We start from the raw sequence: 57,671 nt of genomic DNA on the forward strand, positions 1-57,671 counted from the left end.
GACCTGACGGCCGGCGAACCAGGTTTGCAGGACCTGGGTGTCATGCAGGGCCTTGTCGTCGACGCTGAACACGTCGCGATCGAGCACGATGAAATCGGCCTGTTTGCCGGGGCTCAGCGAGCCGATCTGCTTTTCCAGGCCGATGGTTCGCGCGGCATTGGCGGTGTAGGCGTAGAACATGGTTTCGCGGTCCAGGCGTTCGTCGGCGTTGAGCACGCCCAGCGGCCCGGTGCGGGTGATGGCCTGGGCCATGGCGTTCCACGGGTTCGGCGAGGACACCGGCCAGTCGCTCGCGCCGGCAATCGTCGCGCCCTGCTTGAGCAGCGAATGCGCCGGGTATTGATAGCGAAAGGCGAGGGCGCTGACGTAAGGCTTGATCATGTCGGTGGTGTAGTCGTCGGCGCTGGCCCACAGCAGTTGCATCGAGGCAATCACGTTCAGCGGTTTGAAGCGGGCGAACTCCTTCGGGTTGACCATTTGCAGGTGGGTGATCGAGTGCGTTACGCCGCTCTGCCGGTCCTTGCGCGCCTGGGCGATACCGTTGAGAGATTCGCGCACCGCACGGTCGCCGATGGCGTGGATGTGCACCAGCCAGCCGCGCTGGTCGATGGCGCTGACCAGTTCGCCGAAATGCTGTGGATCGATCAGCAACTCGCCCTGTTTGTGCGAGTTGCTGTAGGGATCGATCATCGCGGCGCTCTGGGCCGGGTATTCGATCACGCCGTCAGCGAAGATCTTGATCCCCGGCAGCGTCAGGTTGGGGATGCCCTGAAATTGCCGGCGCACTTTGTCGAGGGTGTCGAGATCGACCGGGACGCTTTTCGGGTTGGCCACCAGCAGCGCGGCGACGTGGGCAGTCATGCCGCCGCTGTCCGACAGGGCTTTATAAGCTGGCAATACGCCGACAGTTTTCTCGGTGGGCTTGAGGGCGAATACCGGCTCGCCCGGCGCGGCGTTGGCGGCGGGGTCCATCCACGCGGTGATGCCGAGGCTGTTGTTGAAACGCACCGCCGATTGCGCGGCCTTGAGCATGTCGGCCGGGCTCGGCACCGGCATTTTAGAGGCGACCCGATCCCAACCGGCGTCGACCACAAAGCCGTTCGGTTCACCGCTGGGCAGTTTGCCGATGGTGTCTTTTTCCGCGTCCGGCAGGGTTTTCAGCAGCGCGGCGTCGATGCCCGCACGCTTGAGCATCACATTGTTGGCCCACGCCGTGTGGTGGTCGCTGCCGGTGAACACCACCGGTACGTCGGCCCATTCGCCGTTATTGAAGATTTTGCCCAGCGCTTCAGCCTTGGCCCAATACGCCGAGCTCATGCCGGCCACGCTCAGCACATCACCATGCCGGGCCTTGCCATCGTCGCGCCAGCCGCGCAGGCGTTTTTCCAGTTCATCCAGACTGACCACGTCGTCTTCCATGTTGGCCGAGACCATTTCCAGCCCGCCGAAAATCGCGTGGGAATGGCTGTCGATCAGGCCGGGCATCAGCGCCTGGCCTTTCAGGTCGATGACCTGGGTGCCGGGCTCGATCAAGGCCTTGATCTGCGCATCCGTGCCGACTTTCAGTACCTTGCCGTTCTCCACGGCCAGCGCCTGAACCTTCGGTTGCGTGCGGTCTGCGGTGAAAATCTTGCCATTGAGCAGCACCAGATCGGTGGCGGCCATGGCTTCCATCGAGGCAAAACTCATAGCGGCGATCAGCAGATTTTTTGTGAAATGCGGGATGAATCTTTTCATTGAACATTTCCTTGTTATTGCGTCTGATGGCCAGATTAGTGGCTGCCAACGCCCGACAGAACGCCTCCCTCACGAAAAACGTTTTTGCCTGAATGGAAAAAGCATGGACAAGCTCGGTGCACTGAAAATGTTCGTGGTCACCGCGCAGCTCGGCAGTTTCAGCCGCGCTGCCGAACAACTGGGCAAGACCCCGTCGGCCCTGACCAAAGCGGTCAATCACCTGGAATCCGAACTCGGTGCGCGGCTGTTCGAGCGCAGCACGCGGCGGATTCTGCTGACCGAGATCGGCCGGCTGTATCTGGAAACCGCACGCCAGGTGCTGCAACGACTGGACGAGGCCAGCGAGGAAATCGAGCAGTTGCAGCATGGTTTGCGTGGCAGTCTGAAAATCACTGCGCCGCTGGCCTATGGACGGGCGTTTCTCGATCAGGTGTGTGACGGCTTTTTGCAGCAATACCCGCAGATCAGCCTGCAGGTGGATTTGTGCGACGAATTCGTCAATCTGCTGGAAAGCGGTTACGACCTGGCGTTGCGCGAGGGGCATGACGACTTGCCGGGGTTGATCGCCCGGGTGGTCGGCAGCAATCGCCTGGCGTTGTGCGGCAGCCCCGAATACCTGGCGCGCAAGGGCTTGCCGGTGACGCCGCAAACCCTCGATCAACATGAATGGCTGCTGTACCGGCATCCGTTGCTCAGCCGCGAATTCTGGTGGGCCGAACGCGACGGCCAGCGCCTGAGCCTGGCGCAACCGGCGGCGCCGTTGTTGCGCAGTGACAATTACGATTTGCTGCTGGCCAGCGCTCTGGCCGGGCGTGGCTTGCTGCACACGCCATTGTGGAGCGCTGCGCCGTATATCGCCGCCGGGCGACTGGTGCGGGTCATGGCTGATTACGAGATCGACCCGGACAGCTTCGGCCCGCACATTCTGGCGGTGTACCCGAGCCATCGGCGGGCGACGGCCAAGGTTGTGGCGTTTATCGACTACATCGCGGAGTTTCTGGCGGAGCGCGGTTTGAGCTGACTCCGTGCTTCTGATCGTTCCCACGTCGAGGCGTCGAACCGTCCGCGTGGGAATGCAGCCCGTGACGCTCCGCGTCACTGGACGCGGAGCGTCCCTAGAGGCATTCCCACGCAGAGCGTGGGAACGATCAGTCACAGGGTTTGAGCTGACTGGCGGTGCTTGTCAGGAAAATCCCACAGGAGTACAAATGTACTCCATGACGACTCTGACTCCCCGCCGTACCGCCATTCTGACCTTTATCCGCGAACGCATCGCCGAACACGGTCAGCCCCCAAGCCTCGCTGAAATCAGCGAGGCTTTTGGTTTTGCCTCCCGCAGCGTGGCGCGCAAGCATGTGCTGGCGCTTACCGAAGCCGGGTTCATCGAGGTCAATCCGCATCAGGCCCGGGGCATTCGCCTGCTCGGGCAGCCGGCGCGGCCGGAACTGCTCGAAGTCCCGGTGCTCGGGCGGGTGGCTGCCGGTGCGCCCATCGGCGCCGATGCCGACCTGCACAATCGGCTGATGCTCGATCCGGCGCTGTTCTCCCGCACACCCGACTACATGTTGCGAGTGCAGGGCGATTCGATGATCGAGGACGGCATTCTCGACGGCGATCTGGTCGGCGTGCGGCGCAACCCCGAAGCGCTCAACGGCCAGATCGTGGTGGCGCGACTCGATGGCGAGGTCACTATCAAACGTTTCGAGCGGATCGGCGATGAGGTTCGCCTGTTGCCTCGCAACCCGGCGTATCAACCGATTGTGGTGCGGGCCGATCAGGATCTGGCCATCGAAGGGGTGTTCTGCGGTCTGGTGAGGCAAGGCTGATGGGTGCCGTCGTTGCGCTGGATACGCTGTTCAATGGTGGCCAGGTCTGGAAGGGCCGGCCTGCGCCACCGGCCGCCAGCCCGCAACCCACCGGGCACGCGGCGCTGGACGCAGCGTTGCCCAGTGGCGGCTGGCCGGAGGCGGCGCTGAGCGAAATCCTGCTGGCCGGGCCCGGTGTTGGTGAGTTGCAACTGGTGTGGCCGACGTTGGCGCGGCTGTCGGCGGCGGGCGAGCGCATCGTGCTGGTGGCGCCGCCGTTCGTGCCATACCCGCAGGCCTGGGCCAATGCCGGGGTCGATCTGCGCCAGTTGTCGGTGATCCAGGCCAGCGAGCGCGATGCCTTGTGGGCGGCAGAACAATGCCTGCGCTCGGGCAGTTGCGGCGCGGTGCTGTGCTGGCCGCACAAGGCCGATGACCGAGCTCTGCGCCGTTTGCAGGTGGCGGCGGAAACCGGCCAGACCCTGGCGTTCGCGTGGCGGTCATTGAGCGAAGCGGTCAACCCGTCGCCGGCCGCGCTGCGCATTGCCATCGATGCGCGCCCGGCGCAATTGCGTGTGCTCAAGTGCCGGGGCGGTCTGGCGCGCAGCGCACCGATTGCCTTCGCCGTGGGGCATTGAGGTCGCCATGCGCTGGGTTTGCATTCTGTTCCCGCAATTGGCCCTCGACGCCGTGTTGCGTCAGCGCCCCGATCCCGAGCAACCCTTGGCGCTGCTCAGCGGCCCGGCCCAGCGCCGGGTGCTGCAAGCAGTCAATCCGGCGGCGCGGGCACTGGGCTTGCGTCCGGGGCAGTCGATGACGGCCGCGCAGGCCATGAGCAAAGGGTTTGCCACCGTCGATTACGACGCGGCCGAGGTCGAGCACTGGCAGCAGTTTCTCGCCGCCTGGGCCTATCGTTTCAGCGCACAGGTCAGCGTGCATTACCCGCGCACCGTGGTGTTCGAGATCGAATCGAGCCTCGGGCTGTTCGGTTCCTGGGCGCAGTTCGAGGCGCGGTTGCGTACCGAGTTGACCGAGCTGGGCTTTCGTCACCGCATCGTCGCCGCGCCCAATCCGGTGGCGGCGCGGGTGTTGGCCAACGCCTATGACGGATTGGTGGTGCCCGACGGTGAAGCCCTGCGCCATCACCTCGGGCAATTGCCGGTCGACCGCATCGGGCTTGAGCCGAGCGTGGCCACGGCGCTGTCGCGCATGGGCCTGCGCAACCTTCATCAGGTGCAGAACCTGCCGCGTCAGGCCCTGGCCCGGCGTTTCGAGGCACCGATGCTCAAGCATCTGGACACGCTGTTCGGCGCACGGCCGCTGGCGCTGGCGTTCTACCTGCCGCCGGACCGTTTCGACGTGCGCATCGAACTCAATTTCGACGTGCAGTCCCATCAGGCGCTGCTGTTCCCCTTGCGCCGCCTGACGTCCGATCTGGCGGCGTTTTTGTGCGGGCGCGACAGCGGCGTGCAGCGCTTCGATCTGCACCTGGAACACGCCGGGCTGCCGGACACGCTGATCAAGGTCGGCCTGCTCAGCGCCGAGCGCGATCCGGCCATGCTCTTTGAACTGGCCCGTGGCCGACTGGAGCAGGTACAGGTCGAAGCCCCGGTGCGCGGTTTTCGTCTGCGCGCCGAGGATCTGCCGAGTTTCGTGCCGCAGTTTCAGGAACTGTTCGACGACCGCCCGCAGCAGACCTTGCCGTGGGAGCAACTGCGCGAACGCCTGCGCGCGCGACTGGGGGATGAGGCGGTGCAAGGCCTGCGTTTTCAGGCCGATCATCGACCGGAGTGCGCATGGCAGAACGCCGACGACAAACAGCGCTGCCCTGCATTGCCGGGCGTGCAGCGTCCGGGCTGGTTGTTGGGCGAGCCGCAGTCCGTGCCGGAAGGTTCGGCGCGGATCCTCATGGGCCCGGAGCGCATCGAGTCCGGTTGGTGGGACGGTGACGACGTGCGCCGCGACTATTACCTGATCCAGAACCGCGCCGGCCAGCAAGGCTGGGCGTACCGGGCAGTGGGTGAGGGCGGTCCGTTGTGGCTGCAGGGCTGGTTTGCGTGAACCAGGGTTATGCCGAGCTGCACTGCCTGTCGAATTTCAGTTTCCAGCGCGGTGCATCCAGTGCGCTGGAGCTGTTCCAACGGGCGAAAAAACACGGCTATCAGGCGCTGGCGATCACCGATGAATGCACCCTGGCCGGGATCGTCCGTGCCTGGCAGGCGGCCAAATCCGTGGAGCTGCCGCTGATTATCGGCAGCGAAATCCGCATCGAGAACGGCCCGAAACTGGTGTTGCTGGTAGAAAACATCGAGGGTTATCAGGCGCTGTGCGGCTTGATCACCCAGGCTCGACGGCGCACGCAGAAAGGCCAGTATCAAATACTGCGCGAGGATTTCAGCGAGCCGCTACCGGGATTGCTGGTGCTGTGGGTGCCGGATTCGGTCGATGAGGTGGAAGAGGGCCGCTGGCTGAAGCAGACCTTCGGCGAACGGCTGTGGCTGGCGGTGCAGTTGCATCGCGGGCAGAACGATCAGCAACGGCTGGCCGCACTGCTGAGTCTGGCGGATGAACTGCAGATTCCAGCCGTGGCCAGCGGTGATGTGCACATGCACGCCCGTGGCCGCCGAGCCTTGCAGGACACCATGACTGCGATCCGCCATCACGTGCCGGTGGCCGAGGCCGGGTTGCGCCTGCACCCCAATGGCGAGCGGCATTTGCGCAGCCTCGATGTGTTGCGCGAGTTGTATCCGCAGGCCTTGCTGGACGAGTCCGTGACGTTGGCCCGCCGCTGCACCTTCGATCTGGGCGAGTTGCGCTATCAATACCCCAAAGAGCTGGTGCCCGAGGAACACAGCGCCAGTTCCTGGCTGCGGCATCTGACCGAAGAGGGCATCGCCTGGCGCTGGCCGAAAGGCGCACAGCCCAAGGTGCTCAAGCAGATCGACGATGAGCTGGAGCTGATCGCCGAACTCGGCTACGAAAGCTACTTCCTCACCGTACACGATGTGGTGCGTTACGCCCGGGAGCAGAAGATCCTCTGTCAGGGTCGCGGTTCGGCGGCCAACTCGGCGGTGTGTTTTGCCTTGGGCATCACCGAGATCGACCCGGATCGCACCACGCTGCTGTTCGAGCGTTTCATGTCGAGGGAGCGCAACGAGCCGCCGGACATCGACGTGGATTTCGAGCACGAACGCCGAGAAGAAGTCCTGCAATACGTGTTTCGTCGTTATGGCCGCCGTCGTGCGGCGCTGACGGCGGTGGTCAGCACTTACCACGCTTCCGGCGCGATCCGCGATGTGGCCAAGGCGCTGGGTTTGCCGGCGGACCAGATCAATGCGCTGGCCGACTGCTGCGGCCACTGGAGCGATGAAACGCCACCCGTGGAGCGCCTGCGCGAAGGCGGTTTCGACCCCGAAAGTCCGCTGCTGCACCGGGTGCTGAGCCTGACCGGGCAACTGATCGGCTTCCCCCGGCACCTGTCGCAGCACCCCGGTGGTTTCGTGATTTCCGAGCAACCGCTGGACACGCTGGTGCCGGTGGAGAACGCCGCCATGGCCGACCGTACGATCATCCAGTGGGACAAGGATGACCTCGACGCGGTCGGGCTGCTCAAGGTGGATATCCTCGCCCTCGGCATGCTCAGCGCGATCCGCCGCTGTTTCGACCTGCTGCGCCGTCATCGCCATCAGGACCTGAGCCTTGCGACGATCCCGCCTGAGGATCGCCCGACCTACGACATGATCAGCCGCGCCGACACCATCGGCGTGTTCCAGATCGAATCCCGGGCGCAGATGTCGATGCTGCCGCGCCTGCGCCCGCAAACCTTCTACGACCTGGTGATCGAGGTGGCCATCGTCCGGCCGGGGCCGATCCAGGGCGGGATGGTTCATCCGTACCTGCGCCGCCGGAACAAGGAAGAAGAGGAAACCTATCCGTCACCGGAGCTGGAAGTGGTGCTCAAGCGCACCCTCGGCGTGCCGCTGTTTCAGGAACAGGTGATGCAGATCGCGATTGTCGCCGCCGACTACAGCCCCGGCGAGGCCGACCAGTTGCGCCGCTCCATGGCCGCGTGGAAACGCCACGGCGGACTGGAACCGCACAAGGAACGGCTGGCCGCTGGCATGAAGAAAAACGGCTACAGCCCGGAATTCGCCGCGCAGATTTTCGAGCAGATCAAGGGCTTCGGCAGCTACGGTTTTCCTGAATCCCACGCCGCCAGTTTTGCCTTGCTGACCTATGCCAGTTGCTGGCTCAAGTGCCACGAACCGGCGGCGTTCGCCTGTGCGCTGATCAACAGCTGGCCGATGGGTTTCTACAGCCCGGATCAGATTCTTCAGGATGCGCGCCGGCATCATTTGCAGATCCGTCCGGTGGACGTGCGCGCCAGTGACTGGGATTGCAGCCTGGAGCCGATTGCCGGCGAGCAGCCGGCCATCCGCATGGGCCTGCGGATGATCAAGGGCTTTCGCGAGGAGGATGCGCGGAGCATTGAAAGCGCTCGGGCGAGGGGCGCGTTTGCCGATGTCGCCGACCTGGGCGAACGTGCCGGGCTCGACAGTCGCGCCCAGGCGCTGCTGGCGGATGCCGGCGCGCTTCGCGGCCTGGCCGGGCACCGCCATCGGGCACGCTGGGAAGTGGCCGGGGTGCAGAAACAGCTCGGGTTGTTTGCCGGGTTGCCGAGTCAGGAAGAGCCGGATGTGCTGCTGCCGACGCCGAGTGTCAGCGAAGACCTGTTCACCGATTACGCCACCCTCGGCACCACGCTGGGGCCGCACCCGCTGACGCTGTTGCGTGACGAGTTGCGGGCGCGGCGCTGTCGCAGTTCCCGGGAGTTGCTGGAGGTCGAGCATGGCCGGCCGGTCAGCGTGGCGGGGCTGGTGACCGGGCGTCAGCGGCCGGGCACTGCCAGTGGCGTGACCTTCGTGACCCTGGAAGACGAGTTCGGCAACGTCAACGTGGTGGTCTGGCGCGATCTGGCCGAGCGTCAGCGTCAGGTGCTGGTCGGCTCGCAACTGCTCAAGGTCGATGGCCGCTGGGAGCGGGAAGGCGAGGTGCGGCATCTGATCGCCGGACGCTTGAGTGACCTCAGCCCGCTGCTCAACGGCATCCGCGTGCAAAGCCGCGATTTCCACTGACACCCACAAGAATGTGGGAGCGAGCCTGCTCGCGATTGCGGTGGTTCAGCCCAACATCAATATTGAATGCCAATCCGCCATCGCGAGCAGGCTCGCTCCCACGGATTTTGTATCTGTTCAAATGCCAATTTGCTGGCGTCAAAAAAATCTGTTCTCACTGATGGCACTTTGGCATAATGCCGCCCCTTTCCCGATCCCCCACAACATCACCGTGCGGGGACACATCGAATTTCAGAAGGAATGCACAGTGAGAATGATCTCCCGGATGTTGGTCTCGGGCGTTGCGATTGCCGTCCTCGGCACCCTGGCCGGCTCGCTTTCCGGTTGCGCCACCGAAAGCTCCCGCGCATTGCCGGTGGCCAAGGTGGAAAGCGCCTCTCAGGCCTGGTCCGGTGTGCGTATCCCGATGGCCGTGGGCAAGTTCGACAACCGTTCGAGCTACATGCGCGGGATCTTCTCCGACGGCGTCGACCGTCTCGGCGGCCAGGCCAAGACCATCCTGATCACTCACTTGCAGCAGACCAACCGTTTCTCGGTGCTCGACCGCGACAACATGGGCGAAATCCAGCAGGAAGCGGCGATCAAGGGCCAGGCCCAGCGTCTGAAAGGCGCCGATTACGTGGTCACCGGTGACGTCACCGAATTCGGCCGCAAAGAGACCGGCGATCACCAGCTGTTCGGCATTCTCGGCCGTGGCAAGACCCAGGTCGCCTACGCCAAGGTCAACCTGAACATCGTCAACATCAGCACCTCCGAAGTGGTGTATTCGACCCAGGGCGCCGGCGAGTACGCTTTGTCCAACCGCGAAATCATCGGCTTCGGCGGCACCGCTGCCTACGACTCCACCCTCAACGGCAAAGTCCTCGATCTGGCCATGCGCGAGGCGATCAATCGTCTGGTCGATGGCATGAACGCCGGTGCCTGGAAACCGGGCAACTGATAGACGCCCATCGCAAGGAGCAACACACCATGAATCTGTCCCTGTCCCGGTCGCTGATGGCCCTGACTGCTGGCGCCTTGCTGGCCGGTTGCAGCAGCCCGCAAACCCTGTATCAGTGGGAAGGCTACCAGCCACAAGTCTACGAATACTTCAAAAGCGAAACGCCGAAAGAGGCCCAGGCCGAAGCGCTGGAAGCCGATCTGCAAAAGATTCGTGCCAGCGGCAAGCCGGTACCGCCGGGTTACCACGCTCATCTCGGTCTGCTGTACCTGAGCATGGGCAAGGACGATCAGATGGTGCAGCAGCTGCGCACCGAGAAGACCCTGTTCCCCGAGTCCGGCACGTACATGGATTTTCTGCTTAAAAACGCCAAGACCGGAGACGCCCAATGATCTCGCGTGCCTTGAAGCTGCTGGCCGCAGGCCTGGCGCTGACCGTTCTCGGCGGCTGTGTCGCACCGAAGACCGTGGACTACTCGGCGTACAAGCAAGCGCGGCCGAAATCCATTCTGGTGCTGCCACCGCTGAACACCTCGCCGGACGTCAAGGCGTCCTACAGCCTGCTGTCGCAAGTGACGTTCCCGTTGGCCGAAGCCGGTTACTACGTGCTGCCGATCACCCTGGTCGACGAGACATTCCGCCAGAACGGCCTGACCACGCCGGATGACATCCATGCGGCGCCGGCCAACAAGCTGCAGGAAATCTTCGGTGCCGACGCGGCGCTGTACATCACCGTCAGCGAGTACGGCACGCGCTACATGGTGATCAGCAGCGAAACTGCCGTCACCGCGAGCGCCAAACTGGTCGACCTGAAAACCGGCGTCACCCTGTGGACCGGAGCGGCACGGGCGTCGAGCGAGGAGGGCAACAACAGCAACGCCGGCGGCCTGATCGGCATGCTGATCACTGCGGCGGTGAAGCAGATCATTAACAGCTCCACCGATGCCGGCTACCCGATTGCCGGCGTGGCCAGCAATCGACTGCTGTCGGCCGGGCACCCGGCGGGCCTGCTGTACGGGCCACGGTCGCCGAAGTACGGCTCTGATTAAGCAAACGATGTAAATCCCTGTGGGAGCGGGCTTGCTCGCGAAAGCGGTGGTTCAGTCAGCATCCATGTTGAATGACAGACCGCCTTCGCGAGCAAGCCCGCTCCCACAGGGGCAATGTGTTCATCCGATGATTTATTTGGCTGCCGGCCAGAACCGCTCGCCACCCCCCGGCGCTTCCGTCCACGCTTGCAACGAGCGGGTCGGCAGATCGAAGTAATCCCGGGTCCGCGCGTAACCATGACCGCCCATGCGCCCGATCGCATCCAGCCCCAATTGATCGATGTACAGGGTTTTCGGGTCGATCAACTCGTCGCGCACATGCGCCATCAACACCTCGCCAAAAATGATCTCCCGCGATTGGCCGATGTTCAGCGCCATCATCCGCCGACACTCCAGTGCCACCGGTGCTTCGCCGATTCGCGGGCATTTGACCGAGGTTCCGGGAATCGCTGTCAGGCCCGCTGCGGTCAACTCATCGAAGCCCGGCGCGAATGGCACGGCGCAGACGTTCATGGCTTCCACCAATGCATCGCTGACGATGTTGACGGTGAATTCCTGGTTCATCTGGATATTGCGCGTGGTGTCCTTGGGGCTCTGGTCGCCGTAGTTCTCGACGCCGAGCGCGAGAATGGGCGGGTCCGCCGACAGCGCATTGAAGAAGCTGAACGGCGCGGCGTTGACCCGGCCCTCGGCATCGATGGTGGTGACCAGAGCAATCGGACGTGGCACCACGCTGCCGATCAGAATCTTGTACTTTTCCCGTGGGCTCAGTTGGCTGAAGTCGAAGCTGTGCATGGCAGTGTTCTCTAAAGAAGTGGATCGATGGCGCTCAACGGCGCTTCGGCGCTGTAGTCGTCGGCGAACGGAATGGCCGGCTGGAACAGGGTTTTCCAGTCCGGTCGGCCAAAGGCCCGGTCGCTGTGGCTGCGCATCAGTTTTTCGTATTGGCGTTGGGCCTGGCGTTGCAGAGTGGGGTAGTCGACGCCGTTGACCTGACCGTCGTGCATCACGCAGCGACCGTCGATGAAACTGGCGATGCAGTCGTCGCCGCGCCCGGCCAGCAGCAGGTTTTTCAGTGGATCGAACAGCGGCCCCAGGTGCAGGCCGCGCAGGCTGAACACGGTGATATCAGCCTTGGCGCCGGGGGCCAGGCGACCGAGGTCGTCACGGCCCAACGCCTTGGCGCCGCCGAGGGTCGCGGCGTTATACAGATCGAGGCTGCTGGTCAGCGCCGAGCCGCCCTCCATCAACCGGGCGATGTTCAAACCGTGGCGCATGTTGGCCAGCAAGTCCGCCGGCCAGGTGTCGGTGCCGAGAGCGAAGTTGATGCCTTTGGCGCGATAGCGGCCGAACGAGTTCAGCGCTTCGCCGTCACGGGCGAACACCAGCGGGCAGTGCACCAGACTCGCGCCGCCGTCGATGACCCGCTGCAGATCGTCATCGCCCGAGGTGTAGATTCCGTGGGGCAACAGGCTGCGCGGGTTGAGCAAATCAAGCTGCTGCAACCAGCCCAGCGGCGAGGTACCGCGCAACTGTTCGACCATCGCCACTTCACCCAGCGCCTGACAGCAATGCAGGCGCATTGGCGCGTTCAGCTCGCGGCTCAAGGCGGACGTGCGCTGAAGCAGCGCCGGGGTGCAGCTCTGGATGCGATCCGGCAGCAGCGCACCACGAATCAACCCCGCATGAGCACCATCGAAATCCTTGAAAAACCGTTCGGCTGCGTCCAGTCCCGCCAGGCCCCGTACCTCATCCCAGTGATGGGCGAGGGTGCCGTCGGCGCGCCAGTAACTCATGCCGCTCATGTAGCAGGGGCCGAGATAGGTGCGCAGGCCCAGTTCGCCCGCCACATCGGCGACCGCCGCGAACTCGTCGTAGGTCTCCGCCCATTCGCGGTAGTACATCGAGGTGATCGGCATCGCCGTGGTGATGCCGTTGCGGATCAACTGGGTGAAGGCGTAGCGGTATTTGAAGACCTCTTCTTCGGGGCTGAACGACTCACTCGGGCCGGCCGCCAGATACTCCGCCGACCACATCCGGCCCATGGCGCGTTCGTCGCCGTTGTCCAGAGTCAGTACAGTGGAATCGAGATCGCCGAGGGCATCTAGGTCGATGAAACCTGGGCCGATCAACGCATTGCCGTAGTCGATCCACTGATCCACAGGCCCTTGATAATCGCGGCCGACAAACTCGATACGCGATCCGCTGAAAACCACTTCACCGTCGCGCCACAGCACATGCTGCGTGCCGTCGAAACCGACCACGCAACCGGCCTTCAGGCCGATCCGTTTCACAGACGGCTGCCCAGCAAACGACCGCCGCTGGCGATCAGTTCGCCGCCGCGATAGACCTGACGCACCGGCCGCGCGACCACGGCTTCACCGAGGGTTTCGACCGGCATCAGCAGAAAGTCTGCCGGCCGACCGATTCCAAAACCATACTCTTTAACACCCAATGCGCGCGCACCGTTGACTGTCGCCGCGTCGAATGCCGCCGCCAGCTCTTCGTCCTTGCCCAGGTCGAAACGGAACGCCAGCAACATCGCCCGTTCCAGCATGTCGCCATTGCCCATCGGCGACCATGCATCACGAATGCCGTCGGAGCCGAGGCACACGTTGACGCCGGTCTCACGCAGCGCCAGAAACGGTGGAACCGCGCAATCGGCCGGCGCCGAACTCATCAACGAAATGCCCAGCGCGGCGAGGCGTTCGGCGACCGGTTTGACCTGGCTCCACGGCAACATGCCGAGGCAATAGGCATGGCTGATCATCACCCGGTTCTGCAGGTTGAACCGCTCGGTGTAATCGGCGATCCGGGCGATCTGCCACAGGCCCAGTTCACCTTTGTCGTGCAGGTGAATATCGACGCCGCGCTGGAATTCGCTTGCCAGTTTGAACACGAAATCCAGTTGCGCGATCGGGTCGTTATCGATGCCGCATGGGTCGAGCCCGCCGACGTTTTCCACGCCCAGGGCCATGGCTTCGCGCATCAGTTCGGCAGTGCCGGGACGGCTGATCAGGCCGGTTTGCGGGAACACCACCAGTTGCAGGTCGATCAGGTCGTTGTAGGTTTCGCGCAGTTGCTGCATGGCTTCTACGTGGCGCAGACCGAATTCCGGGTCGATGTCGACGTGGCAGCGCATCGTCAGAGAGCCATGGGCGATGCAGTTTTCCAGCAGGGCGCCGGCGCGTTCGGCAATCGGCGCTTTCACTTCGCGCAATACGCGGCGCTCGTTGCTGATGTAGTCCTTGAGCGTCGGGCCGGCGCTGTTCGGGCGCCAGGGTTGGCCGTACAGGGTTTTGTCGAGGTGGACGTGGCTTTCCACCAGCGGGGCGGTCAGGAGCTGGTTCTGGCCGTCGATGTCGGTGGCGGCCAGCGGGGTGTTCGAGGCCGGGCGGCGTTGGGTGAACTTGCCGTTTTCGATCAGCAGGTCTTCGGCGGGGGCGCCGTAGGGGCGGATGTTTCTGAGCCAGCGGGGGTGGGACATTTCATACCTCTGTTTCTATGTTGTCTGGGCGGCCTCTTCGCGAGCAGGCTCGCTCCCACATTGAAATGCGCTCATCTTGTGGGAGCGAGCCTGCTCGCGATGGCCGCGACGCGGTCTCAAGTCAGGCGATCAGCCTTTGAGCTTCGACCAAATCCGATCCTGCAGCTCCCGCGCCTTGTTGCTGCATTCCTTCTCCGGCCGCAGTCGCGAGGCGTATTCCTCGGGCATGTTGATCGCGTCCATGACCTTCCATTTCGCATCCAGCAACTGATCGCTCTGAATCCCGTTGGCATAGGCAATCGCGTTGGACACGGCCGCCGCGTTTTCCGGTTTCATCATCCAGTCGATAAAAATCTTCGCGTTGTCCGGATGCGGCGCGCTTTTCGGTACGGCGAAGTTGTCCTGGAACATCGCCAGGCCTTCTTTCGGATACACGTACTTGATGGTGCTCTTCTGCAACGTGGCGCGGGCCGTCGAGCCGTTCCAGTTCTGCATCATGATCACTTCGCCCGAGGCCATGCGGTCGACGGTGTTGTCGGAGCTGTACATCTTCAAAAACGGTTTCTGCTTCTGCAGCAGTTCGAGGATGCGCTTGGCGTCCTGCGGGTTTTCCGTGCATTCGTCGACGTTCAGGTAATGGCTGGCGGCGTTAATCACGCTGCTGGAAGTGTCGAGGGCGGCGAGCTGGCCTTGCAGCTCCTTGCGAGGTTCGAAGAACTCTTTCCACGAATCGTCGAGCTTGCCCCCCGGTACCCGGGCGCTGTCATAGGAAAACCCGGTGGTGCCCCACAGATATGGCGCCGAGAACTTGCGGCCGGGGTCGAAGCTTGGGTCGCGGAACGGGCCTTTGACGTACTGGAAGTTGTTCAGGGTCGGGGCGTCGATTTCCAGCAGCAGGTCCTGCTTGATCAGCGTCTGCATGATCGACTGCGACGGCACGATCACGTCATACGCCGCGCCGCCGGCCTGCAACTTGGCGAGCAGGGTTTCGTTGCTGTCGTAGCCGTCCATGGTGACCTTGATCCCGGTTTCCTTTTCGAACTTGGCCAGCAGGTCCACCGGGTAGTAATCGGTCCAGTTGTAGAAGAACAATTGCTTGGGATCGGCGGCATGGGCGCTGAACGCGGTGAAACAACTCAGGGCCAGACCGGAAATTGCCAAACGCATGCTTTTGGTTTTCATGAACAGAGCGCTCCAGGTTTATTGTTGTTTGCCGCGTTGGCCAAGCCAGAAGGCCAGCACCACCAGCACGATGGAAATCACCAGCATCAGGGTCGAAATCGCGTTGATCTCGGGCGTCACACCGGCCTTGATCGCCGAGAAGATGTACACCGGCAACGTGGTCGAACCGGGCCCGGCGACGAAGAAGGTCATGATGAAATCGTCGAGGCTGACCACGAACGCCAGCACCGAGCCGGACAACACCGCCGGCCACAGCAACGGCAAGGTCACGCGGCGGAACACCTGCCACGGGTTGGCGTACAGATCGTTGGCGGCTTCCAGCAGGCTCTTGTCCAGATCGTTGAGCCGTGCGCGGATCGGCAGGTAGGCGAACGGAATGCAGAAGCCGATGTGCGCGACGATCACTGTCATCAGCCCGAGCTTGATTCCCAGCGCCATGAACAGCAGCAGGGTAGCCACGGCGGTGACGATCTCCGGCAGGATCAGCGGCAGGTTGATCCCGCCCTCGACCATTTTCTGCCCGTAGAACGGCCGGTAAGTCGCCAGCGCCGCCAGCAGTGCAATCGTCGTGGCGCACACGGTGGCGATGGTCGCGACGATGATCGAGTTCAGCGCCGCCGTCTGGATCGAAGGGTTGGCCAGGATCCGCCCGTACCAGGCGAACGAAAACTCGGTCCACACGGTCGCCGAGCGGTTGGCGTTGAAGCTGTAGGCGATCAACACCAGGATCGGCACGTACAGGTAGGCGAGGATCAGCAGGCTGATTTCCCGGGTCGCCGGGAGTTTTTTCAGGTGCAGAGAGATCATGCTTTCGCTCCCCGGTTCAGGGTTTTCGCCGCGCTGCGGCTGTAGAGGGCGTAGAGCACCAGTGACAGCAGCAGAATCCCCAGCAGCAGGAACGACAGCGAACTGCCCAGCGGCCAGTTGCGCGCGGTGCCGAATTGCTGCTGGATCAGGTTGCCGATCATCAGGGTTTTGCCGCCGCCGAGGATCGCCGGGGTGATGAAGGCGCCAAGGCTCGGCACGAACACCAGCAACGCGCCGGCAATCACGCCGGGCATCGACAGCGGCAGGATGATCCGGCGCAGCGCATGCCAGCGGTTGGCGCCCAGGTCATAAGCGGCTTCCACCAGACGCCAGTCGAGTTTTTCCAGGGTCGAGTAGATCGGCAGGATCATGAACGGCAGGAAGCTGTAGACCAGACCGACGCTGACCGCGAAGTCGTTGTAGAGCAGGGTGATGCCGCCGGCGCTCGGGAACAGCGCATTGAGACTCTGAGCGACCCAGCCCTGTTCGCGCAGGATGATCAGCCACGCGTAATTGCGGATCAGCAGGTTGGTCCAGAACGGAATGGTGATGAGCAACACCATCAGGTTGCGCCGGCGAGGAGTCAGGCTCGACATCCAAAGCGCCACCGGAAACCCGACCAGGAAGCACAGCACCGTGGTGCCACCGGCCTGGAACACCGAACGCAACAGCGCCTGGGCGTAGACCCAGTTCAGTTCCAGTTCGCCGTCGAAACCTTCCTGGAAAAACAGCTGCACGTAACTCTGCAGTTGCCATTGGGCCTGCCAGTCGACGCCGCCGTAGGTGTTGCGCGGCAACAGGCTGATGTAGCCCATGATCCCCAGCGGAATGGCGATCAGGGCGAGCAGGGTCAACACCACCGGGCTGAGCAACAGCGCGCGGTTGAGGGAGGGGGAAGTGCTGCTGACGCTCATCTCAGGCCTCCATCAACAGGCAGGCCTGGGGCGGCAGATGCACCGCCACGCGCTCGCCGACTGCCCGACCACGGTTCAGGCCTTCGTTGTTTTCCCGCAGCATGACTTTGATGTCGTTGTTCAAGCGGCACTGGTACAGCGTCGCGGTGCCGACATACAGCACGGCCTCGATCACCCCGCGCAGATGATGCGGCTGATCCGCCGCGACCAGTTGCGAGCGCTCGGGCCGAAACGCCAGTTGCACGCTGCTGCCGCTGACGCCCTGTGGCGGGCAGGGGATTTCCACCGGCATGCCGTTCGGCACGAAAATGTTTTCGTTGTGCTCGCCGCGCTTGAGCTGGCCGGGGAGGAAATTGATGTCGCCGATGAACTGGGCGACGAAGCGGTGTTGCGGGCGTTCATAGATGTCGGTCGGGGTGCCGATCTGCAGGATCTTGCCGGCGGACATCACCGCGATTCGGTCGGACAGGGTCAGGGCTTCTTCCTGATCGTGGGTGACGAAGATGAAGGTGATGCCGGCTTCTTGCTGCACGCGTTTGAGTTCGACCTGCATTTCCTTGCGCAGCTTCAGGTCCAGTGCCGACAGCGGCTCGTCGAGCAACAGCACTTTCGGCTTCGGCGCCAGGGCCCGGGCCAGAGCCACGCGTTGTTGCTGGCCGCCGGATAATTCCGCCGGTTTGCGCCCGGCCAGGTGCTCCATCTGCACCAGCGCGAGCATTTCATCGACCCGTCCCGGAATTGTCTTGCGATCAAGACCCTGCATCTCGAGGCCGAAGGCGATATTCTGCGCGACACTCATGTGCGGAAACAGCGCGTAACTCTGGAACACCGTGTTGACCCGACGCTTGAACGGCGGCAGGTGATTGACCGTTTCGCCCGCCAGACGGATCTCGCCGTCGCTGACGTGTTCGAAACCGGCGATGGTGCGCAGCAGGGTGGTCTTGCCGCAGCCCGAGGGGCCGAGGAGGGTGAAAAACTCGTTGTCGGCGATGTTCACCGATACGTTGTCGAGGGCAGGCGCCAGGCCAGGATCATCAGAATACCGCTTGGATACGTTACGCACTTCAATGGCTATTGGCTGACCCATAATGGTGCAATCCTCTAATTATTGTATGCAATATCTGAATGCAATTTAGAAATACCCGGATTAATCTGCTTGCGCAACCCCCCATTTCCCTGACTGAGTCGTTCGTCGGGCAGCGTTGCCAGCATTGAAGGAGTTTTTGAATGACCGAGAAGAAAACGGAAACCACGGTCGACCGCGTCTACCAAGGGGTTTACGAGGCGATCAGCAAGCGTTCGCTGCGTCCGGGTATGAAGCTGGGCGAGGCGTCGCTGGCGGAATTGTTCAATGTCAGCCGCACGTCGGTTCGGGCGGCGCTCAAGCAATTGGAGGCCGACGGACTGGTCACCACCGAGCCCAATAAAGGTGCGTCGGTGTCGCTGCCCAGCGATGAAGAGATCCGTTCGCTGTTCGAAACCCGCCGCCTGATCGAGATCGGCATCGTCACCGAACTGTGCCGGCGCAAGGACTCTGCGGTGATGCAGGACCTGCGCGATCACTTGCTGCTGGAAGACGAAGCCCACGAAGCGGGCGATCACGAGCGGCTGATTCACCTTCTCGGTGAGTTTCACATCAAACTGGCCCGCAGTCTGAACAACCCGGTGTTGCTCGACTGGTTCCAGAAGCTGATTTCCCGCGCCTCGCTGTACGCCGCCGCACTGGATGACGACAGCCACGAGGCCTGTCGCGACGACGAACACCTGCGGCTGATCGAGTACATCGAGGCCGGCAATCAGAGCGCCGCGATCGAGCTGACCTGCATGCACCTGGACGGCATCCAGAAGGCCATCCTCGACGTCGCTGCGAAAATGAAGACCGGCTACCATCCGCTCAAACACCTGATCGGAGTGTGAGCGTCGAGTGCAGGTGAAATCGGCTATACCTCTAATGAAACCATCGCTGCCCGACACGCTCGAAACAGACGGGCGTGGCGTTTGAACGCGCGGCGATAGAACCGGACCCACCACAAGGCGTTGAAGCAGCTGATGCAGTTTTTATCCGATAGCCATGGGTGTGACGGCTGGCAAGGCGAGATGGCCGGGCGCATTCGTGCGTTTGACTGGAGCAGGACTGATCTGGGCCCCCTCGAAACCTGGCCGGCCAGCCTGTGCAGCACGGTCCAGCTGATGCTGGCCTCGCCGCTGCCGATGGTCATGCTCTGGGGCCATGCCGGTTACATGATCTACAACGACGCCTATTCGCGATTCGCCGGCGGCCGGCATCCGTACCTGCTCGGATCACCGGTGGAACTGGGCTGGCCGGAGGTCGCCGATTTCAACCGGCATGTGGTCGACACCTGTCTGGCCGGCGGCACCCTGGAATATCGCAACAAGGTCTTGGTGTTGCTGCGCGACGGCGTGCCGGAGGATGTCTGGCTCGATTTGTATTACAGCCCGGTGGCCAACGATGCCGGCGTGCCTTCCGGCGTGATGGCGATGGTGGTGGAAACCACTGAACTGGTGCTGTCCGAGCGTCTGCGCCAGGCCGCTGAAGATGCCTATCGCGCCGACAACGAGCGGGTGCGCCTGGCACTCAATGCGGGGGCACTGCTCGGCTCGTTTGTCTGGGACGTCAGAAACAACGTGCTGTCGGCCGACGAGCGTTTTGCCCGGACATTTTCCTACCCGCCTGATCAAGACCTGAGCAACCTGCCTCAGCATATCGCCGAGACGCACATTCATCCGGACGACCGTAATTGGGTACAGGAGTGCGTGGAGAATTCGGTGCGTACCGGCGAGCCCTACAACGCCGAGTACCGGGTGGTGCGTGCCGATGGCAGTTGTCTGTGGGTGCTCGCCAGCGGCGCTTGCGAATTCGACGAGCAGGGCCGGCCGTTCCGTTTCCCCGGTGTGCTGATCGATATTCACGAGCGCAAGATCGCCGAAGAATCGCTGCTCAAGTTCACCCGCAACCTCGAACAGCGGGTAGCGGATGAAGTCGAGGCGCGCCTCGCCGCGGAAGAGCAATTGCGTCAGTCGCAGAAGCTCGAGGCCATCGGCGGCCTTACGGGCGGCGTGGCCCATGACTTCAACAACCTGCTGCAAGTGATCGCCGGCAACCTGCATCTGCTGGCGCGGCATGAACCGGACAATGCCAACGTCCAGCGTCGGGTCAGCGCCTCGCTGGCGGCGGTGGAGCGGGGCGCCAAGCTGTCCTCGCAACTGCTGGCGTTTGCCCGTCGCCAGCCGCTGTCGCCGGCGGTGTGCAATCCCCGGCAGATCTTCGAAGGCGTCGGTGAGTTGCTGCAACGGGCGCTGGGCGAAACCATTCAGATCGACGTGCAACTGCCGGACGAACCGTGGCACATCAACGTTGATCGCAATCAACTGGAAAACGCCATTCTCAATCTGGCGATCAATGCCCGGGACGCCATGAAAGGCGAGGGCACGATTGTGCTCGGCGCCTCCAACCTTTCACTGGATCGGGCGTTCTGTTCGGGCAAGGGGATCGTGCCGGGGGATTTCGTCCGGGTTTCGGTCAGTGACAGCGGCGTCGGCATCGCCCCGCACATGCTCGAGCAGGTGTTCGAACCGTTCTTCACCACCAAGGCCGACGGCCAGGGCACGGGCCTCGGCTTGAGCATGGTGTTCGGCTTCGTCAAACAGAGCGGCGGGCATGTCGAGATCGACAGCCAGGTGGGCCAGGGCACGCGCGTGCAGTTGTACTTTCCGCGCAGCCTGCGAGCGGTGGGTCAAGCGGCGCCAAGCGTGGAGACCCCCCTCACGGGCGGCCACGAGACAATCCTGGTGGTCGAGGACAACGAAGCGGTGCGCACCTCGGCCGTCGAGCTGCTGCGCGAAGAGGGCTACCGCGTGTTGATCGCCGGCAACGGCGACGCGGCCATGCAGATGTTGATGGAAGGCGCGCGGGTCGACCTGATCTTCACCGACGTGGTCATGCCCGGTCTTATCAAAAGCTCCGATCTGGCGGCGTGGGCCAAGGTGCAAATGCCGCCGGTGGCCGTGCTGTTCACCTCGGGCCACACCCGCGACATCATCTCGCGCAACCACCAGCTCAGCCCCGACACCCATTTGCTCGGCAAGCCCTATGGCCCCGAAGCACTGCTGCAGATGATCCGTTCCGTGCTCAGCACCTGAGCTCCAATCCCCTGACCAAGGCTGGCCGATGACTTCCAGACGCAATTCCAGTTCTGCCGCCGGCATGGTTCGCGTGCGCGGCGCCCGTGAACACAATCTGAAGAACGTTGACGTCGATATCCCCCGTGATGCGCTGGTGGTGTTCACCGGGGTGTCGGGGTCGGGCAAGTCGTCGCTGGCGTTTTCAACGTTGTATGCCGAAGCCCAGCGGCGCTATTTCGAATCGGTGGCGCCCTATGCGCGGCGGCTGATCGATCAGGTCGGCGTGCCGGACGTTGATTCGATCGAAGGCCTGCCGCCAGCCGTGGCCCTGCAGCAACAGCGCGGCACGCCGAGCACGCGCTCGTCGGTGGGCAGCGTCACCACGTTGTCGAGCCTGATCCGCATGCTGTACTCGCGCGCCGGCAGCTACCCGCCGGGCCAGCCGATGCTGTATGCCGAGGATTTTTCACCGAACACGCCGCAAGGCGCGTGCCCGCAATGCCATGGACTGGGCCGGGTTTACGAGGTCACCGAGGCGTTGATGGTGCCGGATCCGAATCTGACCATCCGCCAACGCGCCGTGGCCTCCTGGCCGCTGGCCTGGCAGGGGCAGAACCTGCGCGACATCCTGGTGACCATGGGCATCGACGTCGATATTCCATGGCGCAAGTTGCCGAAAAAGCAGCGCGACTGGATCCTCTTCACCGAGGAAACACCGACGGTTCCGGTGTACGCCGGGCTGACGCCGGAAGAGACCCGCGTCGCCCTCAAGCGAAACATGGAACCGAGTTATCAAGGCACCTTCACCGGCGCCCGGCGCTATATCCTGCACACGTTCACCCATTCGCAAAGCGCGCTGATGAAGAAGCGCGTGTCGCAATTCATGCTCGGCAGCCTGTGCCCGTTGTGCGATGGCAAACGCCTCAAGCGCGAGGCGCTGTCGGTGACGTTTGCCGGGCATGACATCGGCGAGCTGTCGCGGATGCCGCTGCTGCAAGTCGCCGAAGTCTTGAAACCGGTGGCGGACGCGAGCTGGCTGCAACACGCCGATGAAACCGGCGAAACCCTGACCCACAGCCAGACCCGCGAAGCCCGCCAGCAGCGCGTGGCCCATGGCGCCAGCGGCCACGCCAATGCGCCGGACGTGCGCCATACGCCGAACCTGTCGCTGGAAAAACGCCTGGCCGCGCAGCGCATTGCCGAGGACTTGCTGGACCGGGTCAGCACCCTGACCGATCTCGGCCTCGGTTATCTGGCCCTGGAGCGCAGCACGCCGACCCTGTCGTCCGGCGAGTTGCAGCGACTGCGGCTGGCCACCCAACTGGGCTCGCAATTGTTCGGTGTGATCTACGTGCTCGACGAACCTTCCGCCGGCCTGCACCCGGCCGACGGCGAGGCCCTGTTCGAAGCGTTGCAGCGTCTGAAGGCCGACGGCAACAGCGTGTTTGTGGTCGAGCACGATCTGGACACCATGCGCCGCGCCGACTGGCTGATCGACGTCGGCCCGGCGGCCGGTGAAAAGGGCGGGCAGATCCTCTACAGCGGCCCGCCGCCGGGGCTGGCCGCGATCGAGGACTCGCAGACCCGCGCTTATCTGTTCGCCGAACAGCAACGCTCGACCCGTACGGCGCGCAAACCGTCCGGCTGGTTGAAGCTCGACGGCGTCACCCGCAACAACCTGAATAACCTCAGCGCCGAATTTCCGCTTGGCTGTTTCACCTCGGTCACCGGTGTTTCCGGTTCGGGCAAATCCAGTCTGGTCAGCCAGGCGCTGCTGGAACTGGTCGGCGCGCAGCTCGGGCGCAGCGTCAGTGACGCCGAGCCGGAAGAACTCAATCTGGAAGACGATACCCCGACCGCCAGCACCGGCCAGGTCAGCGCCGGGCTGGAGTCGATAAAACGTCTGGTGCAGGTCGATCAGAAACCCATCGGTCGCACCCCGCGTTCGAATCTGGCGACCTACACCGGGCTGTTCGACAACGTGCGCAAGTTGTTCGCCGCAACCAGCGAGGCGAAAGCGGCGGGTTACGACGCCGGGCAGTTTTCCTTCAACGTCGCCAAGGGCCGTTGCCCGACCTGCGAAGGCGAGGGGTTTGTCAGTGTCGAATTGCTGTTCATGCCCAGCGTGTATGCGCCGTGCCCGACCTGCCACGGCGCGCGTTACAACCCCGAGACGTTGGCCATCCTCTGGCAGGGCTTGAGCATCGCGCAGGTGCTGCAACTGACGGTGGACGAGGCGGTGACGGTGTTTGCCGAGCAACCGGCGATCCGCCGTTCGCTGGAGGTGCTGCGCGACATCGGCCTCGGTTATCTGCGCCTCGGGCAGCCGGCGACCGAGTTGTCCGGCGGCGAAGCCCAGCGCATCAAACTGGCCACCGAACTGCAACGCAACCAGCGCGGCGCGACGTTGTATGTGCTGGATGAACCGACCACCGGGTTGCACCCACGGGATGTCGACCGTTTGCTGGAGCAACTGGATACGCTGGTGACGGCAGGGCACACGGTGATCGTGGTCGAGCATGAAATGCGCGTGGTGGCGCAGAGCGACTGGGTGATCGACATTGGTCCGGGCGCTGGAGATCAGGGAGGCAAGATCGTCGTGGCCGGTACGCCGCAGAAAGTTGCGGCGAGCAGGAAGAGCCGGACTGCGCCGTTTCTTGCTCGCGCCCTCAGCCGCTAGCCGTAGCGCCTCGAATATCGTCATCGCCAGCAGGCTGGCTCCCACAGGTTTATGGTGTTCCATGTGGGAGCCAGCCTGCTGGCGATGGCGGCGTGTCAGGCGCCGTCGAGCGTTCGGCGTACCTTGTCCAGCAACTCACGGATCTGGAACGGCTTGACCAGCATGTCCATGCCCGCACCGAGGAACACCTGGCGGTTGATCGCGGTTTCCGCGTAACCGGTCATGAACAGGATCGGCAACCCCTCACGCCAGCCCCGGGCAACGTCCGCCAGTTCGCGACCGCTCATGCGCGGCAGGCCGACGTCGGTCAGCAGCAGGTTGATCGACGGGTCGTTCTGCAAGCGCTCCAGCGCGGTTTCGATGTCGCCGACCTGGGTGCAGCGGTAACCGGCGTCTTCCAGCACCTCGGTGACGAACAGGCGCACGGCCGGCATGTCTTCGACGATCAACACATGTTCGCCCGAGCCTTGCGGATCGATGGTCACCGGGGCTACATCGACAGCGGTCGGATCACTGGTGGCCGGCAGCATGATCGTCACTTCGGTGCCGCGTCGCGCCACGCTGCGGATGTGCGCATCACCGCCGGACTGGCGGGCGAAACCGTAGATCGTCGACAGCCCCAACCCGGTGCCCTGGCCCAGCGGTTTGGTGGTGAAAAACGGCTCGAACACCTTATCGATGACGCTGTGCTCGATGCCGGTACCGTCATCGCGCACCGATAGCGCCACATAGGAACCATCGGCGAGGTTCGGGTCGCCGTGGGAATACGCCGCGTACGTGCTGACCCAGATATTGCCGCCCCGTGGCAATGCGTCCCGGGCGTTGATCACCAGATTGAGCACTGCGCTTTCGAGCTGGATCGGATCGACCAGCGCGATGGCAGGTTTGGTGGTCATTTCGAGCTTGAGGGCGATGCGTTCGCCGATGGTGCGTACCAGCAATTCTTCGAGCGAACGCACGTGTTCGTTGATGTCCACCGGGCGGGTGTCGAGCGGTTGCTGGCGGGCGAAGGCCAGCAGGCGATGGGTGAGCGAGGCCGCGCTCATCGCCGAATTCAGGGCGGCTTCAGCGTAGAACTGAACCTTGTCCGGGCGGGCATCGGCGACGCGTTTCTGGATCAGCTCAAGGCTGGTGATGATCCCGGTCAGCAGGTTGTTGAAGTCATGGGCGATGCCGCCGGTGAGTTTGCCCAGCGCATCCATTTTCTGCACTTGCAGCAGCTGCGATTCGGCACGCACCCGGTCAGCGACTTCCTTGGCCAGTTGCGTGGTGGTGTCGTCCAGCCGCGCCAGGTGCGAGCGTTCGCGATGGCGGTGTTCGGTGACGTCTTCGACGAACACCAGGCTGAGCTCTGGCGTTCGGTACGGCGATATCTGCCACTGGGTTTCGCGGATCTCGCCCTGCACACGCATGTTCAGTGTGCCTTTCCAGCGTTCGCCGTCCACCAGTCGCAAGCGTAGTTCGTCGAGGATCGCGCTCTGATCCTCGGCGAAGCACTCACTGAGGGTCTGCGGGTCGCGGTTGTCCTGGATCAGTTGGGAGAAGGCGTGATTGCACTCGTGGACTTTCAGGTCGGCGTCGAGCACCGCGATGGGCGCGGAAATGTTGACGAAGATCTCGCGAAAACGCGCCTCACTTTCGCGCAACGCGTTCTCCGTATCGCGGACTCGCAGCAAGGTGCGCAACGTTGCCAGCAGCACATCGGGATCGACCGGGTGAATCAGATACGCATCGGCACCGGCATCGAGGCCGGTGATGATGTCGCCGGTCTGGATCGACGCCGCCGACACGTGGATCACCGGGAGCAACGCAGTGCCCGGGTCGGTGCGCAGTTTACGCACGATGTCGAATCCGCTCATGTCCGGCAGGTTGACGTCGAGAATCAGCGCATCGAGCGGTTCGCTGGCGATCAGGGCCAGGCCGTCGCCGCCGGTGCCGGCCTCGAGCACTTCGTAACCGTGTCGCTCCAGGCGTCGGCGCAAGGCGTAGCGGGTGGCGACGTTGTCATCGACGATCAACAGACGGATGTCATGTTTCATCGACGTTCTCCTGGGCAATCGCCAGCGGAATGATCACGAAAAAGCTTGAACCCACACCCGGCGTACTTTCGACACCGACCTCGCCACCGAGCAATTCGGCGAAACGCTTGCACAGCGACAGGCCGAGCCCGGTGCCGCGCAGGCGTTTTTGCAGTGGTGAGTCGACCTGTGAAAAGTCTTCGAACAGGGTGCCGTGCAGCTCCGGGGCGATACCGATGCCGGTGTCGCTGACCGCAAATCGCACCTTGTCCTGACCCTCAAGGCGCGCCGAGACCCGGACTTCGCCACGGGTGGTGAATTTCAGCGAGTTGGAAATGAAGTTGCGCAGGATCTGCGCCAGCTTCTTGTCGTCGGTGAAGAGACGTGGCAGGCCCACCGGCTCTTCGAAAATCAGGTCTACGGCCGTGGCGTCGACAATCGGCCGGAACATCCCGCGCAGTGCGGCGAACAGATCGAACATGTCGAACCACGCCGGGGAAATGCTGATGCGCCCGGCCTCGATCTTCGCCAGATCGAGCAGGTCGTCGACCATGTCGCTGAGTTCACGGGCGGCGCTGCTGACGAACGCGACCTGCTTGTGTTGTTCGGGGCTGAGCGGGCCGTCGAGTTCGTCGGCCAGCAGGCTGTTGATGCTCAGGATCGAACCCAGCGGTGTACGGAACTCGTGGCTCATGTACGACAGGAAGCGGCTTTTCAGGTCGGAGGCCTGGCGCAGTTGTTCGGCTTGGGTGTCGAGTTCGGCGTACAGGGCGAGCACGCCCTGATTGGTCTCGTCGAGCTCTTCGCGCAGCGCGGCGGTTTCGCTCTGCAACTGAGCGATCAGCGCTGATTGTTCAGCGCTGTTCAAGGTCGGGGACTCAGCCATGGGCGGCCTCCAGGGCAACGACCAGCACCGTTACATCGTCGCGCCCGCGACAGAAATCGCGGTGCAGGACGGTGGCTATCACGGCGGGATGGCGATGCACCAGACCGGGGTAGTCTTGAAGGTTCCAACGGGACTGCAAGCCGTCGCTGTACATGATCAATAGATGTCCGTTCACGTGAGCATAGTCAAAGGGCTGGGCTTTTCGGTATTGGCCGCCGACGATCCCCGGGTGCGAGGCCAGTCCGCGGGATTTGTCGGAGGCGATCAGGCTTGCACCGATGTTGCCGATCCCGGCGAACGTCAGGCTGGCGCGGTCGGCGTGAAACTGCGCGAATGCCACTGCGCCGCCACGTGTCCCGATCATTTCGCGGTGCATGTCTTCCATCAGGACCGTTGGCGCGCCGAACGGGCTCAGGGCAAAGGCCTTTTCCCCGGCACGGGCCGCACGCTCGGCGTCTTCGCCATGGCCCAGGCCGTCGACGATCAGGGCGCTGATGTCACTGCCGTGAATCGCCAGATGCCAGACGTCGCCGCAGGCGGGATCGTTGTGCAGCGAGTGCTGGCTGACACCATACGGCAGATCCGCCTGGCGGTCGCTGCGCGGGTACAGACGCGCCAGCAGCACCGCGCCGCGATGATCGGCAAACACATCGAATACATCGGCCTGTCGTGCGACCGCACCCAGACCAATGCCTTGGGTGCCGCCGGTGGAGAAACCGTCCGCCAGACACGCGTCCAGATCAAACCCCTGGGCACGGTCGACCGCAATCATCTCGATGCCGTCGTCACCCTGACGGGGCACCAGGCGCAGGTGCAATTCCCCGTGCCCGGCATGCTTGAGCACATTGCTCGCCAGTTCCGTGGCCACCAGCGCCACGCGGCCGGCGTCGCTGTCGCCGAAACCGTGTTGCTCGGCCAGCCGCTGCGCCGTGCGCCGGGCATGGCCGATCTGGCTGCTGTCCTCGATCACCAACACCTGGGTCAATGTCCCGCTGATGTTCATGTCCATCGGGTGATCGTTATGCGAGTGCCTTTGCCGGGCTCTGTGTCCAGTTCGAACTCGTCCACCAGCCGCTTGGCCCCGGTCAGGCCCAGGCCCAGACCGCTGCCGGAGGTCCAGCCGTCGGTCATCGCCAGTTTGATGTCGGGAATACCCGGGCCTTCATCGCGAAAGGTCAGGCGCAGGCCGACCTTGTGGTTGTCATCGAGGATCTCCCAGTCCATGTCGCCGCCACCACCGTAGACCATGGTGTTGCGCGCCAGCTCGCTGACGGCGGTCACCAGTTTGGTCAGGTCGATCAGGCGCATGCCGCATTCGGTGGCCAGCTTTCGCGCCTGTTGCCGGGCCAGCACCACGTCCTGCTCGATGTTGATCGGTTGGGTACCACTGCTGCGCACGGTCATTGCTGGCGTACTCGTTCCTGCAGCAGTTTCATGCCGCGCTCGACGTTCAGCGCGGTGCTGACGCCCGGCAGGTTCAGGCCGAGCTCGACCAGCGTGATCGCCACCGCCGGTTGCATGCCGACCAGCATGGTTTCGGCGTCCATGATTTTCGACAGGCCGGAAATGGTGCCGATCATCCGGCCGATGAACGAATCGACCATGTCCAGCGCCGAGATGTCGATCAGCACCCCGCGCGCCGAGGTTTTGCTGATGCGTTCGGACAGATCGTCCTGGAGGGTGAGGGCGAGCTGGTCATGCATGTCGACCTGGATGGTCACCAGCAGGAAGTCGCCCATCTGAAGAATCGGGATACGTTCCATTGGTTAAACCGTCTTGGCGAGGGTGATGCCCAGGCGGGTCAGCGCCAGTTTCAACGCATCAGCCAGATTGGCTTTGGTCACCACGCCTTGCAGGTCGAGGCCCAGGTGGACGATGGTCTGGGCAATCTGCGGACGCACGCCGCTGATGATGCAATCGGCACCCATCAGGCGAATCGCAGTCACGGTTTTCAGCAGGTGCTGGGCCACGAGGGTGTCGACGGTCGGCACGCCGGTGATGTCGATGATGGCGATTTCCGAACCGGTGTCGACGATGCGTTGAAGCAGCGATTCCATCACCACCTGGGTGCGTTGCGAGTCGAGGGTGCCGATCATCGGCAGCGCGAGCACGCCGTCCCACAGCTTGACCACGGGGGTCGACAGTTCCAGCAGTTCTTCCTGCTGGCGCTTGATCACCGCTTCACGGGATTTCTGGAACGTACGGATGGTGTACAGACCGAAGGCATCGAACAGCTCGGAGATTTCCCAAAGCTGTTCGGCGAGCAGGGCGGGCTGGTCCTGATAATGGTTTTGCAGCAGGGCGAACAACGGGCCCTTGAGCGAGAATATGAAGCTGGCGGTCTGTTGCGAATCCTGACCGAGCTGGGCACGACTTTGAGACAGTTTTTCGAGGAACTGGCGCATGCCTTCCCAGCCCTGCGCGGTGATGTTGGTGCCGCTGTCGTTTTCCAGGCCACTGACCACCAGTTGCAGGAATTCGCCGGTCTGTTGCTGTATGTCGTGTTCTTTGAGGTTGCGGGTAGCACCGCTGGTTTGCAGTCCGTTGATCCATTCGCCCAGCAGTTGTGCCTGTTTGTTTTTCATCGCATCGAGTGTGCTGTTCTGCAGTGCTGCCATGTGCCTGTTGCTCCATTGCGAATTGGGGGCCGGTTCTTCGGAAAATGACCGGCGCGAAGTGAATGACCTTGGCCGTTCGAAATAGTTGTTTGTCCCCGCGAGGATATTTTTGATCTACCGCAAGGAACGCACCGGTAACTCTAGTCGGCGTGGCCGGGAATGCTGATCTTTCGCGTGCAATGCAAAGAGGCCGCGTCCAATGGAGGCGGCCTCTTGAGGTGTGTTGCGGTTACTTGCTCGGGTGCTTGGCCTGCAATTCCTTGGCGGCAGCCAAGTGTTTTTCCAGCCCCGGCAACATTTTCTGGGCAAAGGCTTTGAGTTCAGTGGCGCCTTTGACTTTGTCGTCGGTCACGGTATTGGCTTGTTTCTTGAACAGTTCAATGGTTTCTTCGTGGGCCTTGACCTGATTGTTGGCGTACGCCGCATCGAAGGACTCATCGCGGACTTCGAGTATTTTTTCTTTGGCTTGTTTGACCAGGGTCGTGGTGTCCGGCACCTCGATGTCGTGAGCCTTGGCGATGGTAGCCAGTTCATCGTTGGCCTTGCCGTGGTCGGTGATCATCATGTTGGCAAAGGCCTTGATGTCGGCCGACTGGCTCTTCTCCAGCGCCAGGCGGCTGGTCTCGATCTCGGCAATGCCGCCGGCCGCAGCGTTGTCGACGAAGTCATTGTCGGTGGCGGCAAAGGCCGAGGCCATGCCGGTGCTCAACGCAACGGCCAGAAAAAGATGACGCAGTTTGAATCCGTCCATTGGTGTTTCTCCACGCAGGTTTTTGTGAGCGTTATTCAATGGAGGGAATTGGTCGATCAAAGGTTTTATCGCATTCGCGAAAGGGCGACGAACGGGCACCGCTGGTCTGACAGGTGGTCGACAGAACCTGCCAACCGAGGCCATTCTGATACCTGGCCAGCGCAATCGGTCGCGTTGGCTGCCGATCAACTGACGGAGGTGTTCCATGCCGGTGACTCATGATTTGTTACAGGACTTGAAACTTACGAAGGAAGAGATCCAGCAACGACGCACCGCGGATCCACATCTGGATGCACTGATCAACAAGTATTCCCAGGCGGACGCCGAAGTCGTCAAGGCCGAGACGGCGACCTCGGATGCACCCAGCGATGACACCCTGAAGAAACTCAAAGAGAAACGCCTGCAGGTCAAAGACAAGATCGTCGAGCAGTTGCAGGCCCGAACCTGACCGTCAGTCGCGCCACCGGCCTTTGGTGGTGAAGCGACTGGAACGACAGCCCCGACCGGCACCTCGAATGTTCAGAGTCTTCACATAGCGACTCTCAGCGAGGTGCCTTATGAAAGATCCAAAATTTCCTAGTGAAGAGCAGGGCGCATTCGACCCGGTTCCGACGCATTCCGAGCCGAACAGTCCGGCGCACACCGTCCGTAATCCTGAAGAGGAACGCAAGAGCGAGGAAGTGCCGGAGGATGAGGATCCGGACAAGTTCGATCGGTCCAGTAACTGATCGTCCGCCATCGCTGGCTTGCCAGCGATGACGTCAGCCGATTCATCACAAATCTCAAAGCCTCACTTCAAGGCGGCGTCCAATGGCATCCGCGCCATGTGCGTGGCCTTCAGCGAGCCGAAATACAACCACTCGCCATACTCGCGCACCGTGGTGATCGGCGAGTAATTGCCGGCGCTGGCATCCTGCAGATTGGCGATCACTTTGCCATCCAGGTCCAGCCCCAGCACGAACCCGCGCTTCTCCACCGGTTTGGGCAGCACGGTCATGGCCCGCACGATCATCTTGCGTACGAACGGGTGTTCAGCGGTGCGATCCAGCAGCGGATTGCGCGGCGTGTATAGCGCCACCCAGAAGCGATCCCGGCCATTGAAGGCGAGGTTGTCCGGCAGCCCCGGCAGGTTGTCGATGAACAGGTCTTGGGTGCCGGCCTTGGGCCCGGTCAGCCAATAGCGGCTGATGCGATAGGCGCCGGTTTCGTTGACCAGCACATAGGCGTCTTCCGGGCCGAGGGTCACACCGTTGGCGAATTCCAGTTTGTCGAGCAGCACGACGGTCTTGCCGGTCTGGAAGTCATAACGCAGCAGGCGTCCGTCGCCGCCGTGCTCGATGATCGCTTCGCCATCGTGACCGTAACCCCAGCGACTCGAGGCATCGCTGAAGTAGGCGTAATGCCCGGACTTGTCGATGGCCACGTCATCGGTAAACCCGAACGGCAAGCCATTGGCTTCGGTGGTCAGCGCCACCAGTTGCCCCTGTGCATCAAGGGACAGCAAACCCTTGACCCCGTCAGCGATCACCAGCAAACCGTTGGGGTGCCGCGCCAGCCCCAGCGGCCGGCCGCCGGTATCCGCCAGCACCTTGCGCTGCTGGCCGTCGAGGCTGGTGCGCAGCAGGCGTCCGTCATGCAGTCCGGTGATCAGAAAGTCGTTTTCCAGCAGCAGCGCTTCCGGGCCTTCGATGTCGCTCGGGCCGACTTGTGCCGCGCCCTTGAGTCGCTGGTTGTCAGCGAATTGGCCTTCGGTCAGCGAGGGCGCCGGTTGCGGTGTCCAGGCCACGGGCTTGACCTTGGTCGGCATCAAGAGCAAAAAGCCCAGAAGCCCGATAACCAGCAGCAACAGCAGATAACGCCATCTCACACGTGGGCTCCCGCGAGTGCCAAGTGCCGGGTCGCCATGTCACGAAGGGCCAGCATCGAAGCCGCCGATTCGCGATCGATGCGCCGCTTGAGCAGCAGGTGGTTGGCGATGCGCAGGCCGATGCCCTCGAACTGATAATCGAGGGTGCGCACGAACCGCGTGGCATCGTTTTGCGCCGAGCATTCATAGGTCAGCAGCAACGACAGACCCTGATCACTCTGGGCCCGCGCGCACCAGCGCCGGCCGGGCAGGTATTCGGTGACTTCCCAGCGCAAATGCCCCTCGCGCCCACCGGCATGAATGTCCTCGTCGAATCGCGCACCGGCATGCAACGCACCGCTCGGGCCGTCGATCTTCAGCGATGACGGATGCCACTCCGGCCAGCGACTGACGGTGGCGGCGTAGGCGAGGACGGCGATCGGATCACCGGCGATGTCGACTGTGTGCTGCATGCGGGTCATGGGCGTTCTCGAATCGGTGAGAGGGGCGGTTTCCGGCTCCCAGTAGAGGGTGCCGAACAGGTAGTCCATCAGCGGAAAAACGATATTGAAATTGCGTTCCTGCATGCGCTCGCGACGGTGATGCAGCTCGTGCAGACGGCGCATCTGGCGGATCCACGGCAGGCGGGTCAGCGGGTTCTGCGGCGGCAGATGTTCGCAGGCGTGAAACACTTCATAGGTCAGGTAACCGAACACCATGCAGCCGCCGAACAGCCCGGCGACGTTGCTGTTGACCTGCGCGAACAGCCACCACAGGGGCAGGGTGATCGCCAGCGTGTGCAGCACGATCAGCCAGGCCGGAAACAGAATCACCCGCCAGTCGCGGGCTCCGTCGTAAGTCATGTGGCCGGGGGTGAAGAAGCTGTGATGGTCGCCGGCATGCCGGGCATAGAACATTCGGGCGAAGCTCTTTTTGTGATGGCCGAGGTGGCGGTGCACCATGTACACGCCGAAATTGAAGAACAGCAGGGTCAGCGGCACGGTCAGCCATTCCAGCGGTTGCACCTGGTGCACGCTGCTCCAGAACGCACCGATGGCCAGCACGCCGAACAGCAGCACGAACGCGCCGTGCAGCCACGGGTTGTAGCGGGGATGGATCGCCGCACGGTAGCGGCTGCGAAATGCCTCGGTGGTCTGCCTCACTGCGGTCACCTGCGAATATTGTCGTTATCCCGGCAGAGTAGCCGATCCCGCCGTTTGTGCAGGGGCAACCTTCAGGTCACAAGTGCCATGCTCCGGTGCATAGCGGCCGTCAGCTCAACGGGTTCCAGCGCTGCGACCAGTCGTCATCGGCCTTGATCACTTCGCGCAGCAGATCGAACGCCTGTTGCAGGATCGCCGAGTCGCGGTCGCGAGAGTAGACGAGGTAGGTCGGATAGCCGAATTCCGGGGCTTTGGTCACCGGCTCCAGCGCGCCGCTTTCCAGATAAGTGCGCACCACCCGGGTCCGGAAATAGCCGCTGCCGCCGTTCTCCAGGATGTATTGCAGGGCCAGCGGGCCGAGGTTGAAACTCAGGGCAGCCTTGGCCTTTTCCGGCAGGGCCGCGTCGTGCTGGCGACGGAAGTCCGGTCCCCAGTCGATGTACACGTAGGGGGAAGGGCGGCCGGGCGTGGTGACCAGAATCAGTTTCTCTTCGAGCACCTGCTCGACCTGCAGCCCCGGCCAGTATTCCGGTTGATAGACCAGCGCCGCATCGAGTACGCCCAGTTCGAGCTGACGCAGCAGGTTTTCGCCGTCGCGGATCTCCATGCGCAACGCATGACCTGGGATTTTCTCCCGCAACTCGGCGGCCCAACTGAGCATCAGCGGGTTGCACAGACTGACCTCGCCGCCGATGTGCAGCACATTGTGATAGCCCTCGGGCAAGGGCAGGTCGCGGCGCGCCGCTTCCCAGGTCTGCACCAGCTGATTGGCGTAGACCACGAAAGCCTCGCCATTGGCGGTCAGCCGCGCACCGGCACGGTTGCGCACGAACAGCGTGCTGCCCAACTGGCTTTCGAGTTTCTGGACGCGGGCGGTGATTGCCGTTTGCGTGACGAACAGCTTTTCAGCCGCCGCGGCGAGGCTGCCGTGGCGGACGATTTCCAGAAAGGTGCGGGCGAGGTCGATGTCCATGGGCGGGCCGGTGGTTGAGGTGCCCGCATTGTACGGGCAGCCCCGGGACCGCGTCATTGTTCAGTCAGCCACTTCGACTTCACGCACCCGAGCCCAATCCTCCACCAACCGCGCCGGCGTGCAGCAGGTCTTGCGCTTGTAGACGAAGTTGCGGCACTTCTCGGCAAACTGATTGCGGTTGTACAGCATGTCTTCCTGCATCTCCTGCAACTCCGCCTCGCGGCACTGACGAATCAACACATGATCGACCCGCAGCTTGCGCTCCCGCACCGCCGCATAAGTCGGATCACTCAGCACACTGTTGGCCCGTTGCAGCAACCACAGCGAGAACTCGTCCGGGCAGCGCGGGCCGATTTCCTGGACCATGCCCAGTTGCAGCGCCTGCGCAGCGCTGACCGGCAGACAGGCTTGGGTCAGTTGTTCCGCCATGGCCGGGCCGACGGCGCGGGGCAGGCTGTAAGTCCAGTATTCCGAGCCGTACAGCCCCATGCTCTTGTAGTGCGGATTGAGCACGATATCGGCGCGGGCAAACACGATGTCAGCCGCCAGAGCGAGCATCACGCCACCGGCCCCGGCATTGCCGGTAACGCCGCTGACCACCAGTTGCCGTGCGCTGAGCAATTCTTCGCACACATCATCGATGGCCTGGATATTGGCCCAGGCTTCGGCGCCCGGATCTTCGGCAGCCTGAATCACGTTCAGGTGTACGCCGTTGGAAAAGCTGCCGCGTCCGCCCTTGATCAACAGCACCTGAGTGTCGCGGGATTTGGCCCAGCGCAGGGCCTCGACCATGCGCCGGCATTGCTCGGTGCTCATGGCGCCGTTGTAGAACTCCAGCGTCAGCTCGCCGACCTGTCCGGACTCGCGATACCGGATCGGCTGATACGTCTCGTCGCTGAACGGCGCGTTGGCAATCGACCAGTCCAGCACCGGCACGCCAGACAACTGCCCGGCCAGCACATGCCGCGCCGGACGTTTGAAGGTTTCTTCGCCCGGTTGCGGTTTGCGCCGCAGCGAGCCGATCCACAGGCTGTGATCACCGGTCGCCACCAACACCGCGTCGTCATGCACCGCGAGAATCTCGCCGGGCATTCCGGTGCGCTGATCGAGGTGCGCGTCGTACACGTAATACTGCCCGCCAGCGAGGCTGGCGAGTACGCCGGGCTGACCGTCCGCCGCGTCGATGCAGCGTTTGATGAAGCGCGAGCAGTCGTGCCAGCTGAAGGTGCGGTCGTCCTGCTTCATGTTCGGCTGCAATCGCCCGCGCACTGTCGGATCGTTGTAATCCAGCGCGACCGGCACGAAGCCTTCGATGAATTTCTCCACCACTTCGCGGATGCAACGGATCGCCGCGTCGCTGACCCGGCCGTTGTACAGCTCGGATTTGCGCAGGCCTGTCGGCAAGTTGAATTCGCAGGTGGCCCAGACCGGGCCGGCGTCCATTTCTTCCACCGCTTGCAGGGCGGTCACGCCCCAGGACGGCAGCTCGCGCATGATCGCCCAGTCCAGCGCACTGGCACCGCGATCGCCGACGATGCCGGGGTGAATGATGACGACCGGGCGCTGCGGATTGCTCCACAGCGCGTGGGGAACACGATCCTTGAGGAACGGGCAGATCACCAAGTCGGCGCCGCTGTTTTCGATTTGCTCGCACACGGCGGTTTCGTCGGTGAACAGCACCACGCTGGGTGAATGCCCGGCCTGACGCAGTTCCAGCCAGGCACGCTGGGTCAGGCCGTTGAACGCCGACGACAGAAGAATGATGTTGAGTGATCGCATGAATGCTCTTCCTTGAAAGGTCAGCCTCAGGCTCCCGGTGAGCCGTCCGTGGCTATCGATGGAGGCGCAAGGTTAGAGACTGGCGTGACGGGCGCCACTGATCGAGATCAACGTTGTGTCAGCCAATGTTGCCGTGCCGACGGCGCGCCTTATTCTCAAAGGTTTGTTGATCCTGATTTTTTATTACTTCAAATGTCTCAGGCGCTATAGCACAGTCGCACCCCTGATCACCGCCGGAAGATCCCGGCGTATCCATGGATTTTCGCAGCGGGTGGAGCCCGTTTTCAGGGAGTAAGGCATGGGGAGTCACAACCCGCATTACCAGGTCATCGGGCAAATGTTCCAAAAGGACTACCGATGGTTGTGCGCAGCGGTCAGCCGTACCCTCGGCTGCCCGCATAGTGCACAGGACATTGCTTCGGAAACTTTTCTTCGGGTCCTGGCGCTGCCCGATCCGCTGGCGATTCGCGAACCCCGCGCGCTGTTGACCACGATTGCCCGGCGGCTGGTCTACGAAGGTTGGCGCCGGCAGGACCTCGAGCGCGCCTATCTGCAAAGCCTGGCACTGGCGCCGGAACCGGTGCATCCGTCGCCCGAGGAACGGGAATTGGTGATCGAAACGCTGCTGGCGGTGGATCGCTTGCTCAATGGCCTGTCGACCAAGGCCAAGGCTGCGTTTCTCTATCACCAGCTCGACGGCCTGACCTACAGCGAAATCGGCGAACGTCTCGGCGTGTCCACCAGCCGCGTGCAGCAATACATGGTCGAGGCGTTCAAGCGTTGCTATCAGGCGATGCAGGCATGAGGCCGGACGAAACGCTGATCGACGAAGCGGCGCAATGGATGGCGCTGCTGCAATCGGGGCACGTCAGCCTGCAGGAGCGCGCCGCCTTCGACGCCTGGCGCACGGCGGATCCACGGCATCAGCAGATCATCGAGCAAATGGGCGGCGGGCTGAATCTGCTACGCCATTCGAACCTGCGCGGCCTGCCGCGTGAGAGCGTGCTGCACAGCCTGAATGCGCCGTCCAGTCGCCGTCGATTCCTCAGCGGCAGTTTGAGTGTGCTCGGGATCGCGGTGCTGGCCGGTTTGCTCGGTCGACGTTATGGCTGGCTGCCCGAGGCCGGCGAGTTGTCGACCGGTACCGGCGAGCGTCGGGAATTCACGCTGGAGGATGGCAGCGCCCTTACGTTGAATGCCCGCAGCCGCGTGGTGCCGCGCTTCAACAATCTCGAACGTTTGCTGGACTTGCGCAGCGGCGAGCTGCTGATCGATGTGGCGAAAAATCTGGCCCGGCCGTTTGTGGTCGAAACCGAGCATGGGCGGATGCGTGCGCTCGGGACCAAATTCCTGGTGCAGCGCGGTAACGATTCGACGCAGCTGGTGATGCTGCATTCGCAAGTCGAAGTGGTCACCGCCAGTGGGGCGCGGCAAGTGGTGGAGGCGGGCGAAAGTCTGCTGTTCAACAGGCAGGAAATCCTCGCGCTGGAACGCAGCAAAGGGCAGGAAAGCGCCTGGGTGCAAGGGCGGCTTGAAGTGCGCGATCGGCCTTTGAGCGAAGTCATCGACAGCCTGCGCAGCTACCGTCGCGGCATCCTGCACCTGAGCCCCGAGGTCGCCGGTTTGCGCCTCAGCGGTCTCTATCCGCTGGACGACAGCGACCGCACTTTGCAACTGCTGGAGCGTTCGCTACCCATCCGTGTCACCTGGCACAACCCGTACTGGGTGAGCATCGAAGCACGGTTATAAATCCATAACTTCCCGGTCTATCCGTCCCCCTATAAAAAGCGCCGGCCCGCTGCTCATTCCCTGCAGACGCCTTCAACAGGGAAGCCCCTCGATGTTCTCATTCAAACAACAACAATTGTCCCGCCTGACGCTGGCCATCGTGCTGGCGGCGGGCATTGTCCCGACCACCGTTCTGGCACAAGACGCTGCCACTCAGGTCTATACCTTCGACATTGCCGCGGGGGCCCTCGACGAGGTGCTGCTGGACATCTCGCGCCAGACCGGCGTGCCGATTTCCTTCAGCCAGAATCTGGTTCAAGGCAAGCGCAGCAGTGCGGTGCGCGGCGCATTGGGTGGTCGTCAGGCGGTAGAGAAAGCCCTGATCGGTAGCGGCCTGCAAGTCGAGCAGGGCAGCCAGGGCCTGAGCATTCGCCCGGCCGATGCGCAGAGCACCGCGCCGGTCAAGGCCGCTGCCGTGGCGCCCGCCAGCAGCGCCGATTACCGCATGGAAAAAGTCACCGTCACCGGCTCGCGGATCGCCCGTGCGCAGAGCGATGGTGCGACGCCGGTCAACGTCATCACCCACGAAGAAATGGAAGCGCGCGGCTACAAGAACGTCTACGACGCCCTCGCCACGCAAACCCAGAACACCGGCATGACCCAGGGCGAAGACTACGGCAACACCTGGCAACCGGCGGCCAGCGCCCTCAACCTGCGTGGCCTCGGCCCCAACCACACGCTGGTGCTGATCAACGGCCGGCGGGTCGCCGATTACCCGACGCCGTACGACGGCAAGGTCAACTTCACCAACCTTGCGAACATTCCGTCGGCGATCATCGACCGCATCGAAGTGCTCAGCAGCGGCGCCTCGGCGATCTACGGTTCGGATGCGATTGCCGGGGTGGTGAACATCATCCTCAAGGACAAAATGAATGGCGTCGACGTCAACCTCAAGGGCGGCACCAGCGAGCGCGGCGGCGGTGACAACCAGCGCTTGCAGATCAGTGGCGGCGGCAGTTGGGGCGACTTCGACGGTTTGTTCGGCCTCGAACTGACCAACCGCGATCCGATCTGGGCCGATGATCGCGGCTTTATGCAGAGCGGGCCGCTGGCGGATGTCGGGTACCGTCGCGACCTGAGCAACAACCGCTATCTGGGGCCCGGCTGTGGCGCCTATCAGGGCACGTTCGACAACAAGCTGTTCAACAGCGGCGGACGTTGCCGCACCGACCAGATGTACAACGATTACTGGACGGTACAGACGCAAAAGGAAAACTACGATGGCTACACCCGTGGCACCTGGCATTTCAGCGACAGCGGCCAGGTCTTCGCCGATCTGATGTACGGCCTCGATCACATCCAGAACAACACACGCGGCCCGAGCTTCACGTCGCCGGATTTCATCAACCAGAACAGCGGCAATCTGGAGCGCTGGTACCGGCGCTTCGGTGAAGAGGAAATCGGCGGGCGCACCAGCAACAACAGCAAGTGGCGCGATACCTCATGGACTGGCACCCTGGGCCTCTCGGACAAGATCGCCGACACAGGGTGGAACTATGAACTGGCGGCCAACCGGTCTGAATACAAAAGCGTGCGCACCACGCGTTACACGCCGCTGTCGTCGATCCAGGATTTTTACCTCGGCCCGCAACTGGGTACCCGCGGCGGTTACCCGGTGTTCGCGCCGGATGCCTCGCGCCTCGACCGGCCACTGACGCCGCAGGAATGGGAGCAGTTTCGCGGCAACCTGACCCAGAGCAGCAAGTCGGTATCCACGAGTTACAACGCGTCGGTCAACGGCGATTTGTTTGATCTGCCGGCCGGCCCGGTGGGATTCGCCGGGGTGCTCGAGGCGGGCAAGCAGGAATATCGCATCGACCCGGATGACAGCCTCAACGACGGCAGTTTCTACGGCGTGACCCCGGCGCAAAGCTCCGGCGGTTCGCGCAAGCGTTACGCGGCCGGCGGCGAGTTCAGCATTCCGGTCACCGACACGGTACTGGCGACAGCCGCAGGGCGCTGGGACCAATACAAATTCAGCGGCCGCACCGAGCAGCAGAAAACCTACAACCTTGGCCTGGAATGGCGGCCGGTGAACAGCCTGCTGGTGCGCGGCAGCTACGGCACCAGTTTCCGCGCACCGGATCTGAACTACATCTATCAGTCCGACAGCAACGGTTACTACCCGGCGCAGATCGACTATTACGGTTGCAGCCAGGCCGTGGAGGGCGCCTGTGATCGCGGGCGGGTCGATTACACCCAGAGCGGCACGGCGGATCTGGAATCCGAACGCGGTAAATCCTGGACCTACGGTTTCGTCTGGTCGCCTTCACGCAACTTCGATTTCTCCACTGACTTCTGGCGGGTGGAGATCGATGACCTGCTGACCACCGTCGACGAAAACCGTCTGCTGCAGCAAGAAAACGAATGCCGCAATGGCACCCAGGACATCAACTCGGCCAACTGCCAGTCGACCCTGGCACGAGTGGATCGCAATCCCGGCAATGCCGCCGTCGATCCCAATCAGTTGCAGCGGGTGCGGGTGAATGCGATCAACGCCGCCAGCGAGCGGGTCAGCGGCCTGGACTTCAAGAGCAACATCCGCTGGGGCGCCGGGCAGTACGGCGCGTTCAGTTCGACGCTGGGCTACACCCTGGTGCTCTCGCATTACTACAAGGAATCGGACGAAGCCCCGACCCAGGACTGGCGCACCTCGCGCACCAATTACGACTGGCGCAGCAAGGTCAACGCCAGCCTGACCTGGGATTACCAGAAGGCCACGGCGACGCTGATGGGGATTCGTTACGGCTCGGTCACTAACGGCGCGGGCGACGGGCGTCTGTCGCCGTGGACGGTGTTCAACGCCAGTGCACGGTACAAGCTCAATGACCGGGCGAGTGTCGGGCTGACCGTGAACAATGTGCTCAACCAGATCAAGCATGACGATTCGGCGGGCTGGCCGTATTACCCGACCGGCAACTACGACCCGTACGGGCGCCAGTGGTGGCTGGATGTGAGTTATCACTTCGGCAGTTGAGGACGGAATGACGCCCGGCAGCGTCCTACGGAAGTTGCCGGACTTTGGGTAAAAACGGGGATATTTCCGACGACTTTTTAAGGTTGGCCGTCGGAAGCGTGATCTATAGCATCGGCGATGACATTGAAGTCGTTAACGGCCTGATCACTCAGGCCTCTGATAATGGATTGATCATGCGAACTGCACACCTCGAATACGAAACGCCTGCTTATTCCGCTCGCCATCAGTGGCGCGATGATCGTGCCAGGTGCCCCATGGAGGATGTCGCGTTGCCCAGCGCAAAAATGCCCCGGTTGGCGGGTTTGAAGAAGGTCGAGGGCAAGCCGGTCGAATTGCTCGTGCATGGCCGGAACATCGGTGATGACGCCCTGCTGATTGTTCAGCTTACCGATGAAGGTTTCGAGCTGAATGACGTCGTCGACATGCTTTCAACCTCCGAGCTTTACCAGCAAGGCGACATGGTCAAACTCATCACTGGCAAGTCGGTCAGAACGGTAAGGCGGCTGCTGAAGGAAGGCAAACCGGTGCGGCTTGACCCGCAGCAGAGTGTCATCGCCTACCAATACGCAATGGTGCTGGAGTTGGCCATTCGGGCCTTCGGGGGGCAACCACGGGCGGAGGACTGGCTGCAGAAACCCTCTACCTATTTTTACGGTCATGTGCCGCTGGAATTGACCCTGCATCCATTGGGTTTTCAGATGGTGGAGCAGTATCTGAGTCAGCTTATCTACGGGGTTTACCCATGAACCCCTTGCCGTGGGACGAGCATTGGTATGCGTGGCGGCTGGATCGCGAGGTTTATGGCGGTACCTGGGACAAGGGGATTGGTTCAAAGCTGAATGGCGGCCGATGGAATAGGCCCGGACGACGCGTCGTCTACGCGTCAGTCGATCCGTCCTCGGCCATTCTGGAGGTGGCAGCCAACCACAGTTTTGATGCCTTGGACCGCGAGCCTTATGTATTGACATGTTTTGAGGTCATCAGCGACGCGAAGGTGAAAATCGTGCAGCCCGAAGAAGTGCCGAACCCTTACTGGTTGAGCCCTGCACGGCCGTCACCCAATCAGCGATTGTTCGCCGACGCTTTACTGGCCGAGCATCCGTTTGTGCTGATTCCCTCGGCGGCAACCCGGCATTCGTGGAATTTGCTGGTGAGCTGCGATTTGGCGGAGGGGCAATTCAGGATGGTCTCCCAGGAACGGTTTGGGCTGGATACCCGGTTGCTCAAAGAAGCGGTTTTGACCTGATGAGTCGACTTGCCGCTTTTGCATAACCTCAGCACCCAACGGTCTAAATCGCGCCCTATAAATCAACATCCGCCATCGCACATCCCTGCATAAACCAAAACGCAGGGATGGCTGTTCATGATTCGATTTTCACCCGTTAAATCCCCGTTGAGCCTGGCCTTGCTGCTGGCGATCAACACATTGCCGGCGATGGCTGCCGACAGCAGTGCTACAGAGCCGACCACCCAACTGCAACGGGTCGAAGTCACCGGCACCGCGATTCGTCGGGTCGATGCCGAAACGGCAGTGCCGGTGACCATCCTTCGGGTGGAAGAACTGCAGAAGCAAGGTGTGACAACGACTGAAGAGCTGGTCAGTCGGATCTCTGCCAACCAGTCGTCCGTAGGCTCCGGGCGCTCGGTGGGTTTGAGCAGCGGTGGGGCGTCTTACGCCGACTTGCGTGGCATTGGCCCGAACAAGACCCTGGTGCTGCTCAACGGTCGGCGTCTGAGCAACAACGCGACCAATGCGATCAACGGCTCCGGCGTCGATCTCAACACCATCCCGTTCGCCGCTATCGACCGGGTGGAGGTGCTGCGCGACGGAGCCTCGGCGCTTTACGGCACCGATGCCATCGGCGGGGTGATCAACTTCATCACCAAGACCAGCCTCACCGAAGGCCAGATCAGCACCAATTACGACACGCCGACCCATTCCGGTGGCGGTGAAAGCCGCAACTTCAGCGGCAGTTGGGGTTTTGGTGATTTGCAGGACGATCGCTTCAACGTTTTCGGTGTGGTGAGCTACGACAAGCAGAATCGCCTGGCCGCCGACGATCGTGGCTACACCTATAACTACCAGCCGGGGCGCGGTCTGGATTACACCTCCGGCACGGCGTCGCCCGCCAACTGGAGCCAGGGCAGCAACGCCACCAACCCGTTGGCCGGTTCCGGGTGCAATGCGCCTGGGCTGCTGTCACGCAACGGCATCTGCCGCCAGAGCCTGTGGAACTACCTCGATCTGGTGCCGGAAACCGAAAAGACCTCGGCCTTCGCCAAGGCAACCGGAAAGCTGTCGGATGACCACAACGTCAGCCTCGAATACTTCTGGGCGCGCAACGAGAACCGGACGCAGATCGGGCCCGGCACTTTGATGGGCAATCAGGTCAATCCTGGCACCGCGTTCTATCCGGGTAACGGCGTTACGCCCGGGCCGAGCGGTTTTGCCCTCGACCCGACGCAACCGGTGGACGTGAACTGGCGTGAAACCGCCGTCGGTGCCCGTCAGCATGAAGATGACAACACTGGTCAGCGCCTGCTGTTGAGCTTCGACGGCACGCTGGTCGGGTGGGATTACAACCTCGGCGCGTCGTACAACCAGAACAAGGTGGTCAACACGATTCGCAGCGGTTACGTGAACGATCGCGCCGTCAGCCAGGGCATCGCCAACGGTGTGATCAACCCGTTCGGTCCGCAGACGGCTGCCGGTTCGGCCTTGTTGGCAGCCAACGGAGTGGACGGCGATTACTCGACGGCGGTGGGCCGGGTCAAGGCGATTGACGGTCGCATCAGTCGCGAGATCGGCGACTGGTTCGGCGCCGGGCCTTCGGCCTTGGCGCTGGGCGGTGAGTACCGCAAGGAGGACTTCCATCAGGATTTCGCCCAGTTCGCGGCTGATGTGCAGAGCCTGGGCGTTGACCCCAATGCCAGCGTCGCCGGGGATCGCAGCGTCTCGGCGCAGTACGCCGAGGTCAACGTGCCGGTGCTCGACAGCCTGGAACTGTCCGCCGCTGTGCGCCACGACAAGTACAGCGATTTCGGCAGCACCACCAACCCGAAATACTCGTTCCGCTTCCAGCCGTTCAAGGAACTGGTGGTGCGTGGCGCCTACAGTGAAGGCTTCCGCGCGCCATCGCTGTACGAGTTGTACAACCCGAACTTCACCACGTTCACCGTCGCCAATTACAACGACCCCCGGCTGTGTGCCGGTGGCAACCCGAGCAACGGCGGGATTGCCAACCGCGACTGCGCTCAGCAGTTCAACAGCCGGACCGGCGGCAATAAGGACCTGAGTCCGGAAACCGCACGCAACGTCACCCTCGGTTTCGTTTATCAGCCATTCGATCGCCTGACCACCGGGCTGGATTTCTGGTGGATCGACATCGCCAACCAGATCGCCGAGTTCCCCGAATCGGCGGTGTTCGAGAACCCGGAGCTGTACCCGGAGCGCCTGATCCGCAAGCCTGATGGCTCCATCGATCACATCGTCACTGGCCTGGCCAACCTCGGCAAGATCAAGACCAACGGCGTCGACGTGAGCTTCGACTATCGACTGCCGAGCACACCGTACGGCGATTTCGGCATCGGCCTGCAAGGCACTTACGTCACCCGTTACGACTATCAACAACAGCTCAAGGGCGACTACATCGACAAGCTCGGTGATTTCCGCGGCGGCGACTTTGCCTCGGCCGGCGCCGTGGCCCGTTGGCGTCACAGCCTGACCGGCAGCTGGAACTACGGCCCGCTCGGCGCAAGCCTGACCAACCGCTACACCAGCGGTTACCACGACTCGGATCGCGAGACTCACGATTACGTCGGTTCGTACAACGTCTGGGACGTGGCCGGCACCTACACCTGGCGCAAGACCCTGGCGGTGACCCTCGGGGTGAAAAACCTGTTCGACCGCGAGCCGCCATTCAGCAACCAGACCTACACGTTCCAGAGCGGCTATGACCCGAAATACGGCGACCCGTTTGGCCGCACGTTGTACACGCGGGTCAATTACAAGTTCTGAGAAAGATCGGTCAGGGCGGGTTTTAGTAACACATCGTTCTAAAACCCGCCCTATAAAAAGGCCCGGCCTGCTGCACATCACAGTCAGGCAGGCACGTGGTGAAAGGATCTGCCCATGTTTTCCAGAGTCATTCTGTTCAGCGTCGGTCTGTTGCTGAGCCCGGCACTGTTCGCGGCGCCCCAACACGCCCTCACGGTCTACGGCGAAGCCCCGAAATACGCCCCGGACTTCCAGCACCTGGCCTACGCCAACCCCGACGCGCCCAAGGGTGGAACCTTGCGCCGCTCTTCACTGGAGAGCGGCCCGTTCGATCACCTGATTCCCTACATCGACAAAGGCACCGGCGTTGCCGACATCGACGGCTGGCTCTATGCGCCGCTGGCCTATCGCAGCAAGGACGAGCCTTACAGCGTCTACGGCCTGGTCGCGCAACGGATGGAGCTGGACGCGGACCGGCGCTGGCTGCGCTTTTACCTCAACCCCAAGGCACAGTTCGAGGACGGCACGCCGATCACCGCCGAAGACGTGCGCTACACCTTCGAGCTGTTCACCACTCAGGGCAGCCTCAAGTATCGCCAGCAGTTTCGCGATGTCGCCGAGGTGCAGGTCGAGTCGCCGACCCAGGTGCGATTCGTGTTCAAGAACAACGAGAGCCGGACCTTGCCGCTGGATCTGGCGACGTTGCCGGTGTTGCCCGAGCATTGGTGGCGCACGCGCAATTTCGCCGATGGCGCAGGCTTCGAGATTCCACCGGGCAGCGGGCCGTACAAGGTCAGCGCGGTGGACGCCGGGCGCAGCGTGAAATTCCAGCGGATCAAGGATTGGTGGGCCAGTGATCTGCCGATCACGCGCGGGCTCTATAACTTCGATCAGTTGAGCGTGGAGTTTTTCGCCGACACCGACGTGTCGCGACAAGTGCTCAAGGCCGGCGGCTTCGATTACAACCGCGAGTTCTCCGCCACCAGTTACACCATCGGTTATGCCGGGGCGGCGCTGGAGCAGGGCAAGTTGCTGCGCGAACATCTTGCACCAGGGGCCGCGCAAGGTGCCCAGGGGTTTGCGTTCAATCTGCAGAAGCCGGTGTTTCAGGATCGCCGGGTCCGGCAGGCGATTGCCATGCTCTGGGATTTCGAATGGAGCAACCGGCAGATGATGCGCAGCATGTACCTGCGCCAGCGCAGCTTCTTTTCCCACAGCGCGTTGTCCGCCACCGAACTGCCGGATGCCGAAGAGCTGAAAATCCTCGAACCGTGGCGCGGCAAGATTCCCGATGAAGTCTTCAGTCAGGTATTCGAAGCGCCACGCACCGACGGCAGCGGCAACATCCGCGCGCAGCAGTTGCAGGCGCTGAGATTGCTGGAGTCCGCCGGCTGGAAACCCCGTGGCGATCAATTGGTGAATGCCGCCGGCGAGCCGTTGCAATTCACCTTCCTCAATGGCCAGAAGGGTTTCGAGCGTCTGCTTTTGCCGTTCAAGCGCAACCTGGCGCAGATCGGCATCGGTTTCGATATTCGTCAGGTCGACACCGCGCAATACACCAACCGCGTGCGCAGCCGCGACTACGACATGATCGTGGTCGGTTACCCGGTGAGTCAGGCGCCGGGGCGCGAGCTGTTCAACTATTTCGGTTCCGACGGCGCCGACGATCCTGGCTCCAACAACTACATGGTGCTGCGCGATCCGGCGGTGGATGCGCTGCTTGAAGGCGTGGTCCAGGCCGACAATCGCGAGAGCCTGCTGCGCCACGCCCATGCCCTGGATCGGGTGTTGCAGTGGGGCTATTACTGGATCCCCAACTATTACCCGCCGGGGATTTCCACGGTGTGGTGGAACCGTTTCGGTCGCCCGGCGATTGCGCCGCTGTACGACGCCGGCCTCGACACCTGGTGGGAAATCAGCCCGACCGCGCTGACCTCGACGCAGATGCAGCAACAGCAAAAGGAGTACGCCCATGTGGGGTTATAGCCTGCGGCGTCTGCTGCTGATCGTGCCGACCTTGCTGGCGATTCTGCTGGTGAACTTCGTCATCGTGCAGGCCGCGCCCGGTGGCCCGGTCGAGCAGGCCATCGCCCGATTGCAGGGGATTGGTGTCGGTGCGGCGGTGGGTGCCAGTCATGTTGAAAGCATTGGCGGCGAGTCCCGTGCGACCCGTGGCCTGGACCCGAAACTGGTGGCCGAGATCGAGCGCCAGTACGGCTTCGACAAAAGTGCCGGTGAACGCTTGTGGCTGATGCTCAAGAGCTACGCGCGACTGGACTTCGGCAAGAGTTTCTTCCGGGGCGCGACGGTGACCGAGCTGATCTGGCAGAAGCTGCCGGTGACCTTGTCGCTGGGATTGTGGGCGACGCTGATCACTTATCTGGTATCGATTCCGCTGGGCATTCGCAAGGCCGTGCACAACGGCTCGGCGTTTGATGTCTGGAGCAGCGCGGCGATCATCATCGGCTACGCGATGCCGGGCTTTCTATTTGCGCTGCTGCTGATCGTGGTGTTCGCCGGCGGCACGGCGCTGGACTGGTTTCCGGTGCGCGGGCTGGTCTCGGAGAACTTCGCCGAGCTGTCGCTGTGGGGCAAGGTCGCCGATTACTTCTGGCATCTGGTGTTGCCGGTCAGTGCGCTGGTGATCGGCGGTTTCGCGACGCTGACGATCCTGACCAAGAACAGCTTTCTCAATGAAATCTCACGGCTGTACGTGGTCACGGCCCGGGCCAAGGGCCTGAGTGAACGACAGGTGTTGTACGGGCATGTGTTTCGCAACGCGATGCTGTTGGTGGTGGCCGGATTGCCTCAGGCATTGGTCACGGTGTTTTTCGGCGGCTCGTTGCTGATCGAAGTGATCTTCTCCCTCGACGGTCTCGGCCGCCTGAGCTACGAAGCGGCGGTGTCGCGGGATTACCCGGTGGTGTTCGGTTCGCTGTTCATCTTCACCCTGTTCGGGCTCCTGATAAAACTGCTGGGCGACCTGTGCTACACGCTGGTCGATCCGCGCATCGACTTCACCGCGAGGACTGCCTGATGCCGACGCTTTCTCCCATCGGACAGCGCCGTTGGGCGCGGTTCAAGGCCCATCGACGCGGCTGGTGGTCGTTGTGGCTGTTTCTCGCGCTGTTCGGCCTGAGCCTGGGCGGCGAACTGGTCGCCAATGACAAACCGCTGCTGGTGACATATCAGGGCGAATGGTATTTCCCGGCGTTCAAGCGCTACACCGAGCAGGATTTCGGCGGTGAGCTGCCGTTCCAGCCCGACTACCGCAGTGCCCAGGTGCGTGAATTGATCGAGGGGCAGGGCGGACGGATGTGGTTTGCGCCGATCCCGTTCGGCTACGACACGGCTAACTACGACCTCACTGAACCGGCCCCGAGCCCGCCCACCGCTGACAACTGGCTGGGCACCGACGATCAGGCGCGGGATGTGCTGGCGCGGGTGATATTCGGCACGCGGGTCTCGCTATTGTTTGCGTTGGCATTGACGGCGGTGAGCGCGTTGATCGGTATCGCCGCCGGTGCCTTGCAGGGATATTACGGTGGTTGGGTCGACTTGCTCGGGCAGCGTCTGCTGGAAGTGTGGTCGGGGCTGCCGGTGCTTTACCTGCTGATCATTCTGTCGGGCTTCGTCGAGCCGAATTTCTGGTGGTTGCTGGGGATCATGGCGCTGTTTTCGTGGCTGAGTCTGGTGGACGTGGTGCGCGCCGAGTTCCTGCGCAGCCGGGGGCTCGAGTACGTGAAAGCGGCGCGGGCGCTGGGTGTCGGCGATGCGCAGGTGATCGTGCGGCACATTCTGCCCAATGCCATGAGTGCGACGTTGACGTACCTGCCGTTCGTTCTGACCGGGGCAATCGCCACGTTGTCGGCGCTGGATTTTCTCGGCTTCGGCATGCCCGCCGGCAGTGCTTCGCTGGGCGAGTTGATCGGTCAGGGCAAGAACAATCTGCAAGCACCGTGGTTGGGGCTGACGGCATTTTTTGCCCTGGCGCTGATTCTTTCTTTACTCGTATTCATCGGCGAAGCCTGCCGAGATGCATTCGACCCCAGGACTTGATATGCGCGAACATCTGATCGAAATACGCGACCTGCGGGTGGCGTTCAAAGGGCAGGAAGTGGTGCACGGCATCGACCTCGACATTTGCCCGGGGGAATGTCTGGCGCTGGTGGGCGAATCGGGTTCCGGCAAGTCGGTGACGGCCCACAGCATTCTGCAACTGCTGGATCCGAACATCACGCAGATCGACGGCAGCATCCGCTACGGCGGCGAAGAATTGCTGGGTGTGCACGAGCGTTACTTGCAGCAACTGCGCGGCAACCGCATCGCGATGATTTTTCAGGAGCCGATGAGCTCGCTGAACCCGTTGCACAGCATCGAGCGGCAACTCGGCGAAAGCCTGGCGCTGCACAAAGGCCTGGCGGGCGCGGCAGCGCGCAAACGGATTCTGGAATTGTTGGAACTGGTCGGCATTCAGCGTCCGCGCGAGCGGCTGAAGGCTTATCCGCATCAGCTCTCCGGCGGGCAGCGGCAGCGGGTGATGATCGCCATGGCGCTGGCGTGCGAACCGCAGTTGCTGATCGCCGATGAGCCGACCACCGCCCTGGACGTCACGGTGCAGCGCAAGATTCTGTTGCTGCTCAAGGAGCTGCAACAGCGGCTGGGTATGGCCCTGCTGATCATCAGTCACGACCTGAATCTGGTGCGCACCATCGCCCAACGGGTGGCGGTGATGCGCGCGGGCGAAATCGTCGAGCAGGCGAGCTGCGAGCAATTGTTCCGCGCGCCGCAGCATCCCTACAGCATCGAATTACTCAACGCCGAACCCGGCGGTGCGGCGCTGTGCCGTGATGCGGCGGAGGATTTGCTCGAGGTTCGCGATCTGAATGTGCGTTTTCCTCTGGGCGGCGGGTGGCTGCGGGCCAAGTCGTATCTGCATGCGGTCAACGGCATCGATCTGAACCTGCAACGGGGCAAGACTCTGGGCATTGTCGGTGAGTCGGGATCGGGTAAATCCACGTTGGGTCAGGCGATCCTGCGGCTGATCGACGCCGACGGCAGCATTCGCTTCAAGGGCGAGGCGCTTGAGCAACTGAGCGGTAAACAGTTGCGTCCGCTGCGCAAACGCCTGCAAGTGGTGTTTCAGGATCCGTTCGGCAGCCTCAGCCCGCGCTTGTGCGTGGAGCAGATCATTGCCGAAGGTTTGCAGGTGCACAGTGACTTGAATGCGCAGGCGCGCGAGCAGGCAGTGATCGATGTACTGAAGGAGGTCGGGCTCGATCCGGCGACGCGTCATCGCTATCCCCACGAGTTTTCCGGCGGGCAACGGCAACGCATTGCCATCGCTCGGGCGCTGGTGCTCAAGCCGGATCTGATTCTGCTGGATGAGCCGACCTCGGCGCTGGATCGCACGGTGCAGAAACAGATCGTCGCGTTGCTGCGCCGGTTGCAGGAGGAGCACGGTCTGACCTATCTGTTCATCAGTCATGACCTGGCGGTGGTGCGGGCGCTGGCCCACGATCTGATCGTGATGAAGGATGGAGAGGTGGTGGAGCGTGGTGAAACGGCCGGGTTGTTCCATTCGGCCCGGCACCCGTATACGCGGGAGCTGCTGGCGGCGTCGTTTGCCGGTGTGAACGCCTGAAACGACAAATCCCGCCACAGGGGCGGGATTTGTTTGCAGACTGGCTGCGGTCTTAAGCCGGGAACAGCTCGGACAGTTTCATCGACAGCATCATGTCGCCTTCAACGCGCAGCTTGCCGCCCATGAAAGCCTGCATGCCGTCGGTTTCGCCGCTGACGATACCTTTCAGGGTTTCGCTGTCCAGCACCAGCGTGCAGTTGGCGTCCGGGTTTTCGCCTTCCTGGATGTCGCAGGTGCCGTCTTTGACGATCAGGGCGTATTGCTTGTCTTCGTCAGTGATGTTGAAACCGAAGACCAGATCCAGACCGGCAGCGGCGGCTGGGTTGAACTTGGCTTGCATTGCTTTTACGGCATCAGCTACGGAGGTCATGGTTCGATCCTTTTTGGTTGATTGCAGCAGGGTCACAGTAATCCGGACTCAGCGAAACGTGATGAGTTCCGGGGCCTTCAGCAGTTGCAAATGTGCATGACTGTTGAAGGAAGCCAGAGCCACCTCGCGACCGCGGAACTTCAGCTGGTTGAGCGAGGTGTTGACGATTTGCCAGTTCAGTTCAAAGGCCTGCCGGGCAGGCATTTGAGTAATGAGGTGGAGCAGGGCGGTGATGGTGCCACCGGAGGTGAACACCGCGATTTTCTGGGTGTTGTCGGCCTGTTCAAGAATCCGCTGCAGCCCGGCCTGTACCCTTTCGACGAAACCCAGCCAGCTTTCCAGGCCCGGTGTGTCATAGGTGCCGGCGAGCCAGCGCTCGATGATCAGGGCGAAGATGCGCTGGAACTCGCCACGGTTTTGCGCGGCGTTGCGCAGGATTTCCAGTGCTTCGGGTTCTTCCGGCAGCATGGCCGGGAGCAGGGCGCGGATCACGGCGTCGGCGTCGAATTCGTTGAAAGCCGAATCGATTTCCAGAGCCGGTACCGGCAGGCCGACAGCGGCGAACTGTTCCAGCGCGCTGTTGGCCGTGTGTTGCTGGCGGCGCAGGTCGCCCGACAGGCAGCGGTCGAAGCTGATTCCGAGTTCGGCGAGGTGACGGCCGAGGATTTCTGCCTGGCGTACACCGGTCGGCGACAGGACGTCATAGTCGTCTGCACCAAAGGAGGCCTGGCCATGTCGAATCAAGTAGATGCTGCCCACGTCCGCGTCATCCCGGTACGTTGAAGGTTGTGGCGAGGTTATGGGGATGACGGTGAGCTGTCAATGAAAAAACATACGCTTGTTTGAAATGCCCGTTCCAGCCTTGTTGCCAGAGGTTTCACGGCTGGCCGACGGGCCGGTGCATGGGTATGCTGGAGCCAATTCCCGCGTGTGTTTCACGACCGCGCATCGTTTGAAGGAGTCACTGTGGAGTTTTTCACTGAATACGCCAGTTTCCTGGCCAAGACCGTGACGCTGGTCATCGCCATTCTGGTGGTGCTGGCGAGTTTCGCTGCGTTGCGCAGCAAGGGCCGGCGCAAATCCGCGGGCCAGTTGCAGGTCAGCAAGCTCAACGATTTCTATAAAGGCCTGCGTGAGCGGCTGGAGCAGACCCTGCTCGACAAGGATCAGCTCAAGGCCTTGCGCAAGGGCCAGGCCAAATCCGAGAAGAAACAGAAGAAGAAACCCGACGCCAAGCCTCGGGTGTTCGTGCTGGACTTCGACGGCGACATCAAGGCTTCCGCCACCGAAAGCCTGCGCCACGAGATCACCGCGCTGCTGACCCTGGCCACGCCGAAGGACGAAGTGGTCCTGCGTCTGGAAAGCGGCGGCGGAATGGTGCACAGCTACGGCCTGGCCTCGTCGCAACTGGCGCGCGTTCGTGAAGCCGGTGTGCCGTTGACCGTGTGCATCGACAAGGTCGCGGCCAGCGGCGGCTACATGATGGCGTGCATCGGCGAGAAGATCATCAGTGCGCCGTTCGCCATCCTCGGTTCCATCGGCGTTGTCGCGCAGTTGCCCAACGTCAACCGCCTGCTGAAAAAGCACGACATCGATTTCGAAGTCCTGACCGCCGGCGAATACAAACGCACCCTGACCGTGTTTGGCGAAAACACCGAGAAGGGCCGGGAGAAGTTCCAGGAAGACCTGGACATCACTCACCAACTGTTCAAGAACTTCGTCGCCCGTTATCGCCCGCAACTGGCGATCGACGAGGTCGCCACCGGTGAAGTCTGGCTCGGCATCGCGGCGCTGGACAAGCAACTGGTCGACGAGCTCAAGACCAGCGATGAATACTTGGCCGAGCGTGCCAAGCAGTCCGAGGTCTATCACCTGCACTACGCCGAACGCAAAAGCCTGCAGGAGCGTATCGGCATGGCGGCGAGCGGCTCGGTTGATCGCGTGTTGCTGAGCTGGTGGAGCCGGCTGACTCAGCAGCGCTTCTGGTAAAAACTTCACACGCCCGTGAGCAATCAGGCTCGCGGGCGTGCTGCATTTTCAGCGGAAGAAGGTGCGGTATATAGTTATTTTATAGTTGCATATTGTTGTTGTTTTGTTGGTTGATTCATCAACTAATCGCGCTGTATTGAAAGAGACTGAAACTTTACTCTGAAAGCTCCTCTCAGAAATAAAGTTGCTAAACATGGATGTTGAAAAGAGTGATTCGATTTCGCCTGTCATGACGCCCGCTCAACAGGGCGTTTTTTTTGACCTGTATAAAAAACAGATTCCTGGCTGGTTGCTGGAGTCTTCGGAAACTGCCCGAAACGATCTTTATGAAAGTTTCAAGACCAGTTTCAAATCCCGTCAAACCGCGCTGGAACAATTGCGCACATTGAAATCCCCTCAGAGCTTTTGCACGCCCCTGCTGGCCAAGGCCATGGCCGAGAAGCTGGGCGAAGACTTTGAGGTCGAAGGGGCGATATTTCAGCATGTGCGCTCTACGTCCAGCCTCTTGGGGCTGCGCAGAAAACTGGTGCTGCCCATCAATCGCGATTTGTTGACCGCGGCCTGCGAGAATTTCGAATTGTCGGAAACCCTGGCCAGCACTTATCACGAGAGTTCCTTGCTGTACATCCCGCAGCAGATAACCGGGCGCAATAATAAGGTATTGTCGATACAGCCTCACGAATTTGCCAGGCTTTGCCGTTATCTGGATCTGGGCAAACAATATCAGAAACATGTGGAAGGGTTCTTCGGTAGTGACAGCGAGGTCGCAAGCTTGCAGGAATCCGCTATCGCCTGTTCCAGTGACCAGTTCGATGTCGAGCGGCATATCGCTTATATGCGTGGGCATATCAGTTCCGATGTTTACCACATGCTTGAGTCGGTCAGGAACTCGGATCCTTCAATTAAGCTGGGCAAGAACACCCTGGGTTATCAAAGCCTTGAAATGCTCGGGGTACAGCTCAGGGGGCCGATGTTCATCGGTCCAGTCAGTGAACATACGGATGGCGATTACCGTTGTGTGATCTACACCCCTGGCGATCCCGATCATCCTCTCAAGGAATACCCGACCTTCCAGAAATTCGAGCTCGAGTTGAGCGGGCGTTTACGCAACTCGCAGTTTCGCAGTTTTTTCATGCGCTTTATCCAGATGAAAGACCGTTCGGTTTTCCTCACCGGGCTCGATGTACGACTGTTGAAAGCCCGACCGAACCAGTTTCCCGTTTCCACGACCTTTCTTCCGCTCTCAGGGCTCGATCTCCAGGGTGACGCAAGACAGAACCTGTTTCTCGCGATGTTCGAACACCGCGCGGCGCAGGTTCTGGCCGATACTCGCCTGCTGGTGGTGCCGACGGATGATGAAGACGAGAAAACCCGCCTTGCCAGGCAAGACTCCTATAAAGCCATCGGGCTGAATACCCTGTTGTTCTTTGTGTCCTTCGTGCCGGTCCTTGGCGAGGTCATTTGTGCCGTCGCCGGGATACAGCTGCTCGGTCAGATCTACGAGGGCTTCGACAGTTGGGCCCACGGTGACCAGGAACATGCCACCGATTGCCTGTTCGACACGCTTGAAAACCTGATCCTCATGGCGGGTTTTGCCGCTGGCGGTGTTGCTGTCGGCAAAGCCTACACAGTCGTGCGTTCGTCGAGTTTCATGCAGGGACTTCGGCGCGTTCCGGCTGGCCCAATGTCTTATCGCCTGTGGAATCCGGACATGGCGGCTTACCGTCAGCGTGAGCCATTGCCCCGCAGCTTTGCAGCGGATGCGCAAGGGCTTGTATGGCTTGCAGACAATCGCTATTTGCCGCTGGGGCTCGATGCCTACGCAGTGCGCCCGGTCACTGGCACCGACTTGTGGGAGGTACATGACCCGCAACAGCCGGGACGTTATTCACCGCTGCTCGAGACCAATGGGGCTGGCGCCTGGCGTCATGATTCCGAACTCCCCCACGAGTGGAATTCGCTGACCCTGTTCCGTCGTCTGGGTTTTCGCGAGGAAAGGATTTCAGACATCCGTGCCCTGCAAGTCATTGCGGCCAGCGGGATCAGCCAGGCGGCCATGCGCAAGTTGTTTGTCGAACGCGGCAAGCCGATGGCGATGCTCACGGATTCGGTTAGACGCTTTCGTGCCGATTCCGACGTCAGCCAGTTCATGACGCAAATTGATACGCCCGCGTCTGCGTCGCTGGCGGATGCGGATCTGCAACTGTATTTGCTGACAGGGGCAGGTCGCTGGCCACAGGACATGGCCATCCTTGTGAAGGACATCACTGGTAACGAAGTGACACGCTATGGCGCAGACAAGACTGCTCGCCAGGTGAGCCTCAGTGAGGATGCACTGCGCAACGGTCAGTTTTATGCACCTCTCCTGGCGGCACTCAGCGACAGTGAGCGCACTCGCTTGCTGGGTTCGGCCACCGTGGAGTCGAAAAACCAGGTTGCGTTACTGGGCAAGCACATTGCCGGGCTGGCGCCGCGGATGCGCATGGCGATGATGGACCGGTTGTTCCGGCGGACCGACGTTTGCGAGCTTTCCAGAGGCGAGTCGATCATCAAGGCGTTTCCAGGGCTTTCAGCCAGTGTCGCCGACGAACTGGTGCAACACGCCGATGCGCGTGAATGGGCGCAGCTTGAATCCGATATCGTACCGTTGCGTCTGGCCGAGGAGGCCAGGCGCTATCAGCTGGTACAGCGGTTGAACCGCGCTTACGAGGGGTTATATCTGGACGCCGCCAGTGGGCGCGATGCCGACATGCTGGTACTCGACACCTTGAGCCATTTGCCGGGCTGGCCTGGCGATGTATTTGTCGAAATTCTGGACTGGGGTGTGTACGCCGATCAGCGGGCCGTCGTTGGCCCGAGCGACGCTACACACAAAGTGCTTGTCGAAGCCTATGCCGAGCGTTATCAGGTTCAGGATGCGCGCAACAATAGCGTCTCCAGTCATCCGTCACGCACCCGGGCGAGTTTTTTTCAGGCGCTGTGGGAAAGCCTTCCTGCCCACAGTCGCAAGGCCATCGGCGTTGAAACGGACGTCGACGGCACGGGCTTGCGCCAGAAAATCACTGCATTGGCGCTGCAGCGGCGCGAAGCCTTCGCCAAGGTGCTGGAAATTGCACCGGTGCGCTCGAGTTACCGTTCACCCATGAGGCTGGCAGATCCCCGGATCGAACAGGTCACCGACGAACAATCGGCACCTTCAAGTCCATCTCTGGGCATTTCGCCCGCGCTCGTGCGTCGAGCGCAGGAGTTGTACCCGACCCAATCAACCGCACAGATCAAACGTTTCGTGACCTCACTGGGCGCCGACGAAGTGTTGGCCATCAGATCGCTTGAGCGGTTGCGCGAGCAATACCGGACGATGGTGGAAACCCTGGAGCGCTGGACTCATCGCGACACGTACTATCAGGATGAAGAAGGGCCCAGGCTCAAGGTTCCGGTCCACAGCAAGGCCCGGGCCATGCAAGCCATTCTGCGCGCGTGGCGCAAGGAAACCCGCGACGCGTCGCACCCGAGGCATCCGACCTACAATCTGACGCTCGATGCGGTGCCGTTGGGGGATATGCCGACCCTTATCGGTGACTTTGCCCACATCACCGCGCTGGAAATGAGCGGCGTTGGCGCCAGTGCAGGTTTGAACACGTTTCTGCGTAATTTTCCCGGACTGAGGGTGCTGAACCTGTCAGGAAACGGACTGACACGCATCCCTGTCGCGATCGGCGACATGCCGGGGCTGACAGGTCTGGATCTGAGCAACAACCGTATCCGGCTTACTCAGCAGGCGATTGTAGAGCTGGCCGGCAAGCATCACCTGCACACACTGGATCTGGGCTTCAACCCCCTCTTGGGGCGCACTCCGGATGTCAGCGCGATGCGCAATCTGCGCCACCTGAATCTGCGCAACACCGGCATTACCGAATGGCCCGCGACCGATGCGCTTGCGCACCTGGAATCACTCGATCTGCGCAACAACCAGATCGTCGATATCCCGTCTTCCGTGTTCACCGCCCGTGCTGTACTGAATCGGGGCACCACGATCGATGGCAATCCGTTGTCGACAGAAAGCCTGCAAGCCATCGCTGTGTACCAGCAGTCACAAGGTATAAGTCTGGGCGTCACCATCACTGAGTACACCAGCACCGCACGACTGGCCGGTGATCGGGAAGGGGCGGGATGGGTAAACGGCTTGCCGACGGTGGAGATCGGTCGGGCGAAGCAAGTGTTGTCGTCACTGTCGGCCGATCCGGACTCGAGAGACTTTTTTGAAGTGCTCATGCAACTGCGTGAAACGTCCGATTACGCCCGAACCCGCGAACAGCTCGGGCAGCGAGTATGGAATGTACTGGAAGCTGCCTGCGAGGACGACTCGTTGCGTCGCGCACTGTTTCGCATGGCCCGCACAGGCTGGAGCAATGCGCCCAATGTTGCGGGACTGTTCAGCGATCTGGAGGTCAGGGTTCTGTGTTATCGGGCAGCGGCGGCGGCCCGCACCGGTACACAGACGCTCGAAGGCGATCTGGTTCGTCTGTTGCGCGGGCTGTTCCGGTTGCAGCAGGTAGAGAAACAGGCGTTGCTCGATATCGCGCGGCGTTCCCGCGCAGGAGCTTTCACTCAGCGTCAGGCACTGGATATCAGCCTGATTTATCGGGTGCGACTGGCGCAGCGCCTGGCGTTGCCGGCGCAACCCACGGAGCTGAATATGCCACTGGATGCCGAGGTGACCGACGCGCAGATCGATCATGCGTATCTGGAGGTCGTGAGGGCTGAACAGACGGCGCAACTTTCCGAGTCAGTCAGCAGGCAGGAGTTCTGGGCCGAGTATTTGCTGACGACACGTCAGGATGCATTTACCAGCGTTCTCGATCGCAGCGCTCTAGCGTTTGCGCGACTGGAAGCGCAAGTCGGACTTTCTCGTGAAGCAGCCAGCCAGCAAATGACGACGATTTTCGACAATTTCAGAAATGAAAGCCTGGAACTGCGCAAACAGCTGACCAATG

Annotated in this window: 46 protein-coding genes (2 of these 46 only partly in view); 25 read left to right on the forward strand and 21 right to left on the reverse strand. The window is 62.1% G+C overall.

Features of this window, described 5'->3' with window-relative positions; all coding sequences use genetic code 11:
• Positions 1–1,737, reverse strand: the 5' portion of a protein-coding gene (locus CAF90_RS02150; RefSeq protein ID WP_085603167.1) for an amidohydrolase. Its footprint begins 18 nt before the window's first position; 1,737 of the gene's 1,755 nt are visible here — the first part of the coding sequence; its start codon is at positions 1,735–1,737; the stop codon falls past the left edge of the window.
• Positions 1,738–1,840: 103 nt separating this feature from the next.
• Here CAF90_RS02150 and CAF90_RS02155 point away from each other — a divergent pair, with 103 nt between their 5' ends.
• The 8 genes from CAF90_RS02155 to CAF90_RS02190 all read left to right on the forward strand — a co-directional run bounded on the left by CAF90_RS02155 (position 1,841) and on the right by CAF90_RS02190 (position 10,665).
• Positions 1,841–2,758, forward strand: a complete 918-nt coding sequence (locus CAF90_RS02155; RefSeq protein WP_085603169.1) for a LysR family transcriptional regulator — start codon at positions 1,841–1,843, stop codon at positions 2,756–2,758.
• Between the two features lie 187 nt (positions 2,759–2,945).
• Positions 2,946–3,563, forward strand: coding sequence for a transcriptional repressor LexA (gene lexA, locus CAF90_RS02160; RefSeq protein WP_039768874.1), 618 nt, complete (start codon positions 2,946–2,948; stop codon positions 3,561–3,563).
• Positions 3,563–4,180, forward strand: coding sequence for a translesion DNA synthesis-associated protein ImuA (gene imuA / locus CAF90_RS02165; protein ID WP_085603171.1), 618 nt, complete (start codon positions 3,563–3,565; stop codon positions 4,178–4,180). Before lexA ends, imuA begins: the two co-directional genes overlap by 1 nt.
• A 7-nt stretch (positions 4,181–4,187) precedes the next feature.
• Positions 4,188–5,603 (forward strand): DNA polymerase Y family protein, encoded by a 1,416-nt coding sequence (locus CAF90_RS02170; RefSeq protein ID WP_085603173.1) that lies wholly within the window; start codon positions 4,188–4,190, stop codon positions 5,601–5,603.
• Positions 5,579–8,677, forward strand: coding sequence for an error-prone DNA polymerase (locus tag CAF90_RS02175; protein WP_218191701.1), 3,099 nt, complete (start codon positions 5,579–5,581; stop codon positions 8,675–8,677). Before CAF90_RS02170 ends, CAF90_RS02175 begins: the two co-directional genes overlap by 25 nt.
• A gap of 253 nt (positions 8,678–8,930) precedes the next feature.
• The gene (locus tag CAF90_RS02180) at positions 8,931–9,617 is read left to right on the forward strand and encodes a CsgG/HfaB family protein (RefSeq protein WP_162130490.1); all 687 of its coding nucleotides are present in this window, start codon (positions 8,931–8,933) and stop codon (positions 9,615–9,617) included.
• Between the two features lie 29 nt (positions 9,618–9,646).
• Complete coding sequence (locus tag CAF90_RS02185) at positions 9,647–10,009, forward strand: DUF4810 domain-containing protein (RefSeq protein ID WP_007959442.1); 363 nt, start codon at positions 9,647–9,649, stop codon at positions 10,007–10,009.
• Positions 10,006–10,665 (forward strand): DUF799 domain-containing protein, encoded by a 660-nt coding sequence (locus CAF90_RS02190; RefSeq protein ID WP_085603177.1) that lies wholly within the window; start codon positions 10,006–10,008, stop codon positions 10,663–10,665. The genes CAF90_RS02185 and CAF90_RS02190 overlap by 4 nt, the downstream gene beginning before the upstream one ends.
• A 132-nt stretch (positions 10,666–10,797) precedes the next feature.
• Here CAF90_RS02190 and CAF90_RS02195 read toward each other — a convergent pair whose 3' ends face one another.
• The 7 genes from CAF90_RS02195 to CAF90_RS02225 all read right to left on the reverse strand — a co-directional run bounded on the left by CAF90_RS02195 (position 10,798) and on the right by CAF90_RS02225 (position 18,142).
• Positions 10,798–11,460, reverse strand: a complete 663-nt coding sequence (locus CAF90_RS02195) for a flavin reductase family protein (protein WP_085603179.1) — start codon at positions 11,458–11,460, stop codon at positions 10,798–10,800.
• Between the two features lie 11 nt (positions 11,461–11,471).
• Positions 11,472–12,959 carry an amidohydrolase family protein gene (locus CAF90_RS02200; RefSeq protein ID WP_085603181.1) on the reverse strand — a complete coding sequence of 496 codons (1,488 nt, stop codon included), beginning with the start codon at positions 12,957–12,959 and terminating at the stop codon, positions 11,472–11,474.
• Entirely contained in the window at positions 12,956–14,152 is a 1,197-nt protein-coding gene (locus CAF90_RS02205) for an amidohydrolase family protein (RefSeq protein ID WP_085603183.1), read from the reverse strand. The genes CAF90_RS02200 and CAF90_RS02205 overlap by 4 nt, the downstream gene beginning before the upstream one ends.
• Before the next feature lie 129 nt (positions 14,153–14,281).
• The gene (locus CAF90_RS02210) at positions 14,282–15,334 is read right to left on the reverse strand and encodes an extracellular solute-binding protein (RefSeq protein ID WP_085603185.1); all 1,053 of its coding nucleotides are present in this window, start codon (positions 15,332–15,334) and stop codon (positions 14,282–14,284) included.
• Positions 15,335–15,352: 18 nt separating this feature from the next.
• Entirely contained in the window at positions 15,353–16,141 is a 789-nt protein-coding gene (locus CAF90_RS02215) for an ABC transporter permease (protein ID WP_007959453.1), read from the reverse strand.
• Entirely contained in the window at positions 16,138–17,055 is a 918-nt protein-coding gene (locus CAF90_RS02220; RefSeq protein WP_085603187.1) for an ABC transporter permease, read from the reverse strand. The genes CAF90_RS02215 and CAF90_RS02220 overlap by 4 nt, the downstream gene beginning before the upstream one ends.
• A 1-nt stretch (position 17,056) precedes the next feature.
• Positions 17,057–18,142 (reverse strand): ABC transporter ATP-binding protein, encoded by a 1,086-nt coding sequence (locus tag CAF90_RS02225; RefSeq protein WP_085603189.1) that lies wholly within the window; start codon positions 18,140–18,142, stop codon positions 17,057–17,059.
• Positions 18,143–18,282: 140 nt separating this feature from the next.
• Here CAF90_RS02225 and CAF90_RS02230 point away from each other — a divergent pair, with 140 nt between their 5' ends.
• The 3 genes from CAF90_RS02230 (at position 18,283) to CAF90_RS02240 (ending at position 23,878) form a co-directional block, all read left to right on the forward strand.
• Positions 18,283–18,972, forward strand: coding sequence for a GntR family transcriptional regulator (locus CAF90_RS02230; RefSeq protein ID WP_085603191.1), 690 nt, complete (start codon positions 18,283–18,285; stop codon positions 18,970–18,972).
• Between the two features lie 132 nt (positions 18,973–19,104).
• Positions 19,105–21,216 carry a PAS domain-containing sensor histidine kinase gene (locus CAF90_RS02235; RefSeq protein WP_085603193.1) on the forward strand — a complete coding sequence of 704 codons (2,112 nt, stop codon included), beginning with the start codon at positions 19,105–19,107 and terminating at the stop codon, positions 21,214–21,216.
• Positions 21,217–21,244: 28 nt separating this feature from the next.
• Positions 21,245–23,878 carry an excinuclease ABC subunit UvrA gene (locus tag CAF90_RS02240; protein WP_085603195.1) on the forward strand — a complete coding sequence of 878 codons (2,634 nt, stop codon included), beginning with the start codon at positions 21,245–21,247 and terminating at the stop codon, positions 23,876–23,878.
• A gap of 95 nt (positions 23,879–23,973) precedes the next feature.
• On the opposite strand, the gene CAF90_RS02245 is transcribed toward CAF90_RS02240, so the two are convergent.
• From CAF90_RS02245 to CAF90_RS02275, 7 genes are all read right to left on the reverse strand, one after another.
• Positions 23,974–25,917 (reverse strand): response regulator, encoded by a 1,944-nt coding sequence (locus CAF90_RS02245; RefSeq protein ID WP_085603197.1) that lies wholly within the window; start codon positions 25,915–25,917, stop codon positions 23,974–23,976.
• The gene (locus CAF90_RS02250) at positions 25,907–26,782 is read right to left on the reverse strand and encodes a sensor histidine kinase KdpD (protein ID WP_085603199.1); all 876 of its coding nucleotides are present in this window, start codon (positions 26,780–26,782) and stop codon (positions 25,907–25,909) included. Before CAF90_RS02250 ends, CAF90_RS02245 begins: the two co-directional genes overlap by 11 nt.
• Positions 26,775–27,785, reverse strand: a complete 1,011-nt coding sequence (locus CAF90_RS02255) for an ATP-binding protein (protein WP_085605127.1) — start codon at positions 27,783–27,785, stop codon at positions 26,775–26,777. The genes CAF90_RS02250 and CAF90_RS02255 overlap by 8 nt, the downstream gene beginning before the upstream one ends.
• Entirely contained in the window at positions 27,782–28,186 is a 405-nt protein-coding gene (locus tag CAF90_RS02260) for an anti-sigma regulatory factor (RefSeq protein WP_085603201.1), read from the reverse strand. Before CAF90_RS02260 ends, CAF90_RS02255 begins: the two co-directional genes overlap by 4 nt.
• Entirely contained in the window at positions 28,183–28,545 is a 363-nt protein-coding gene (locus tag CAF90_RS02265) for an STAS domain-containing protein (RefSeq protein WP_007959463.1), read from the reverse strand. The genes CAF90_RS02260 and CAF90_RS02265 overlap by 4 nt, the downstream gene beginning before the upstream one ends.
• A 3-nt stretch (positions 28,546–28,548) precedes the next feature.
• The gene (locus CAF90_RS02270) at positions 28,549–29,400 is read right to left on the reverse strand and encodes an STAS domain-containing protein (protein ID WP_085603203.1); all 852 of its coding nucleotides are present in this window, start codon (positions 29,398–29,400) and stop codon (positions 28,549–28,551) included.
• 229 nt (positions 29,401–29,629) lie between these two features.
• Positions 29,630–30,151: a DUF4142 domain-containing protein gene (locus tag CAF90_RS02275; RefSeq protein WP_085603205.1), complete on the reverse strand. Its 522-nt coding sequence runs from the start codon at positions 30,149–30,151 to the stop codon at positions 29,630–29,632.
• A 205-nt stretch (positions 30,152–30,356) separates the two neighbouring features.
• Here CAF90_RS02275 and CAF90_RS02280 point away from each other — a divergent pair, with 205 nt between their 5' ends.
• Together CAF90_RS02280 and CAF90_RS29500 are read left to right on the forward strand one after the other, a co-directional pair.
• A complete protein-coding gene (locus CAF90_RS02280; protein ID WP_007959466.1) occupies positions 30,357–30,599 on the forward strand; it encodes a YdcH family protein in 243 nt (80 codons plus the stop codon).
• A 109-nt stretch (positions 30,600–30,708) separates the two neighbouring features.
• Positions 30,709–30,879, forward strand: coding sequence for a hypothetical protein (locus CAF90_RS29500; RefSeq protein ID WP_170929346.1), 171 nt, complete (start codon positions 30,709–30,711; stop codon positions 30,877–30,879).
• 62 nt (positions 30,880–30,941) lie between these two features.
• Here CAF90_RS29500 and CAF90_RS02285 read toward each other — a convergent pair whose 3' ends face one another.
• The 4 genes from CAF90_RS02285 to CAF90_RS02300 all read right to left on the reverse strand — a co-directional run bounded on the left by CAF90_RS02285 (position 30,942) and on the right by CAF90_RS02300 (position 35,912).
• Entirely contained in the window at positions 30,942–31,958 is a 1,017-nt protein-coding gene (locus CAF90_RS02285) for an SMP-30/gluconolactonase/LRE family protein (protein WP_256578423.1), read from the reverse strand.
• Positions 31,959–32,014: 56 nt separating this feature from the next.
• Positions 32,015–33,160, reverse strand: coding sequence for a sterol desaturase family protein (locus CAF90_RS02290; protein ID WP_085603209.1), 1,146 nt, complete (start codon positions 33,158–33,160; stop codon positions 32,015–32,017).
• A 109-nt stretch (positions 33,161–33,269) separates the two neighbouring features.
• A complete protein-coding gene (locus tag CAF90_RS02295) occupies positions 33,270–34,133 on the reverse strand; it encodes a LysR family transcriptional regulator (RefSeq protein ID WP_085603211.1) in 864 nt (287 codons plus the stop codon).
• Between the two features lie 60 nt (positions 34,134–34,193).
• On the reverse strand, positions 34,194–35,912 hold the full coding sequence (locus tag CAF90_RS02300) for a hydrogenase maturation protein (RefSeq protein ID WP_085603214.1): 1,719 nt from the start codon (positions 35,910–35,912) through the stop codon (positions 34,194–34,196).
• A 298-nt stretch (positions 35,913–36,210) separates the two neighbouring features.
• Here CAF90_RS02300 and CAF90_RS02305 point away from each other — a divergent pair, with 298 nt between their 5' ends.
• The 10 genes from CAF90_RS02305 (at position 36,211) to CAF90_RS02350 (ending at position 50,318) form a co-directional block, all read left to right on the forward strand.
• Positions 36,211–36,717 carry a sigma-70 family RNA polymerase sigma factor gene (locus CAF90_RS02305; protein WP_085603216.1) on the forward strand — a complete coding sequence of 169 codons (507 nt, stop codon included), beginning with the start codon at positions 36,211–36,213 and terminating at the stop codon, positions 36,715–36,717.
• Positions 36,714–37,661, forward strand: a complete 948-nt coding sequence (locus CAF90_RS02310; RefSeq protein ID WP_085603218.1) for a FecR domain-containing protein — start codon at positions 36,714–36,716, stop codon at positions 37,659–37,661. Before CAF90_RS02305 ends, CAF90_RS02310 begins: the two co-directional genes overlap by 4 nt.
• Positions 37,662–37,752: 91 nt before the next feature.
• Positions 37,753–40,677: a TonB-dependent receptor gene (locus CAF90_RS02315; protein ID WP_085603220.1), complete on the forward strand. Its 2,925-nt coding sequence runs from the start codon at positions 37,753–37,755 to the stop codon at positions 40,675–40,677.
• A 254-nt stretch (positions 40,678–40,931) separates the two neighbouring features.
• The gene (locus CAF90_RS02320) at positions 40,932–41,423 is read left to right on the forward strand and encodes an antitoxin Xre/MbcA/ParS toxin-binding domain-containing protein (RefSeq protein ID WP_085605131.1); all 492 of its coding nucleotides are present in this window, start codon (positions 40,932–40,934) and stop codon (positions 41,421–41,423) included.
• Positions 41,420–41,923 carry an RES family NAD+ phosphorylase gene (locus tag CAF90_RS02325; protein ID WP_007959496.1) on the forward strand — a complete coding sequence of 168 codons (504 nt, stop codon included), beginning with the start codon at positions 41,420–41,422 and terminating at the stop codon, positions 41,921–41,923. The genes CAF90_RS02320 and CAF90_RS02325 overlap by 4 nt, the downstream gene beginning before the upstream one ends.
• A 117-nt stretch (positions 41,924–42,040) precedes the next feature.
• Complete coding sequence (locus CAF90_RS02330; protein WP_085603222.1) at positions 42,041–44,695, forward strand: TonB-dependent receptor; 2,655 nt, start codon at positions 42,041–42,043, stop codon at positions 44,693–44,695.
• Between the two features lie 114 nt (positions 44,696–44,809).
• A complete protein-coding gene (locus CAF90_RS02335) occupies positions 44,810–46,660 on the forward strand; it encodes an extracellular solute-binding protein (protein ID WP_085603224.1) in 1,851 nt (616 codons plus the stop codon).
• A complete protein-coding gene (locus tag CAF90_RS02340; RefSeq protein WP_085603226.1) occupies positions 46,647–47,711 on the forward strand; it encodes a microcin C ABC transporter permease YejB in 1,065 nt (354 codons plus the stop codon). Before CAF90_RS02335 ends, CAF90_RS02340 begins: the two co-directional genes overlap by 14 nt.
• The gene (locus tag CAF90_RS02345; RefSeq protein WP_085603228.1) at positions 47,711–48,733 is read left to right on the forward strand and encodes an ABC transporter permease; all 1,023 of its coding nucleotides are present in this window, start codon (positions 47,711–47,713) and stop codon (positions 48,731–48,733) included. The genes CAF90_RS02340 and CAF90_RS02345 overlap by 1 nt, the downstream gene beginning before the upstream one ends.
• Before the next feature lies 1 nt (position 48,734).
• Positions 48,735–50,318: an ABC transporter ATP-binding protein gene (locus CAF90_RS02350; RefSeq protein WP_085603230.1), complete on the forward strand. Its 1,584-nt coding sequence runs from the start codon at positions 48,735–48,737 to the stop codon at positions 50,316–50,318.
• 52 nt (positions 50,319–50,370) lie between these two features.
• Here CAF90_RS02350 and CAF90_RS02355 read toward each other — a convergent pair whose 3' ends face one another.
• Entirely contained in the window at positions 50,371–50,688 is a 318-nt protein-coding gene (locus tag CAF90_RS02355; protein ID WP_007959502.1) for an SCP2 sterol-binding domain-containing protein, read from the reverse strand.
• Between the two features lie 48 nt (positions 50,689–50,736).
• Positions 50,737–51,447: a histidine phosphatase family protein gene (locus CAF90_RS02360; RefSeq protein ID WP_007959503.1), complete on the reverse strand. Its 711-nt coding sequence runs from the start codon at positions 51,445–51,447 to the stop codon at positions 50,737–50,739.
• Between the two features lie 207 nt (positions 51,448–51,654).
• Between CAF90_RS02360 and sohB the strand changes: the two genes are divergently transcribed.
• Both sohB and CAF90_RS02370 read left to right on the forward strand, forming a co-directional pair.
• Complete coding sequence (gene sohB / locus CAF90_RS02365; protein ID WP_085603233.1) at positions 51,655–52,677, forward strand: protease SohB; 1,023 nt, start codon at positions 51,655–51,657, stop codon at positions 52,675–52,677.
• Positions 52,678–52,870: 193 nt separating this feature from the next.
• On the forward strand, positions 52,871–57,671 hold the 5' portion of the coding sequence (locus tag CAF90_RS02370; RefSeq protein WP_085603235.1) for an NEL-type E3 ubiquitin ligase domain-containing protein. Its footprint extends 77 nt past the window's final position; 4,801 of the gene's 4,878 nt are visible here — the first part of the coding sequence; its start codon is at positions 52,871–52,873; its stop codon lies off the right edge, out of view.

Origin of the sequence: Pseudomonas sp. B37(2017) (assembly GCF_002112885.1) — a bacterium.
GTDB classification, from domain to species: domain Bacteria; phylum Pseudomonadota; class Gammaproteobacteria; order Pseudomonadales; family Pseudomonadaceae; genus Aquipseudomonas; species Aquipseudomonas paraglycinae.

Bases quoted from the DNA above. Each gene is read 5' to 3' on its own strand.
- CAF90_RS29500 (WP_170929346.1), top strand. From the start codon at position 30,709: ATGAAAGATCCAAAATTTCCTAGTGAAGAGCAGGGCGCATTCGACCCG.
- CAF90_RS02335 (WP_085603224.1), top strand. From the start codon at position 44,810: ATGTTTTCCAGAGTCATTCTGTTCAGCGTCGGTCTGTTGCTGAGCCCG.
- CAF90_RS02350 (WP_085603230.1), top strand. From the start codon at position 48,735: ATGCGCGAACATCTGATCGAAATACGCGACCTGCGGGTGGCGTTCAAA.
- CAF90_RS02320 (WP_085605131.1), top strand. From the start codon at position 40,932: ATGGAGGATGTCGCGTTGCCCAGCGCAAAAATGCCCCGGTTGGCGGGT.
- CAF90_RS02255 (WP_085605127.1), bottom strand. From the start codon at position 27,785: ATGAACATCAGCGGGACATTGACCCAGGTGTTGGTGATCGAGGACAGC.
- CAF90_RS02185 (WP_007959442.1), top strand. From the start codon at position 9,647: ATGAATCTGTCCCTGTCCCGGTCGCTGATGGCCCTGACTGCTGGCGCC.
- CAF90_RS02275 (WP_085603205.1), bottom strand. From the start codon at position 30,151: ATGGACGGATTCAAACTGCGTCATCTTTTTCTGGCCGTTGCGTTGAGC.
- CAF90_RS02315 (WP_085603220.1), top strand. From the start codon at position 37,753: ATGTTCTCATTCAAACAACAACAATTGTCCCGCCTGACGCTGGCCATC.
- CAF90_RS02260 (WP_085603201.1), bottom strand. From the start codon at position 28,186: ATGACCGTGCGCAGCAGTGGTACCCAACCGATCAACATCGAGCAGGAC.
- CAF90_RS02325 (WP_007959496.1), top strand. From the start codon at position 41,420: ATGAACCCCTTGCCGTGGGACGAGCATTGGTATGCGTGGCGGCTGGAT.
- CAF90_RS02180 (WP_162130490.1), top strand. From the start codon at position 8,931: ATGATCTCCCGGATGTTGGTCTCGGGCGTTGCGATTGCCGTCCTCGGC.
- imuA (WP_085603171.1), top strand. From the start codon at position 3,563: ATGGGTGCCGTCGTTGCGCTGGATACGCTGTTCAATGGTGGCCAGGTC.
- CAF90_RS02250 (WP_085603199.1), bottom strand. From the start codon at position 26,782: ATGGCTGAGTCCCCGACCTTGAACAGCGCTGAACAATCAGCGCTGATC.
- CAF90_RS02310 (WP_085603218.1), top strand. From the start codon at position 36,714: ATGAGGCCGGACGAAACGCTGATCGACGAAGCGGCGCAATGGATGGCG.
- CAF90_RS02170 (WP_085603173.1), top strand. From the start codon at position 4,188: ATGCGCTGGGTTTGCATTCTGTTCCCGCAATTGGCCCTCGACGCCGTG.
- CAF90_RS02155 (WP_085603169.1), top strand. From the start codon at position 1,841: ATGGACAAGCTCGGTGCACTGAAAATGTTCGTGGTCACCGCGCAGCTC.
- CAF90_RS02330 (WP_085603222.1), top strand. From the start codon at position 42,041: ATGATTCGATTTTCACCCGTTAAATCCCCGTTGAGCCTGGCCTTGCTG.
- CAF90_RS02345 (WP_085603228.1), top strand. From the start codon at position 47,711: ATGCCGACGCTTTCTCCCATCGGACAGCGCCGTTGGGCGCGGTTCAAG.
- CAF90_RS02355 (WP_007959502.1), bottom strand. From the start codon at position 50,688: ATGACCTCCGTAGCTGATGCCGTAAAAGCAATGCAAGCCAAGTTCAAC.
- CAF90_RS02340 (WP_085603226.1), top strand. From the start codon at position 46,647: ATGTGGGGTTATAGCCTGCGGCGTCTGCTGCTGATCGTGCCGACCTTG.
- CAF90_RS02220 (WP_085603187.1), bottom strand. From the start codon at position 17,055: ATGAGCGTCAGCAGCACTTCCCCCTCCCTCAACCGCGCGCTGTTGCTC.
- CAF90_RS02295 (WP_085603211.1), bottom strand. From the start codon at position 34,133: ATGGACATCGACCTCGCCCGCACCTTTCTGGAAATCGTCCGCCACGGC.
- CAF90_RS02230 (WP_085603191.1), top strand. From the start codon at position 18,283: ATGACCGAGAAGAAAACGGAAACCACGGTCGACCGCGTCTACCAAGGG.
- CAF90_RS02225 (WP_085603189.1), bottom strand. From the start codon at position 18,142: ATGGGTCAGCCAATAGCCATTGAAGTGCGTAACGTATCCAAGCGGTAT.
- CAF90_RS02210 (WP_085603185.1), bottom strand. From the start codon at position 15,334: ATGAAAACCAAAAGCATGCGTTTGGCAATTTCCGGTCTGGCCCTGAGT.
- CAF90_RS02205 (WP_085603183.1), bottom strand. From the start codon at position 14,152: ATGTCCCACCCCCGCTGGCTCAGAAACATCCGCCCCTACGGCGCCCCC.
- lexA (WP_039768874.1), top strand. From the start codon at position 2,946: ATGTACTCCATGACGACTCTGACTCCCCGCCGTACCGCCATTCTGACC.
- CAF90_RS02215 (WP_007959453.1), bottom strand. From the start codon at position 16,141: ATGATCTCTCTGCACCTGAAAAAACTCCCGGCGACCCGGGAAATCAGC.
- CAF90_RS02270 (WP_085603203.1), bottom strand. From the start codon at position 29,400: ATGGCAGCACTGCAGAACAGCACACTCGATGCGATGAAAAACAAACAG.
- CAF90_RS02235 (WP_085603193.1), top strand. From the start codon at position 19,105: ATGCAGTTTTTATCCGATAGCCATGGGTGTGACGGCTGGCAAGGCGAG.
- CAF90_RS02245 (WP_085603197.1), bottom strand. From the start codon at position 25,917: ATGAAACATGACATCCGTCTGTTGATCGTCGATGACAACGTCGCCACC.
- CAF90_RS02190 (WP_085603177.1), top strand. From the start codon at position 10,006: ATGATCTCGCGTGCCTTGAAGCTGCTGGCCGCAGGCCTGGCGCTGACC.
- CAF90_RS02280 (WP_007959466.1), top strand. From the start codon at position 30,357: ATGCCGGTGACTCATGATTTGTTACAGGACTTGAAACTTACGAAGGAA.
- CAF90_RS02305 (WP_085603216.1), top strand. From the start codon at position 36,211: ATGGGGAGTCACAACCCGCATTACCAGGTCATCGGGCAAATGTTCCAA.
- CAF90_RS02265 (WP_007959463.1), bottom strand. From the start codon at position 28,545: ATGGAACGTATCCCGATTCTTCAGATGGGCGACTTCCTGCTGGTGACC.
- CAF90_RS02240 (WP_085603195.1), top strand. From the start codon at position 21,245: ATGACTTCCAGACGCAATTCCAGTTCTGCCGCCGGCATGGTTCGCGTG.
- CAF90_RS02300 (WP_085603214.1), bottom strand. From the start codon at position 35,912: ATGCGATCACTCAACATCATTCTTCTGTCGTCGGCGTTCAACGGCCTG.
- CAF90_RS02195 (WP_085603179.1), bottom strand. From the start codon at position 11,460: ATGCACAGCTTCGACTTCAGCCAACTGAGCCCACGGGAAAAGTACAAG.
- CAF90_RS02285 (WP_256578423.1), bottom strand. From the start codon at position 31,958: ATGCCGACCAAGGTCAAGCCCGTGGCCTGGACACCGCAACCGGCGCCC.